This is a genomic window from Algoriphagus sp. NF (assembly GCF_028823735.1).
Taxonomy (GTDB): Bacteria; Bacteroidota; Bacteroidia; order Cytophagales; family Cyclobacteriaceae; genus Algoriphagus; species Algoriphagus marincola.
This window is the reverse complement of the sequence record NZ_JAPEIB010000012.1, coordinates 56508-114178: the sequence shown is the minus strand read 5'-3', so window position 1 is coordinate 114178 and position 57671 is coordinate 56508. Positions and strand designations below refer to the sequence as shown.

Annotated in this window: 47 protein-coding genes and 4 tRNA genes (2 of these 51 cut by a window edge); 36 read left to right on the top strand and 15 right to left on the bottom strand. The window is 42.9% G+C overall.

Annotated elements, in window-relative coordinates; translation table 11 throughout:
• Positions 1 to 158 carry the 3' end of a rhomboid family intramembrane serine protease gene (locus OU792_RS08010; protein ID WP_026945172.1) on the top strand. Its footprint begins 634 nt before the window's first position, so the window shows 158 of its 792 coding nt (coding positions 635–792); the start codon falls outside the window, past its left edge; it ends in the stop codon at positions 156 to 158.
• Position 159: 1 nt separating this feature from the next.
• Positions 160 to 1101: a rhomboid family protein gene (locus OU792_RS08005; protein WP_026945173.1), complete on the top strand. Its 942-nt coding sequence runs from the start codon at positions 160 to 162 to the stop codon at positions 1099 to 1101.
• Here the strand turns inward: OU792_RS08005 and OU792_RS08000 are convergent, their stop codons facing one another.
• The 3 genes from OU792_RS08000 to rlmN form a co-directional block, all read right to left on the bottom strand.
• Positions 1102 to 1578 carry an outer membrane beta-barrel protein gene (locus OU792_RS08000; RefSeq protein ID WP_274669913.1) on the bottom strand — a complete coding sequence of 159 codons (477 nt, stop codon included), beginning with the start codon at positions 1576 to 1578 and terminating at the stop codon, positions 1102 to 1104.
• A gap of 54 nt (positions 1579 to 1632) precedes the next feature.
• The gene (locus OU792_RS07995; RefSeq protein WP_274669912.1) at positions 1633 to 4302 is read right to left on the bottom strand and encodes a TonB-dependent receptor plug domain-containing protein; all 2670 of its coding nucleotides are present in this window, start codon (positions 4300 to 4302) and stop codon (positions 1633 to 1635) included.
• Between the two features lie 117 nt (positions 4303 to 4419).
• Positions 4420 to 5484 carry a 23S rRNA (adenine(2503)-C(2))-methyltransferase RlmN gene (gene rlmN / locus OU792_RS07990; RefSeq protein WP_274669911.1) on the bottom strand — a complete coding sequence of 355 codons (1065 nt, stop codon included), beginning with the start codon at positions 5482 to 5484 and terminating at the stop codon, positions 4420 to 4422.
• Between the two features lie 139 nt (positions 5485 to 5623).
• Between rlmN and aroQ the strand changes: the two genes are divergently transcribed.
• From aroQ to rnhA, 4 genes are all read left to right on the top strand, one after another.
• Entirely contained in the window at positions 5624 to 6037 is a 414-nt protein-coding gene (gene aroQ, locus OU792_RS07985; protein WP_026945177.1) for a type II 3-dehydroquinate dehydratase, read from the top strand.
• 12 nt (positions 6038 to 6049) lie between these two features.
• Positions 6050 to 7105 carry an aminotransferase class V-fold PLP-dependent enzyme gene (locus OU792_RS07980; protein ID WP_134201517.1) on the top strand — a complete coding sequence of 352 codons (1056 nt, stop codon included), beginning with the start codon at positions 6050 to 6052 and terminating at the stop codon, positions 7103 to 7105.
• A 403-nt stretch (positions 7106 to 7508) separates the two neighbouring features.
• On the top strand, positions 7509 to 8090 hold the full coding sequence (locus OU792_RS07975; RefSeq protein WP_026945180.1) for a MarC family protein: 582 nt from the start codon (positions 7509 to 7511) through the stop codon (positions 8088 to 8090).
• Positions 8091 to 8116: 26 nt separating this feature from the next.
• Positions 8117 to 8572 (top strand): ribonuclease HI, encoded by a 456-nt coding sequence (gene rnhA, locus OU792_RS07970; RefSeq protein WP_134201518.1) that lies wholly within the window; start codon positions 8117 to 8119, stop codon positions 8570 to 8572.
• Positions 8573 to 8746: 174 nt separating this feature from the next.
• Here the strand turns inward: rnhA and OU792_RS07965 are convergent, their stop codons facing one another.
• The 9 genes from OU792_RS07965 to OU792_RS07925 all read right to left on the bottom strand — a co-directional run bounded on the left by OU792_RS07965 (position 8747) and on the right by OU792_RS07925 (position 27641).
• Positions 8747 to 9985, bottom strand: coding sequence for an ATP-binding protein (locus OU792_RS07965; RefSeq protein WP_274669910.1), 1239 nt, complete (start codon positions 9983 to 9985; stop codon positions 8747 to 8749).
• A gap of 76 nt (positions 9986 to 10061) precedes the next feature.
• The gene (locus OU792_RS07960; RefSeq protein WP_274669909.1) at positions 10062 to 11189 is read right to left on the bottom strand and encodes a sugar phosphate isomerase/epimerase family protein; all 1128 of its coding nucleotides are present in this window, start codon (positions 11187 to 11189) and stop codon (positions 10062 to 10064) included.
• 51 nt (positions 11190 to 11240) lie between these two features.
• The gene (locus tag OU792_RS07955) at positions 11241 to 12581 is read right to left on the bottom strand and encodes a vanadium-dependent haloperoxidase (protein WP_274669908.1); all 1341 of its coding nucleotides are present in this window, start codon (positions 12579 to 12581) and stop codon (positions 11241 to 11243) included.
• 122 nt (positions 12582 to 12703) lie between these two features.
• Entirely contained in the window at positions 12704 to 15976 is a 3273-nt protein-coding gene (locus tag OU792_RS07950; protein ID WP_274669907.1) for a VCBS repeat-containing protein, read from the bottom strand.
• On the bottom strand, positions 15966 to 19265 hold the full coding sequence (locus tag OU792_RS07945) for a VCBS repeat-containing protein (RefSeq protein ID WP_274669906.1): 3300 nt from the start codon (positions 19263 to 19265) through the stop codon (positions 15966 to 15968). Before OU792_RS07945 ends, OU792_RS07950 begins: the two co-directional genes overlap by 11 nt.
• The gene (locus OU792_RS07940) at positions 19262 to 19843 is read right to left on the bottom strand and encodes a hypothetical protein (RefSeq protein WP_246628867.1); all 582 of its coding nucleotides are present in this window, start codon (positions 19841 to 19843) and stop codon (positions 19262 to 19264) included. Before OU792_RS07940 ends, OU792_RS07945 begins: the two co-directional genes overlap by 4 nt.
• Positions 19806 to 23078 (bottom strand): VCBS repeat-containing protein, encoded by a 3273-nt coding sequence (locus OU792_RS07935; protein WP_274669905.1) that lies wholly within the window; start codon positions 23076 to 23078, stop codon positions 19806 to 19808. Before OU792_RS07935 ends, OU792_RS07940 begins: the two co-directional genes overlap by 38 nt.
• Before the next feature lie 62 nt (positions 23079 to 23140).
• On the bottom strand, positions 23141 to 24631 hold the full coding sequence (locus OU792_RS07930) for a RagB/SusD family nutrient uptake outer membrane protein (protein WP_134201524.1): 1491 nt from the start codon (positions 24629 to 24631) through the stop codon (positions 23141 to 23143).
• A gap of 19 nt (positions 24632 to 24650) precedes the next feature.
• Positions 24651 to 27641, bottom strand: a complete 2991-nt coding sequence (locus tag OU792_RS07925) for a SusC/RagA family TonB-linked outer membrane protein (RefSeq protein ID WP_026945188.1) — start codon at positions 27639 to 27641, stop codon at positions 24651 to 24653.
• A 475-nt stretch (positions 27642 to 28116) separates the two neighbouring features.
• Here OU792_RS07925 and OU792_RS07920 point away from each other — a divergent pair, with 475 nt between their 5' ends.
• Positions 28117 to 30765, top strand: coding sequence for a DUF5686 and carboxypeptidase regulatory-like domain-containing protein (locus OU792_RS07920; RefSeq protein ID WP_274669904.1), 2649 nt, complete (start codon positions 28117 to 28119; stop codon positions 30763 to 30765).
• A gap of 297 nt (positions 30766 to 31062) precedes the next feature.
• Here OU792_RS07920 and frr read toward each other — a convergent pair whose 3' ends face one another.
• The 3 genes from frr to OU792_RS07905 form a co-directional block, all read right to left on the bottom strand.
• Positions 31063 to 31623 carry a ribosome recycling factor gene (frr, locus tag OU792_RS07915; protein WP_024284750.1) on the bottom strand — a complete coding sequence of 187 codons (561 nt, stop codon included), beginning with the start codon at positions 31621 to 31623 and terminating at the stop codon, positions 31063 to 31065.
• An 8-nt stretch (positions 31624 to 31631) separates the two neighbouring features.
• Entirely contained in the window at positions 31632 to 32342 is a 711-nt protein-coding gene (gene pyrH, locus OU792_RS07910; protein WP_134201527.1) for a UMP kinase, read from the bottom strand.
• A 198-nt stretch (positions 32343 to 32540) separates the two neighbouring features.
• Positions 32541 to 33035: an acetyl-CoA carboxylase biotin carboxyl carrier protein subunit gene (locus OU792_RS07905; RefSeq protein WP_100628258.1), complete on the bottom strand. Its 495-nt coding sequence runs from the start codon at positions 33033 to 33035 to the stop codon at positions 32541 to 32543.
• 64 nt (positions 33036 to 33099) lie between these two features.
• On the opposite strand from OU792_RS07905, the gene OU792_RS07900 reads away from it, so the two are divergent.
• The 29 genes from OU792_RS07900 to rpsQ all read left to right on the top strand — a co-directional run.
• On the top strand, positions 33100 to 35730 hold the full coding sequence (locus tag OU792_RS07900) for a M1 family metallopeptidase (RefSeq protein ID WP_274669903.1): 2631 nt from the start codon (positions 33100 to 33102) through the stop codon (positions 35728 to 35730).
• Positions 35731 to 35873: 143 nt separating this feature from the next.
• Positions 35874 to 35956 (top strand) — tRNA-Tyr (locus tag OU792_RS07895).
• A 75-nt stretch (positions 35957 to 36031) separates the two neighbouring features.
• Positions 36032 to 36104, top strand: a tRNA-Gly gene (locus tag OU792_RS07890).
• A gap of 32 nt (positions 36105 to 36136) precedes the next feature.
• Positions 36137 to 36208 (top strand) — tRNA-Thr (locus OU792_RS07885).
• Between the two features lie 59 nt (positions 36209 to 36267).
• Positions 36268 to 37455, top strand: coding sequence for an elongation factor Tu (gene tuf, locus OU792_RS07880; RefSeq protein ID WP_026945194.1), 1188 nt, complete (start codon positions 36268 to 36270; stop codon positions 37453 to 37455).
• A gap of 111 nt (positions 37456 to 37566) precedes the next feature.
• Positions 37567 to 37637: transfer RNA gene (locus OU792_RS07875), tRNA-Trp, on the top strand.
• Between the two features lie 17 nt (positions 37638 to 37654).
• Positions 37655 to 37843, top strand: a complete 189-nt coding sequence (gene secE, locus OU792_RS07870) for a preprotein translocase subunit SecE (protein WP_024284755.1) — start codon at positions 37655 to 37657, stop codon at positions 37841 to 37843.
• Positions 37844 to 37861: 18 nt separating this feature from the next.
• Positions 37862 to 38419, top strand: coding sequence for a transcription termination/antitermination protein NusG (gene nusG / locus OU792_RS07865; protein ID WP_024284756.1), 558 nt, complete (start codon positions 37862 to 37864; stop codon positions 38417 to 38419).
• Between the two features lie 3 nt (positions 38420 to 38422).
• Positions 38423 to 38866 carry a 50S ribosomal protein L11 gene (gene rplK / locus OU792_RS07860; protein ID WP_024284757.1) on the top strand — a complete coding sequence of 148 codons (444 nt, stop codon included), beginning with the start codon at positions 38423 to 38425 and terminating at the stop codon, positions 38864 to 38866.
• A 10-nt stretch (positions 38867 to 38876) separates the two neighbouring features.
• Entirely contained in the window at positions 38877 to 39575 is a 699-nt protein-coding gene (rplA, locus tag OU792_RS07855) for a 50S ribosomal protein L1 (protein WP_274669902.1), read from the top strand.
• A 3-nt stretch (positions 39576 to 39578) separates the two neighbouring features.
• On the top strand, positions 39579 to 40118 hold the full coding sequence (rplJ, locus tag OU792_RS07850) for a 50S ribosomal protein L10 (RefSeq protein ID WP_026945197.1): 540 nt from the start codon (positions 39579 to 39581) through the stop codon (positions 40116 to 40118).
• A 43-nt stretch (positions 40119 to 40161) separates the two neighbouring features.
• Positions 40162 to 40545: a 50S ribosomal protein L7/L12 gene (gene rplL, locus OU792_RS07845; RefSeq protein ID WP_024284760.1), complete on the top strand. Its 384-nt coding sequence runs from the start codon at positions 40162 to 40164 to the stop codon at positions 40543 to 40545.
• A 155-nt stretch (positions 40546 to 40700) separates the two neighbouring features.
• On the top strand, positions 40701 to 44576 hold the full coding sequence (gene rpoB / locus OU792_RS07840; RefSeq protein ID WP_026945199.1) for a DNA-directed RNA polymerase subunit beta: 3876 nt from the start codon (positions 40701 to 40703) through the stop codon (positions 44574 to 44576).
• 50 nt (positions 44577 to 44626) lie between these two features.
• Complete coding sequence (rpoC, locus tag OU792_RS07835) at positions 44627 to 48937, top strand: DNA-directed RNA polymerase subunit beta' (protein WP_026945200.1); 4311 nt, start codon at positions 44627 to 44629, stop codon at positions 48935 to 48937.
• A gap of 62 nt (positions 48938 to 48999) precedes the next feature.
• A complete protein-coding gene (locus OU792_RS07830; protein WP_026945201.1) occupies positions 49000 to 49314 on the top strand; it encodes a DUF3467 domain-containing protein in 315 nt (104 codons plus the stop codon).
• 98 nt (positions 49315 to 49412) lie between these two features.
• Positions 49413 to 49802 carry a 30S ribosomal protein S12 gene (rpsL, locus tag OU792_RS07825; RefSeq protein ID WP_009034221.1) on the top strand — a complete coding sequence of 130 codons (390 nt, stop codon included), beginning with the start codon at positions 49413 to 49415 and terminating at the stop codon, positions 49800 to 49802.
• 19 nt (positions 49803 to 49821) lie between these two features.
• On the top strand, positions 49822 to 50289 hold the full coding sequence (gene rpsG, locus OU792_RS07820; protein ID WP_024284764.1) for a 30S ribosomal protein S7: 468 nt from the start codon (positions 49822 to 49824) through the stop codon (positions 50287 to 50289).
• 6 nt (positions 50290 to 50295) lie between these two features.
• Positions 50296 to 52419 carry an elongation factor G gene (gene fusA, locus OU792_RS07815; protein ID WP_026945202.1) on the top strand — a complete coding sequence of 708 codons (2124 nt, stop codon included), beginning with the start codon at positions 50296 to 50298 and terminating at the stop codon, positions 52417 to 52419.
• Between the two features lie 12 nt (positions 52420 to 52431).
• On the top strand, positions 52432 to 52737 hold the full coding sequence (gene rpsJ, locus OU792_RS07810; protein WP_024284766.1) for a 30S ribosomal protein S10: 306 nt from the start codon (positions 52432 to 52434) through the stop codon (positions 52735 to 52737).
• A gap of 246 nt (positions 52738 to 52983) precedes the next feature.
• Complete coding sequence (rplC, locus tag OU792_RS07805; protein ID WP_134201529.1) at positions 52984 to 53616, top strand: 50S ribosomal protein L3; 633 nt, start codon at positions 52984 to 52986, stop codon at positions 53614 to 53616.
• Between the two features lie 3 nt (positions 53617 to 53619).
• Positions 53620 to 54249: a 50S ribosomal protein L4 gene (gene rplD / locus OU792_RS07800; RefSeq protein ID WP_134201530.1), complete on the top strand. Its 630-nt coding sequence runs from the start codon at positions 53620 to 53622 to the stop codon at positions 54247 to 54249.
• Positions 54250 to 54253: 4 nt separating this feature from the next.
• A complete protein-coding gene (gene rplW, locus OU792_RS07795; RefSeq protein WP_026945205.1) occupies positions 54254 to 54541 on the top strand; it encodes a 50S ribosomal protein L23 in 288 nt (95 codons plus the stop codon).
• A gap of 13 nt (positions 54542 to 54554) precedes the next feature.
• Positions 54555 to 55379, top strand: coding sequence for a 50S ribosomal protein L2 (gene rplB / locus OU792_RS07790; protein WP_024284770.1), 825 nt, complete (start codon positions 54555 to 54557; stop codon positions 55377 to 55379).
• 2 nt (positions 55380 to 55381) lie between these two features.
• Positions 55382 to 55660, top strand: coding sequence for a 30S ribosomal protein S19 (gene rpsS, locus OU792_RS07785; RefSeq protein WP_024284771.1), 279 nt, complete (start codon positions 55382 to 55384; stop codon positions 55658 to 55660).
• Between the two features lie 2 nt (positions 55661 to 55662).
• The gene (gene rplV, locus OU792_RS07780) at positions 55663 to 56055 is read left to right on the top strand and encodes a 50S ribosomal protein L22 (RefSeq protein WP_024284772.1); all 393 of its coding nucleotides are present in this window, start codon (positions 55663 to 55665) and stop codon (positions 56053 to 56055) included.
• A 9-nt stretch (positions 56056 to 56064) separates the two neighbouring features.
• The gene (gene rpsC, locus OU792_RS07775; RefSeq protein ID WP_024284773.1) at positions 56065 to 56790 is read left to right on the top strand and encodes a 30S ribosomal protein S3; all 726 of its coding nucleotides are present in this window, start codon (positions 56065 to 56067) and stop codon (positions 56788 to 56790) included.
• A gap of 23 nt (positions 56791 to 56813) precedes the next feature.
• Complete coding sequence (gene rplP / locus OU792_RS07770; protein WP_026945207.1) at positions 56814 to 57233, top strand: 50S ribosomal protein L16; 420 nt, start codon at positions 56814 to 56816, stop codon at positions 57231 to 57233.
• A gap of 8 nt (positions 57234 to 57241) precedes the next feature.
• Complete coding sequence (gene rpmC, locus OU792_RS07765) at positions 57242 to 57424, top strand: 50S ribosomal protein L29 (RefSeq protein WP_024284775.1); 183 nt, start codon at positions 57242 to 57244, stop codon at positions 57422 to 57424.
• 18 nt (positions 57425 to 57442) lie between these two features.
• Positions 57443 to 57671 carry the 5' portion of a 30S ribosomal protein S17 gene (gene rpsQ, locus OU792_RS07760; RefSeq protein WP_024284776.1) on the top strand. 35 nt of this gene lie beyond the right edge of the window, so only the first 229 of its 264 coding nucleotides appear in the window; its start codon is at positions 57443 to 57445; its stop codon lies off the right edge, out of view.

Below are 57671 nucleotides of genomic sequence, written 5' to 3'. Positions count from 1 at the left end.
CTAAGTATCTGGTTCTATTTTATGGGCTTTATACGATTTACAACGTATTGGTAAATAATCCCCTCGACAACGTGGCGCATTTTGCCCACCTGAGTGGTTTGATTATTGGTGGAGCATTGGTGTATAAGTGGAAAAAAGACCGAAATAGTTTTTATTGATATGTACGGAAATTTTTGGGAAAATCTAAAGAACGCCTTTAAGCATGGAGACAATAGCCTTTACAAGCTGATCGCCATCAATCTCATCGTTTGGGCAGTATTTATGGTATTGCGCGTAGTGATGACCATCGGTGGAATCGGGGATACTTATGGCTCGCTGATTTCCTGGTTTATGATGCCGGCCTCTTTACCCAAATTGGCCATTCAGCCTTGGAGTATTTTTACCTATATGTTTTTGCATGAGGGGATTTTTCACATCCTGTTCAATATGCTATTTCTCTACTGGTTCGGTTTGCTGATTCATCAGTACCTAGGTAGTAGAAAACTCGCAAACCTCTACATTTTGGGTGGTTTGGCAGGTGGTCTTTTCTATTTGTTGATCTATAATTTGGCTCCCTATTTCAGCAATTCTGTTGATTCCTCCATGATGCTAGGTGCAAGTGCGGGAGTTTTCGCTATTGTCGTTGGTGCTGCTACTTTGTCACCAAATACGACGTTTTTTCTCATTCTACTCGGACCGGTGAAGATCAAGTACATCGCGATTTTCTACGTGGTGTTGTCTTTTGCCAATAGCGCAGGAGCAAATGCCGGTGGAGAACTGGCACATCTCGGTGGGGCCTTGATGGGATTTTTATATGTAACCCAGCTCCGAAAAGGAAATGACTGGGGAGTGCCGATTCAGAAGGTTGGAATTTTCTTTGAAAACCTTTTTGGGTCCAACCGCCCTCGAGTAAAAGTCAGTTTCCGCAAAACGCAAAACAAAAGTGGTAGCTTCAGTTCATTTAATAAGTCTGCAAGCAGTAGTAAGACTACGCCTGTAAAAGGTGGCTCGGAGGCTACGCAGGAAGAAATCGACCGAATTCTAGACAAGATTGCTGACAAAGGCTATGATGCCCTGTCAAAGGATGAGAAGCGCAAATTATTTGAGTTCAGCAAAAAGTAATCAGAGCGGAAAAGCCAATCCAACCCGAAATCCCAATTCCCTTCTGTTTTGACTTTGGAATTTGAATTCGGTACTTAACCCTACCCAATCTACAAGAGCAATGTAGGCGCCCACACCCATGTTGGCTCCATTGAATGTCCTTCTCACTCCGGGATCTCCTGGTTGCGTATTTTCCCAATCCTGGCTATATCCTGCCATGAAGTAGAGTTGGGATGGCCCTTCAGAAACATAGTAACGAAGATCAAAACTGAAGTTTGTTCGATTTCCTATGTTGGGAAAATGATAGGTAAAGCTGGGCATTAAGGCAAAGTGCTCCAAGAAAAAATACTCTACACCCCCACCTATTCCAAACTCTTGCCATCGAAGGCCATAGGTTCCAAAAGCGTGAACCCGAGCATCTCCTTGCTCCTGTGTTTGGGAGTAGGAGGGCAGTGCCATTAGTAGACCCAAAAAACAAATCACCAAAGCCTTCTTCATAGTCAGTCGTTTATGCTGAGAAATTAGAGGGCTTTGGTGAAGAAAACAATATTCTTATTCGAAAATTTTTGAGAACAGTCCTATTCGACCGCTTTCATCCATTCCTTCCACGATGATCAGTTGTCGTTTTGCCTGATCGGTATTGTAGTACTCCATGGAGATTTTGCCGGACTCGCCCACATTCACCAGCGGATTCCAGTAAATGGTGGCCCGTTGATCAGTGAGAGCCGTTTCCATGGATTTTTCAGAGTAATCAGGCTGATAAAACTCCCGGGCAATAGAGTAGCCACCGTAGGTCGTGACTAGGGTTCCACCCACACTTGGGGTGAATCCAGCTCCCTGTTTGGTATATACAGCAATTACTCCGTTGGCTCCTTGAGCACCAAAAATGGCCGCTCTCGCCGGATCCTTGAAGACATCCACACTTGCCACATCCCGTGGGCTAATCTGAAGTAGAGTTGCTGCATCCACAGGGATATTATCCAAAAGGAATAGCGGTGTGGTGCCTGAGTTCACCGAACCCACACCTCGGATAGTAACAGCTACGTCCAAACCGCTGACGAAAACCTGTACGCCGGAGACCCGACCTTGAATCAGTTGAAAAACATTGGTGAAGCCGACCGATGAAGGGATCTTGTCAGGAGTGATAGTCACATCACCACTTCCATAGATCTTGCGAACTTCCTCTTCTTCCCGCTCGATGGTTTGTCCTTCTACTGTAACCTCTTCCAAATCCACTAAATCTGGGTCTTCGTTCATTTGTTTCATCATATTTCGAGCCTGAAAACTCTCAGCCAATCCCTCAGGCCATTGGATTTCCTTGACATATTCTCCTGTGATTTTTGAGAAAACCGGCTCTGGACGAATCACCTCGACATCAATAAAGGTTTTTAATCTGTTGTCTTCGGCGGTGATGGTCACCTTGGCAGAGTCCTGATAAACCAAATCCCTAAAAATAAACCGACCGTTGGGTCCATACTCAGAGGTGACGATTTCGATTCCTTCGCCGACTAGTGCCGTGATTTTTCCTCCAGCCAGACCTTTTCGGGTATCTTCTTGATCGGTGATTTGACCTTCGATATTGATTCCCCGCTCGATGAAATAGTCAACTTTTGGGATTTCCTGTTCCAAAACCTCCTCCCAAGTAAATCGTCTCCAGCCATGGGTCAACATGACCAAATCCATCGCGGCTAAGGTTTCTGGTGAATTGTCCTTGAAATAATAACCTGGTAAATAAATTTTGCCAGGGAGATCCGAACTCAAAAGGATTTGAGATGCAATCGTACCATAAATATCACGCTCGTCTTCTACCTGATCAGCATCCAGAACAGCTATCGAAAAGGTACCGGGTTGAACCTGTCCATTTAATGAATTTTGAAGCTCTAAGCTGAGTTTTTCCCGAGGTTGCATTGATCCCTTCATACTTAGGCTAAGATCAAGGTAGTCTTCGGGATGGATAAATATAAGTCGCTCTAAAAGTGGTTTTCCAGTAGCATCCAAAATACTGATCTGATTGATACCTGCGATCAGATTTTCTTTCGGAATTCGTACACCCCAAACGCCATTGTTGAGGCCACCTTGAATCATGTAATTCACAATCCCACGAGTCTGACTCACCAAAAGCAGTCCCTCTGCCGGGATATTGCCTTGCACAAATGCCGTCACGTAGCTTGCTTCAGGATTATTTACTACCTGAAGTACCATGCCATTTTCAAGTGGCTCCGGAAGGGGAATAGTTCTACTCTCTTGGGTTTTGGGATCTGTCAATACAGCCTGATACTTCTTTTTAGTAGGGGTCAATTCAAATTTCCCCAAACCGGCAAAATTGCTTTCAAAAGCTACTTCCTCCCCTAAAATTTCTCCTTGGAGTTGATAGGGTTCGCCATTAGGTGCCACAGCCCGAAATGCCATGGTTGACTTTTTCCCAATCAGCCAATTACCACCTTCTGGGAGGAATTGAATGTCTGCTAAACTTAAGCTGTATGGCAATCCTAGTTTTTTGCTTACTGGATAGTTTTCATTTTCCATGAAAATCAATTCAGCATGGAGGCTTTCATAGGGTTCTTCAGGAATAGAAAAAGAGAAAGAAGCCTGTCCGTCTGCATTGAGAAGTAAGTCTTGCTTGTACAGCTGCTCTCCGGACCCGAAAATCAAAAGTTCGACTGATTCTGAAGAAAGGGGGTTCCCCTTATCGTTGATTGCTGTCAACTCAGATTGATAGCTTACTTTTCCTCCTGCGGTGGTGATTTGCTTGATTTCAAGGTTTGGAAGAAAGCTCCCCGCATCTCCATCAATGACCTGAAGGCTTGTGTTGAAGAAAAACTCTTCTCCGAAATTCCGCATCCAAGCCGTGTAGGCTTTGACTTGATAGGTTCCTGCCTTTCCAAATCGAGGCAAAGAAAAATCCCCTTTTCCGCGTCCATTCTCCAATTGGACGATGCGTTGCTCCAGTAATAAGCCGTCACCGTCAAAAAGGTCTACATAAAGCGTGGCACTGAGAGGGGATAGAATCTGCGAACTTCCAGCTACCAAATAGGCACTGAACCAAACATCCTCTCCAAGTGTGTAGGTGTGTTTGTCGAAATGCAAGTGAGCCTTTTCAGGTGGACTTTCTTTTTGGTAAGTGTCAAAAAAGGATTGGATTTGACTTGGTAGTCCTTCTTGCGCAAAGCCTGAGAGACCAAAAGAAAAAAGAATAATGGCCCCAATAATTATTTTTCGCATAAAAAGAGTTGGTTTAGTACTATCTGTATTTTGACGAAAAGAAAACCTTTTGGTTTAATCTTAAGAGATCGTAATAAAACTAAATAATCAACAAATTTAAAAGTGAAAAAATCTTAATTATTGGATTAGGTCTGCTACTTCATTTTTGTTGGCTAGTTGTCCGCAAGCAGCATCGATGTCCTGACCTCTGGATTTGCGTACTTTTGCTACGGTACCATTTTGCTCTAAGATGCGGACATAGAGATCCACGGCTTCCTGCTTTGCCTGTCGGAATTCACCCTCATCGATGGGATTGTACTGGATGATATTGACTTTGGATGGGATGATCTTACAAAACTTGGCCAAAGCCCTCGCATGCCGCTCATCATCATTGATGCCTTCCCAGATGACATATTCGTAGGTGACTTTTCGCTTAGTTTTTTGGTACCAATATTTTAAGGCTTCCGCTAGATCTTCCAAAGGGCTGGAATCATTGATCGGCATCAGTCGGGAGCGGGTTTCATTGATGGCGGAGTGTAGAGAGATCGCTAAGTTGAATCGGACTTCATCATCTGCCAATTTTCGGATCATTTTGGGAATGCCTACGGTAGAAAGGGTAATTCTTCGCGGTGCCATTCCGAGTCCCTCTGGAGAGGTTATTTTTTCGATGGCGGAAAGTACATTGTTGTAGTTCAGCAAAGGCTCTCCCATTCCCATAAATACAATATTGGTCAATGGACGCTGAAAGTAGGTTTCTGCTTCATCTTTGATAGCTACGACCTGATCATAGATTTCATCGGGATTCAGATTTCGCATTCGCTTGAGTCGGGCGGTAGCGCAGAAGTTGCAATCCAGGCTACAGCCGACTTGGGAAGAAACACAGGCAGTAATCCGCTTGGAAGTAGGGATCAAAACAGACTCGACGATTTTATTATCGTAGAGTTTGACGGCATTTTTGATCGTGCCATCCTGGGAGTGCTGCATGAGATCGACCAAGATGTGATTGATTTCAAAATGCTTTTTGAGCATCTCACGAGTAGCGAGGGAAATATTGGTCATTTCGTCGAAGTTTTTCAGCGACTTGTTCCAAAGCCATTCGTAGACCTGTTTGGCCCGAAACTTCTTATCTCCCACAGATAGGAAAAACTCCTCCAGCTCTTCCAAGCTCAGTTTTCGTATGTCCCTTTTTTGGATCTCTTCCATGCTGCAAAGGTACGGATTTGATTGGTTAGATTTTTCTTTTCTAAAAAGCTGAAAATAAAGCCTTCAAATCTTTCGAAAATGATTTATTTATCTGCCTAGTTTTTAACTTTGATCTCTCAGACCAAAAGTCCTTCCAGTTTTGAAAATACAGATCATCAACGGACCCAATCTCAACCTCCTGGGAAAGCGCGAGCCTGAAGTTTACGGCAGCACATCATTCGGAGAATATTTCGAGGAGCTGAAAAGGCAATTTCCTCATATCGATCTACACTACTTTCAGAGCAATGTGGAGGGGGAGTTGATCAATAAAATTCATGAAGTGGGCTTTGATTTTGATGCCATTTTGCTGAATGCAGGTGGCTACACCCATACCTCGGTAGCCATCTCCGATGCCATTGCCGGGGTGACTACTCCCGTGCTGGAAGTTCACATCTCCAATATTTACAAGCGCGAGGAGTTTCGTCATAAAAGTATCATCTCTCAGGCCTGTGTCGGAATGATTTCTGGACTCGGCCTGAAGGGCTACGAACTGGGCATTCGCTATTTTCTATAAATTCTCTTACTTATGCTAACTTTCTCAGCAGGACCTTCCAAGGTTTACGATTCCATGCCTCAATATTTACAGGATGCTTATGACGCGGGTATCCTAAGTGCCAATCACCGGAGTGCAGCTTTTATGAATCTCTATCGGGAAGTTCATCAGCTCTACTGTGAAAAGCTACAAATGCCTGAGGATTATCAGCTGCTATTTACATCCTCAGCAACCGAAAACTGGGAAATCATCACTCAGTCCATTGTAGAGTCGGCTAGCTACCATATTTACTCGGGATCTTTTGGGAAGAAGTGGATCAACTTTGCCCAGCATATCAATCCCGAAACGGAAGGGCTAAAAATCGAGGCTGATCAGGCAATTGATGTGGCTAATTTGAATATAGCGGAGAAGTTCGACCTGATTGCCATCACCCAAAATGAAACCTCCAATGCGACGCAAGTTCCGATGGAAGTCTTGGAGGAAATACGAGATAAATATCCCGAAAAGCTTATAGCGGTTGATACGACCTCTAGTATGGGTGGAATAGCTTTGAATTTTAGTTTGGGAGATGTTTGGTACGCTTCCGTTCAAAAATGCTTCGGAATGCCGGCTGGTTTGGGAGTATTAATCTTGTCTCCCCGAGCCGTGGAGCAGACGGAGCGAAAGGGTGAAAAAGGTCGATACAACAGCCTGAATTTCATGTTGGAAAATGCCCGCTCATTCCAAACACATTACACGCCCAATGTCTTGGGAATCTACTTGCTGAAGCGGGTTTTACAGGATATTCCTGAAATCCAGCACATTTCCAGTAGACTCAGTGATCGGATGCACCAGCTCGAGCAGTGCATCATCCAGACATCAAGCTTGCGTTTGTTGGTTTCCAATTCGGAGACCCGAAGCAAGACCGTTTTGGGTGTGACTGGAACAGAAAGCCTTATCAGCGAAGTGAAAAAAACAGCTGAAGCAGAGGGAATGCAATTGGGAAGTGGCTATGGTCCATTGAAACCCACCTCTTTTCGGATCGCTAATTTCCCTGCTATTACGGATGAGGAAATGAATAAGCTAATGAGTTTCTTGCGTAAATATTAATTCTTTAATATTTTCCTGAATGAATTTTGAGGGAATTCCAAATAGGTCATCGGAAGTAAAGAAATGGGAACGAATATTATTCCTTCCAATTCTTCCGCTACTAGTTATCTCTATAGCGCTAGGATGGAACGTTTTGTTATTGGTACTATTTGGCTTTGCTATTTTGACCCAGGGATTCATCTATAATTTTTATCGTAAGGAAGGAAGGGGAAAGGAATTCCTAGTCCGGATGAGCATTCCTTTACTTGCTGCCTTGGTGATTCTAGCGTTTTTTGGATTTGAGTACTTTTTCAAAAACTGATTCTTAGGCTAGAATTAGATGAACACAGGTTTTCCCTCTGAGTAATAATTTCATAATCCGGCCTTCTTTCTTTTCCGGCAAAGAAATGTCTACTTTTGCGGCATGATTGACCTCAAGCAAATACTGTCGGTTTCATTGATCCTCTTTTCGGTGATAGATATACTCGGATCTATACCGATCATCATCAATTTGCGTAAAAAAGCCGGACACATTCAGTCCGAGAAAGCTACCCTTGCAGCGGGTGTTTTGATGATTCTTTTTCTTCTGGGAGGAAAAACCATCTTATCCCTCTTTGGAATCGGGGTGGAGGACTTTGCCATCGCTGGTGCTTTGATCATTTTTGCTTTGGGGGCTGAGATGATTTTGGGAATTGAGCTTTTCAAGCCGGATCCAGAAGCTTCCACAGGGGCATCTATTGTTCCTATTGCCTTCCCTTTGATAGCCGGTGCTGGTACTTTGACCACTATCTTAACTTTGAAGGCCGAGTTTGATCAGGTGAATATAGCGATCGGGATTGTCCTGAATTTAATCTTGGTCTATGTGGTCCTGAAAAGTACCTCTTGGCTGGAGCGTAAACTTGGCAAAACAGGCCTGGATGTACTCAGAAGGATCTTTGGGATTATTTTGCTTTCCATCGCTGTGAAAATTTTCAAAAGCAATGCCTTCCCCATGGAAATTGTCTAACAGGGCAAATTCCCTTTCTTTACATCATGATTACCATTTATACAGATGGAGCTGCCAAAGGCAATCCTGGTCCCGGTGGCTATGGAGCGGTTCTGAAGTTTAATAAGCACCGGAAAGAGCTTTCCGAAGGGTTTCGCCTGACCACCAACAATCGCATGGAGCTTTTGGCAGTGATCCGAGCTTTGCAAGAGTTAAAGCTTACGGGAATTCCCGTCACAATATATTCGGATAGCAAGTATGTCGTGGATGCTGTCGAAAAAGGTTGGCTTTGGGGCTGGCAGAAGAAAGGATTTAAGGACAAAAAAAACCCTGATCTCTGGCTTCGGTACATTCCGCTTCATCTGAAGTATAAGCCCAAGTTTGTCTGGGTGAAAGGTCATGCAGGAAATATTGAAAATGAGCGATGCGATCAGCTAGCGGTAGAAGCTGCGGAAGGTCCAGGTCTCAAAGTAGATGAGGGGTACGAGTCAAATACCAAATAGTAATTTAACCTGAAATATGCATTAGAAAATCTACTACGACCTCAAATTGCTTCAAAATCAGTTGTTCCACTTAACTTTTGATCTCACCGTAGCGGTGCTACGCCTCGATCTCCAAAGTGACTGATTTTCTTGCACTTTGAGTTATCGTTACGACTTCTCCTGCATAATCCAGGTTTAAGACAGATAAATCTTTTGGAAAGCCCTAACAGGAAGGAGCCGAATCATTTTTCCATTCACAGAAAGGCTGTCTTCTTGATCCAGGGTGAGTATAAAACCTTCTTTCAGGTCAAAAAAACTCATCGCTTCAAATAGGCCTTCTATTTCTCGATTTTTGTTTTCTGAATGGATTTTTTCAGAAACTTGTACAGCCCATTTGCAGGTTTTCTCTTCAAAAACCACAAAATCACATTCTTTTTTCTCACGGTAATAGAACAATTGATAGGTGGTTTTTCGGAAGATTAAATAGACCAAATTTTCCAATAATCTTCCTTGATCCTTTGAAAAGCTCAATGAATTGGCCCGTGCAAATCCAGTATCTATACAATATACTTTCTTGGGATTTTTGGATATGCTTTTAGCTGACCAGCTGAAGCGAGGTAGGAAAAATAGAAGATAGGCATCTTCTAACCAGTTTAGATAATCAGATACAGTATTTGCAGAGCCTATTTCAAAGGTTTTTTTGATGCCATTATAACTTATTTCTTTTCCCACATTGGATATCAGATACAGGGTGATATCTAAGAGTGTTTTGGTGTTTTTGATACTATAGCGAATAGCGATATCTCGGAAAACGATATCCTTGAGTAAGTTTTGAAGGATTTCAGGATTTTTGTCTCTGAGATATTCAGGAAAGCCTCCTAAGTCCAAATAATTTTGAAAGTTTTCTGCATTGTCTTCCCAAGCATGATATTCTAAAAACTCGGAATAGGAGAAGGGGAATATTTCATATGCCAAATACCTCCCTGTAAGTCGAGTGCCGAGCTCCCGGCTGAGAAGCGAAGCATTAGATCCAGTGATGAAGACTTTTTGCCCATGATCATGCAATTGCCTGACATATACTTCCCAACCTTTTACATTTTGGATTTCATCAAAAAAATAAGGTGAGCCACTTGATTCCAAGATCTCATCCAATTTGGAAAAATCATCAACTGTAAAATCAAATAATCGAGGATCTTCAAAGTTTAAATAGGAGTAGTTCGGAGTATATTCCTCGATAAGTTGTCGCATGAGAGAGCTTTTTCCGGATCTTCTGATTCCAGTGATTACTTCTACTTGTCGACTTCCTTTATTGATTTTGTTTTTCGCCTCTCTAGGAGTGAGTGACAAATGTTGATCAAAAAGTTTTTTTTGACGATTGACTGCTAGTTCTATTTCTTCTTTGAGTAGCATATTTCTACTATTTCTTCTACTCAAAGGTAAAGGTTTATTTTGACAATATAAACAAGTTTATTTTACCAGTATAAACTTTTATATACAGCCAATATAAACTCTAGGCTTGCAAGTCCTCCATTGTCACCAATGGGATGTCTTTTCGATTGACATCTTTCAGAGCTTGATACTCAGCTTGTGGATATACCCAGCCTTCATCAGTCAATTCATAGAGAAGTGGCGCTAAATTTTGGACAGCAGCTTTACAGCCTTGCACGATTGCACCCATTTTTCCGGTTTGCTTGGATAGGACCGCCTCATTTTCAATTTCAAAAGGTCCCGAAAAGCCTTTTTCCTTCAACACATTTACAAAAGCCCGCCAGTCCAAATGATCACCCAGACCAAATCCTGGAAGCGTAGCCTCATAATGATGTCTGTCCCAAGGATTGGAGCTGGATGGGATTCCGGCCTTTTTGGCCCAATCTTCAGGAATCTGATGCATGGGATACATGTTTCCCCAGAAAGGATCAGGATTGTTGCGGGTGGATTTGACATGGATACGCTTCAGGCGACTCATATCTGTATTTTTGATCACCCCCACGGGGTCTGTGTGCTGCCAGATATCGTGGGAGGGATCATAAATTTCCCCATGATTCTTGGCAGGAATCAATTCATACATGAGTTTACGTGCTGCTAGTACCCCAGGCAAGTTGTTGTAAGTACTAAACTGACCTGAACTTCTCCAGCCTTCCATAGGGCAGTTCTCATAGAGTATGCTGACTCCTAAGTCGGCTGCATATTGAATAATTGGAGTAAAGATCTTTTGATATTCAAGTAGATTCTTTTCAAACCCACCTTCTTGATTTCCCAATTCATGATTGTAACCGACAAAAGTGCCAACTTTCACATCATTCTCATCCCCTCCGAGGAGGTGGGCCATTCGGATGAGTCGGAGTAAATGGTTCTGATTTTTGACACGCTGAATGGGATCACCACCGATCAAATTTTCAAAGGCCCCGATCGAAAGACGAAGAGATGCTTGGTTGAATTGCTCAATAATCCGATGAGCATCTTCGGGCCCAAAACTTTCATAATCCAAATGGGTAGCGACAAAATCATCCCGTGTGCCATCTCTTCGGAAGACGCAAAGGTCCAAGCCCTGCACGCCAATTTCATTTGCTTTGGAGATAGTTTGTTCCAAATTCAGCTGATCGAAAGCTGAAGTCATGATCCAAATCGGATTAGCCATTTGTCTTAAGGTTTTTTGGGTAAAAAAAACAGCCCTTTCGGGCTGCTTAAATTAATTGTTTTCTGCCAAATTTTTTGGCTTGGTGCTGATTCGTTTCCAAATCAACTCACCTACTTGTCGTCCTTGCCATACTCCCTCCTCAATCGCAGGCATGTAGTGAATACCGCCATACAATCTGGAAATCGCTGCTTCGGAAGAGGCTTCCAAAAATGAATCATATTCTCTGACAGGAAGCCCATAATTTACCTCTGAACTGTCCACAAAATGAAATTCCTCTCCAAATATCTGAGTCAAGGTATAGGCAGCAGCGGTGGAGGCGACGCTATGTCCGCTGGTATGCTCAGGAAATGGAGGTGTCTGTAGAATGGGAAGCCACTCCTCATCAATGTACTGATTGATGTATGTTTCTGGGCGAATTAAAACGCTTCGATATTTCTCATCCCAGCAAGCCACAAAAGCGTCATGCAGCGATACTCCGGTCAAAGCCAAGGCTTCGGCGGTCTTTTTCCAGTCTGCATTTGCGGTTTTAGAAGCGATAGCTGCGATACTCATCCAATGCCCTCCGGGAGTAATCTTTTTCTCGGCAAACATCACGTGACCTTTGACATTCATCTTGTATGGATTACAATCCCAAAACATCGCAATATCTAATTCTTCCTGCTTGGCTTTATTTACTGTTTCATAGACTTCGTAAGCCAGTTTATAAAATTCTGAATTTGGATCTGTGGAAAAAGGTGGGGGAGGAGATACCTTAAACTGAGCAGCTGAATCGATCACAAATGTTCTGATCTTATTCCAATGGGGTTCGATTCCCTCCATATATGCAGGAGGTGTAGGTTCCCAGGTACCCGGAAGATTTGTTACCGTGTATTTTGGGAATGAGCGGCTTTCGTGGTAATTGTCTTTTTTGGAATAAGCAATGACTGCATCTGCTACCTCTTGACCAAACTCCAAAGATGCTTCAAATACATCATCCGGGATTCCTTTTTCTTTCAATTCCTCATAGATTCCATCCCGATGCGCATTGACCATATCTTCTGAAAAGATCAATGCCGTCCCTGTTGTGTAATAGGCTGCCAAAGAGGCAAGTGGTGGGTAGACTTTATCTGGAATGGTAAAACTCACTGATTCGGAACCCTTCAACTGCCCCAAAAGGGACTGGTAGGCAGGGTCTGAGGCTGCAGCAACTTCGTAAGCTGCCAAGGATGAATAGGAGTAGATCCGAGCTGCCACCGGAGGGGAGAAAATATCATGAATGATCACCTCTGTGATCCGGTCTTGTGCTCTGGAAATATAGCTTCCATCTGTGATGACCTGACTGTAATCTACAGGCTCTTGGCAGGAAACAGTAATCAGGAAAATGGATAAGATAAGTAGACGTATGCTACGCATAATCGGGTAATTTTAATCTATTAAAGCTTTGATTTTTTCGTCGTGGAGTTAATCAACTCCCTGTTACTTTGTACGATAGGGACAAAGCTAGGTTAATTTATGAAAACAGCCTATGATATTTATCATTCCTGTATTTGGTCTAAAGGATAAATGGGGCCATTATGCGTCAATGCAAATACCTGTTTCTTGATCTCAAACAAAGCTCTCACCTCTGCATGAAGGGGTAGATTTTCATCTAATTCGACCTTTTTCCATTGGTTCTCCTCCAATTTCCATGCAGAAAGGGAAGATGCAGTTGCTTTTCCCAAATCCACTCGGTATCCTGAGAAATTACCTCCCAAAATTAGGGTTTTGGTATCCTCGTTCCAATGGATGGCAAATATCGGGCTTAGCTGAGCTTCCCAAGGAAATGGTTCAAATGTAAAGCTTCCGTCTTGGTTTTGAAAGTAAACACCCGAACGGAATTCCACCGCTTTTTTGGGTGTCACTTGGTCAAGGGTATTTTCAGGGAAAAGGTCCTTTGGGCTTTTAATTTGGGCATATTCCTGATAGTTCGGATGCTTACGTTTGATTCCGGGTATTTGCTTGATCAAGTCATCCCGGGTAGCAAATGGTACCAATTTTTCACCCATAAAATGAAAGATTAGCGGATCTGCCTGCCCATTTTCGTCGAAATCATGGTGATAGAGATAGACTGGTTTTTCCGGGCTGGCTTTTAGCTTGGAGTTCAATCCCAAATTTCCGGTGAGAATGTCCAAAAGACCATCTCCATTAATGTCTGCTAGCTGTAGGTCATTGATCCATCCTGCCGAATTCTCCAAACCCTCAGGGAAAAATTCTACGAGTTTGCCATCAGTTTTCTTGAAAACACGGACTCTTTGCCATTCCCCTGAAAGTAGGAGTTCATCAGTCCCATCCTGATCCAAATCGCTCCACTTGACTGAATTAACCATCCCGAAATCGATATCTTCTCCAAACCATTCTTCGGTTTGCTCTCGAAATTGTCCATTTCCGTTGTTGATGAGGAGGTAGCTTTTTGGGCTTGCACCATAGTCGCCTGCCACATTCGAAGCTCCGATAAAGAGGTCTAAGGCACCATCCCCATTTACATCTGAGGGTGCTATCGCTGCCGTATTTTCGCCGATTGGTGGCAAGGCATTTGGGAAGAAGGTAAACTGACCGGTACCATTGCCCAAAAACACCCGATCAAAAAGAAATAGATTTCCTTGCTCGAGTTCATTTCCCCCACTTGCTACGTAGAGATCTAATGCACCATCTCCATTCAAGTCAGCAAAAGTGGCAACGATATCTTCTGCCCGGGCCAATTGGTTGAAGGTTGGGTTTTCAATTTTTTCAAAAGATCCATCTGCCTGTTGCAAATGCAGTTCACCTGCCTGATCCTTAGCACCTCCCAAATACACATCCTCCAGCCCATCTCCATTCACATCTGCTACCGCTACCGCGGGTCCAGAAATGGCATAACTTCTTGGGATCAGGTATTCACGATCACTCTCTTTGATGCTGTTTTTTTCTTGATGTATCCAGTTGAAAGGACTTTCAGGCAGAATTTCCTCCTCAACTGTCAGTTTACTTTCACTTAATTCACCATTCCCTTTTTGGAGCTTTTGGTGGGTGTTGATTGAAATGCTTTTGAAAGCCTCTTGTTCTCCTTCAGGCCAACTTACTTGTACGGAGTCTATTGCGTCGATTTCGCCCAACCCAAAAGTCAGGACAGTAGACGTGCCAGATTGAAATCCTCTCGAGGTACTGAGGAATTGGCGGAAAACTCTTTTTCCAGCGAAAACCTGGACTTCTGCCCCAACCCCAAAAGGGTTTTTGCTGCTTGAGGAAAGACTGATTTGGACAAAATTTCTATTTAGCCTTTCACTTTGATTTTGGTAGATGAAAGCTTCCTGATCGAGATTATTGATAATGAGATCCAAATCCCCATCATTATCCAAATCGGCATAAGTACTGCCATTGGAATAGGACTCCTGATCAAGTCCCCAGCTTGATTGTACCTGTTCAAATTTTAGATTACCCTGATTTTGAAAAGCGTAATTTGGAAGCTTAACGCTTGGGAGCATGTCGATTTGTCTTTTGCGAAGCTCTGAGAAAGTCATATTAGGATCAGCCTCCTGAGAATATTGGATAAAGTCCAGATCATTCGGTCTTTTGACTATACCATTGGTGATGTGGATGTCCATCAAGCCATCATTGTCCATATCAAAAATCAATGGGGACCAACTCCAGTCTGAAGCAAAAGTACCGGCATAAAGCGCAATTTCACTGAAACCTTTTTTGTCTTGATTCAATTGCAGATGATTTCTGACATATTGATCTCCATAATTGAACTGCTTTTTGATCGAGTAAACCTCTACTTTGTCCTCCCCAACTGATTTCATCCAGATTTCCGGGTCTTCGGGAAGCATATCAGTGGTGATGATATCGGGCCTTCCATCTCCATTGAGATCGGCAGCATCATTTCCCATCGAGTAGCGCGAGGTGTTGGCAATCAGAGATTCAAGGGATTCTTGAAAAGTCCCGTCTTGCTGATTCAGGTAGAGGTAGTCGTTTTCTGTAAAATCGTTAGAAACGTAAATATCCGGCCAGCCATCTCCATTGAAATCTTCTATGGCAACACCTAAACCAAAGCCCAGAATGCTAGAGTAAATTCCGGCAGACTCAGTGACATCCACAAAGCGATCTTCTCCTTCTACGGATAAGTTTTTCAATAGTCGATCTCCCCCTTCATCTGCTTTATATCGGTTTTCTGATTGGGCAAAAACCTCCGGGGACTTCACACCATGATTCAGCAAGTAAAGGTCGAGGTCTCCATCTCTGTCAAAATCAAAAAATGCCGCATGAGTCCCAAACCCTTTGAAATCAACCCCGTATTGCTCTGATTTTTCTTCAAATGTCAGATTTCCTTGATTGATGAGAAGTCGGTTATGACCTTGGATCCCCTTGTAATCACCCACTTGGCTGATATAAATGTCCAAAAAGCCATCTCCATTTACATCACCGAAAATGACCCCATTGGACCAGCCTTTGACAGATTGAACTCCTGAGGATTCACTGATATCTTCAAACTGAAGATTGCCCTTATTTAGGTACAGCTTATTGGGAACTTGATTTCCGGTAAAAAATAAATCTACCAGACCATCATTATTAATGTCTCCAGCTGCAACTCCACCTCCATTGTAGAAATAGAGGTACTCCAGGATATTCAATGAGTCCGTGGATTGAAGTGAATTTTCAAATGTTACATCGGACTTCTCTGCAGGAATGAGCTCAAAGAGGCTTTGCTCTTTTTTTCTTTTTTCACAGGAATAAAAAGAGAGTGACAGGCCGAGAATACCGAGAATTAATTTGCTTTTGATTCTACTCCTCATACTTCCAAATTTCTGCCGCCGCGTTGTTTTTGATTACTAGCAGCCTTGAATCATATAGCCATTTGAAATGACGAACTTCTCCCTGCAATTGCATCGAATGAATGCGATTAGGAATAAAGCGGAACGTTCCATCCCCATTCCCAAGCAGCACTTCACCATAGCTTGCATCCGATTTTCCGATTTCGGGTTTGATCCCATAAAGATTTCCTCCTAAGATAAGATCCAGAATACCATCACCGTCCAGATCAGCTGTTTCAATCGCAAAAATCATGGACCGCTGTGCTTCAATCGGGAGGGATTTCCATTCAAATTTCCCTGACCCTTGATTCATCAATACCCCTGATTCCAAATGATTGACTTCGCTGATAATGGATTTTCCGATGGTTTCTTGATCAAAAATCTGCTCCAGCGTTTGATTATTGTAATTGCTGTAGCGGATGTATTTCTTTTTGATACTTGGGACCTGCTTTTCCAGTTCGTGTTTGAGCGTGTATGGAATAGCGACTCCGTTTCGGACGGTGGTGAAAAGCTGCTCAATGGAGCCGTTTTGATCAAAATCATTTAAGTACAAGCGGACAGGCTGTTCCTCAGATGCTTTGAATCGGGTATTTAGCCCTTGATTTCCTAAAATCAAATCCGGTTTTTGATCCTTGTTGAGGTCAGCTACTTTGAGACTTCGGTACCAGCCTTTTTTGCTTTCCATTTCAGGCATGCTGATTTTCTCTAGCTTTCCTCCTGTATTTCTGAAGAAGGTCGGTGCCATCCAGTCTCCCACCAGCACCAAGTCTTCCTTTCCATCTCCATCCCAATCAAGTTTGGCAGCATCTGTGACCATGCCGATTTCTAGCAGTTCAGGAGCGTAATTTTGTGTTTGTTCGGTGAATTGCCCTTTTCCATCATTGATCCAAATATGACCGCTGGCAGGAGCGCCATAGACGAAAGGAACCAATCGATCTCCGATAAACAAGTCCATAGCACCATCTTCATTGATGTCTATCGGGACGACTACTGAGCTGCTGCCACGAAGGCTTTGCAAGCCACTGTTTTCGGATTTGGTGAAATTTCCTTTCCCGTCATTTAGGTAAAGTCGGTCAGCAAGATCCAGGGCATTTAGCGGGAATTCATTTCCTCCGGAGCTTACAAAGAGATCCAAAGATCCATCTCCATTGGCGTCGAAAAATACCGCATCGGTATCCTCTGAATTTTTATCTCCTTCGAAGGCTTCCTGCGAACTGAATTTAAACTTGCCGGTAGAAGTGCCTAAGAAAATCTGTCCTGCTGCATCTTTTGATCCTCCAAAGTAAAAGTCTTCCAGCCCATCTCCATTCACATCGGCTGTGGCCATGGCCGGCCCCTCGGTAGAAAACAGGTGATACGTTAATCTATCCCGATCAAAATCTACGAAGATGTTTTCCCGGTGCTCGAAGGCGAGCTGATCTTTATTCTCTTTTTTGAAAGTCCCAAAATCAGAATCAGAAGAAGGACGGTCAATGGCTTCTTTTGCATCCTCCCATTTCAGGGAAATCAATTGGTTGACGTCTTGATCCTTGAGGATGGTTTCCCTGTTGTCAGGCCAAGTGACGCGGATTTCATCCAGTTTGGAAATAGCTCCTAGTCCGATTGTAAGTTTTGGATCGACAGAGGATTGAAAGCCCCGATTGGGCATCTGCTCCTGATAGAAAATCTCCTCTCCAGCTGTGATTTGAATTTGAGTTCCGATCGCATAGGTGTTTTTACTTTTGCCTTCTAGCTGGATTTGCAAGTAGTTTTTTTCGCTCAACAAACTGTCGGCCTGATTGATGAAAAGCTGTGCAGGACGATTTACATTGTTGATCACCAAATCAGGGTATCCATCGTTGTTGAGGTCTCCATAAGCAGCTCCATTAGAATGGATGGCTTTTCCCAATCCCCAGGCATCAGCTTGATTGACAAACTTCAGGTTGCCTTGATTCTGATAGGCATAGTTTGGAACTGGAGTGATCGGAATGGGATCTATCAATGCCCGGTAATCTACACCCTCTCCCGTAATAATTTTTACTTTAGTGTCTTCATCATCGATGAAGTTCAGGTAATCCAAGTCGGTAATATCTTGATAAATGCCATTGGCTACGAAAAGGTCCCGCTTGCCATCGCTATCCATGTCGAAAATCAGGGCTCCCCAACTCCAATCGGTAGCTTCCACGTTGGCAAGCCGGCCGACTTCGCTAAAGCTTCCATCCCCATTGTTCAGATGGAGCATATTTCTCGAAAACTGATAATGGTAGCCGTGATTTTTATTGAATTGAAACTTATCCCAATTTTCGAAAGTGGTTACCTGCTTCAGTCTCTCCAAGGGTTCAGGGAGCATATCTGTGACAAAAATGTCCAATAAGCCATCTCCGTTTATATCGGCAATATCCGCACCCATGGAAGCCGCGGAAATGGATCGCATAGAGGACTCCAAAGATTCAGTGAAGGTTCCATCCTGATTGTTGATGTAGAGATAGTCCTTTTCAAAAAAATCATTGGAGATGAAAATGTCCGGCCAAGTATCCTGATTCACATCTCCGATCGTGATGCCTAGCCCAAAACCAATAATCGATCCGTAAATTCCCGCCTCTTCGCTGACATCTGTGAAGCTTTCCCCATCATTTCGGAAGAGTTTGTCACCACCAACCGGGTCTCGCTTGGGGCGCTCATTTTGCATTTTATTGAAGCTACCAATGGCCTGATAGCTATTGTTTAGAAGGTAGACATCTAGGTCACCATCCTTGTCATAATCGAAAAATACCGCATGGGTAGAAAATCCCTCATCGGCTAGGCCATATTTTTCAGCCTCTTCCGAAAAATTCCCATTACCCTGATTGATGAAAAGCTCATTTTGCTTATTGTCGCCGGAAATATCCCCGGAGTTGCAAACATAGATATCCAGCAGTCCATCACCGTTCACATCAGCCATCGCGACACCTGTAGACCATGCACGGGTCCCAGCCACTCCTGCCTGCTCCGTGACATCCTCAAATTCTAAATTTCCTCGGTTTAGATATAGTCTGTTTGGTCCCAGGTTGGCGGTGAGGTAGATGTCGAGTAGTCCGTCTTGATTGACATCCCCTAGAGCTACTCCACCTCCGTTATAATAATTTCTGTAAGTGAAAATATTGAAATCCTCGTCAAAGGATAGGTCATTGCTAAAGTTTACTCCAGAGACTGCGGGGTCTAATTCCTGAAAAAGAGTGGGAGCCTTCTCCTCCTTTTGCTTACAGGAAAAAGCCAAGATTAAACTGAGTGCTATGTAAGAGTAATTTCTCATTCGTTTTCTTCTAGGCTTTTCAAAATGTTTAAGTCGGCTATCTCAGCCCTTACTACGGAGAGGCTTTTTTTGAAAACCCGAACTCTGCGATTACCATCGATTTTCACAAAGGCTATTAGACTTCGATCTTCATTACTGACTTCAAAGAATCCAGGTCCGTACCACTCTTCAAATTGAGCTACGACATCTTCTCGGAGGTTTTCCACGCTTAGCTCTTCATTCCATGGAGCCCATCCCTCATAGGTGAATTCCACCGGCATTAGGTAGATCTTATCATCTTCAAATTTGGGGTAGAACCGCATTTTAGCTTCTTTTCCAGAAGGTAGGGTTACATTGTATTCAACGGAAAGCTCGGTGGGGCCATTGCTTAGCACTCCTTTCTTATTCCAATCCCAACAAGTCTGGAAGAAGTCCTTTCTTACCATTCCTAATTCCAAATCCAGAAAGAGCTCATTATTGATCTCGCCTGAGGAAAGTTCCTCTTGCTCTATTTTTTGATATTCGCTTTGGCAAGAAATCAAACCCGATAGCATGGTACAGCTAAGGACGAATCTTAAATAGAACCGGTTTATCATCATTTTTACTTACGATTAAATATTGATTGTTTTGGATGGCTAGGATATCCCGGATTTCTCCTGGAATTGCCATTCCACTTTCGGCAGGCATCATAGCCTTCCATTTTCCTGAATTGTCTTTTTGTAAAACCCATCCATAGGAAGCTAGTTGCGTTCCAAGTTCTGGTTTGATACGACTCTGATTGCCTCCCAAGATGAGGTATTGGCCAGCTGCCGTCTTAAGCGAATGAATCGCAAATACCGGAGCTTGCTGTACTTCCTGCGGCAATTCTGACTTGGTAAATCGCTTCCCATTCTCATTTTTCCAAAGGGTAGTTTCCAGATTTTCAGCCTCCAAAATTAAGGAATTTGAAAGGGAGTTGGCAGGGAAAAGCTCCTCCATGCTTTTATCCTGATAGTCTGAATAGCGAACCAGGTTTTTTCGAAGTGAGGGGATTTGCTTGAGAAGCGCGTTTTTCATTACCCAAGGAATTGATTTCTCCCCATCAAACTCGCAAAGAATTGGGTCTAGGCTTCCGTTTTGGTCAAAATCATTGATGTACATCCGAAGCTTTGAACCATTTTTGAAGTGAAGGCGGGTATTGGTTCCACTGTTTCCTGCTAGTATTTCTGGATATCCATCTTGATCGAGATCTTCGACCAAAAGTCGATTCCAAAGACCTGTACTTTCTGCAAATCCAAATTCGGTAGTGCGGTTGGTTAGTGCTTCATCCAATGAAAAAATCTTAATAGCCATCCATTCTCCCGCCACAATTAGCTCGCTAATGCCATCTCCATCCAAGTCGGCCAATGCCCCATCTGTCAACATGCCTAGGTTGTTAATAGACTCTCCATAGGATTCGGAAATGTCTTTGAAGTTCCCTTTTCCATCATTTTCCCAAATGCCCAATCCTTCCGGTACTCCATAGGCAAAAGGCTGGGCACGGTATCCAAAGATCAAGTCTTCATCCCCATCTTGGTCCAGATCATGCGAAAGGGCAAAAGCGGTGGGTCGGGAATCGAATCCTTGTTCACTAAAAATGAACTCTCCTTGTTCGTTTTGGATGAAAAGTTGATCACGATATTGAGGACTGCGAGCCGGGAATTCTATTCCTCCGGACCATGTGAGTAAATCTTGCCGTCCATCTCCGTTGGCATCGAAAAATGCAGCTCCTATGATTTCCATTTCTGGATTTTGCCCTACCAATCGCTCACTTTCGTCCTTGGTTTTTCCAGCCTGATCTATTCTGAATAGTTGGGAAGGATAGCCCTTTGCTCCCGGAAGAAAAATCAGCGATTCATCCGCTTCTGGAGTGGGTGCTATTCTCGGGCCTTCATTACTGATGGACCAAAACCGAAGTCTATCCCGATCGAAATCTACAAAAGGACTTTCTTGATGCTTGATACTTTCGGGAAGTGGGAGCTCTTCAAAGAGTGGAGAAACCAAGTCTTTCTGATCTCTTAAAAGCTCCTTTTCTAAAGGGGAGAGCTTTAGGTATTGATTTGCGGAAATATTTTTGAGAATAGTCTCACTCAAATCAGGCCAAATTACTTGGATTTCCTCAATGGAAGATTCATCTCCCAATCCAAAGGCCAAACGGGGATCTACAGAGGACATATACCCTTTGACTGGATGGTACTCTTGAACTTGTATTTTTGAAGAGGTCGTGACTCTTACTTTGGCTCCAAAGTATCCGCTGAGGTCCAAACCTATAAAATTGTTCTTCCCATGCTCAATGCTGGTATTTCGATAGACTCCTGCTTCATCATTGAGGTTGTTTACCACCAGATCCAAGTCTCCGTCATTATCTAGATCACCGTAGGCTGCCCCAGTACTAAAGGTCGCCTGATCCAATCCACTCGTTTCTGCCTGATTTTCAAATGACCAATTCCCTTGGTTTTTGAACCAAAAATTGGTCTGTGGATTGGAAGGAAAGGCATCGATCATCTTGGTGACCAAAATGGAATCTGCCCGATAATCCTCTATCTTCTCCTGATTGTTCATGTAAAAATCTACGAAATCAAAGTCAGTCAGGTCCTTCACGATGCCATTGGCCACGAAAACATCTTTCAAACCATCCAAATCCGCATCAAAAATCAAAGCTCCCCAGCTCCAATCGGTAGCATGCACGCCAGCCATTCGGGCTATCTCCGTAAACAGGGGTAAATCAGAATTTGGGTTTTTCCCCAAGTTTCTTTGGAGGGTATTTCGAGTAAATTGTCGGTGGTAACCAGCCTTCAGATTAGATTGATACTTGTCCCATTCCTCAAAAGGTGTTTTGGTTTTGGCACGGGCTAGATCAGCCGGAAGCATTTCAGTGACAAATATCTCGGGAAGCCCGTCATTATTGAGGTCAGCAATATCAGCTCCCATAGAACCCATGCTGATTTCGGGTAAAAGATCAGGGAGAATCTCCCGGAAAGTTCCATCTTGATTATTGAGATAGAGGTAATCCCGCTCGAAAAAGTCATTGGAAACGTATAGATCGGGCCAATAGTCCTCGTTTAGGTCAGCGACCGTCACCCCGAGTCCATAGCCAATCACGCTACCATAAATCCCTGCTTGCTCGCTAATATCGGTGAATTTTTCTCCATCGTTTCTGAAAAGCTTATTCCCACCTTCGGGATCTCGGATTTCACGTTGCCCTTCCCTGAGATCAAATACACCCACCGAGCGGGCGGAATTACTCAGAAGGTATAAATCTAAATCTCCGTCTTTGTCAAAATCAAAAAAAACCGCATGTTGGGAGAGTCCAACTTCATCCAAGCCATATGCTTTTGCTTGATTCTCAAATTGTAGATTTCCCAGATTGATATAGAGCTCATTGGCTCGATTGGCACTGTTGAGAGGGCCAGATTTACAAAAATAAATATCGAGTAAACCGTCCTGATTCACATCTGCTAGGCTTACTCCGGTATTCCATTCATTTTGGGAAATAATCCCGGCGGAATCCGTAATGTCTTTGAATTTGAAGTTTCCTTGGTTGAGGTAGATTTTGTTGGGGCTCTGATTTCCTGAGAAAACAATATCAATCAGTCCGTCATTATTTAAATCTCCTAAACCGACTCCAGCCCCATTGTAGAAATTTCGAAAAGTGTAAGGGTTAACTGACTCGGTATAACTAAGGTCATTTCTGAATGTTATCCCTGACTCCTCAGGTTTTATTTTTTCAAAAAGTAATTGCTCGCTTTCTCCTTTTTTCTGGCAGGAGGCGAGTATGGAAAAAAGAATAAAGAGGAAAGAAGCTGACTTCTTCATACTTGTAAAAAAAAGGAAGTGCACGAATGTACACTTCCTTTTTGATTCAAATTAATATGTGATTAGTAACCTGGGTTCTGTACCAAGTTAGGGTTAGCATTGATCTGCTGCAATGGAATAGGGAATAGTGCTCTGAATGGCTCAGACTGTCCTTTTTCCCACCATGGATCATTCCAGGTACCGAAACGGATCTGGTCAGTTCTTCTGGAAGCTTCTGCAAACATTTCTCTTCCTCGCTCATCGTAGATATCCTCGAGGGTCAAAGAAGCGAATGCAGGCATGCCAGCTCTTTCTCTCACCATGTTGATCGCTGCAAGCGCATCACCTGTTTTTCCTTGACGGAAAGCAGCTTCTGCTTTAGTCAGATACATGTCCGCAAGTCTTAGCAATGGATAATCATTGCTCAAAGAGGAAGCAGCACCTGAAGCAAACTCAAACTTACCTACCCGAACACCCGCTTGACGCAAAGCGTTAGGAGCTAATTCGTTGATTTCAGGTGTGAAGGTCAAAGGCTCTCCATCTGGATCTTCTGCTTCGGCAGAAATATCATTCAAACGAGTACCATCAGCAGCAAACTGAGGACCTACCAAGAACGAATTCTTTCTGACATCATTGTCATCAAAGGAATTATAGAACTCTTCCAAAGAAGCGTATCCATTCCAAGGCTGCTCCTGTAGGTTGTAAGTAGCCTGACTGGAGTAGTGAAGAGTCATCTGCGCCAAGTTGAATCCACCAGCGTTATTCTCATCATAAGGAAGAGTCAGGATGTTTTCTGTTGATCCTCCATTTCTTGTAGAAAAGTTGCTAAAGAAGTTAGATGATAGAGAATAAAGACCACTGTTGATCACCACGTCTGCTGCAGCTTCCGCGTCGGCCCAACGAGCCGTGCCTGTGTATACTTCAGCATTCAAATACAACTTAGCCAAGACAGCATGAGCTGAATAGTAGTTCAATGTAGTCTTAGTGTCAGTTCTTGGAAGCAAATCCACATTTTCTAAGATAGACTGCTCGATAAAGTCAAATACTTCCTGACGGGAATTGTTAGTAGGGTTACCCTCTAAGTCATCCTCTGTGACGATTGGAACATTTCCGAAACTGTCAATAAGCCAAGAATATACCAATGCTCTAAGTACTCTAAGTTCAGCAGTCAAAGCTTGAACATCTCTATAAGAAACGATCAAGTTGTTGATTTCACCGATTGCAGTGTAGCAATAAGCCCAAGAGTTGTTGAAGGCTTCATCGGAAGCTTGCCAAGTGTGTCTGTGAGCACGTAGCCAAAGGCCACCATCTTCCCAGTCAGCACCTTTTTGAGGAATAGCCATCTCATCAGAGGAGACCTCATTGATGGACCAAATACTGTTGTGACCACCCCAGCTACCTACAATTCTTGAGTAAGCAGAGGCTTTCAAGACATCAATCAATACCGGATTGTTGCTATTATTCACCTCTTCCTGTGTAATCCCATCCAGCACCTCTTGATCCAACTCCCAGCATGATCCCAGCATCAATGTCGCAGGGATCAAAAGAAAGGTTTTTCGAATTGATTTAAACATATCTCTGTGTTTTGATTGATTATTTGAAGTTCAAAGAAAGTCCCAAAGTGAAGGAACGTGTTTGGAAGTATGTATTTCTTCGCTCGATACCTGGAGAAAGTGCTGTGGTAAATCCATCACCGTTTTCAGCATCAGTTACTCTAGCCTCTGGATCGATACCAGTGTAGTTGGTGATGGTAAACAGGTTTTGAGCAGCGAAGTACACTCTAAAAGAACCAATATGTGGAGAATTAGTTCTGAAATTGTAACCTAACTCCATGTTATCCAAACGAACAAAGCTTGCATTTTCTACATACGAACTGTTGAATGTTGGGGTTGAGGTCACCACCGGATTGGTTGGAGTCTTGTCTGTAATCACAGAGTTCCAAGTTACAGAAGCTCCATCTGCGTTTTCGTAGAATCCTCTGTAGGAGTTGTAAAGGTCATGACCCCACACACCTCTTAAGAAGAAGTTCAATGTCCAGTTTCTCCAAGCAAAGTTGTTGGCAAAACCAAACTCACCTTTTGGAAGACCATTACCAAGTCTTTCGAATTCATCTGGGTTGGTAGTAGATAAGATATATTCTCCTGACTCAGAAAGTCCCAATAGTCTTGGTCCATAGATATCACCCAATGTCTGACCTACTCTATTGTAGATAATTGGGTTGTTGTTCTGTCCTGGAGAACCTGGAGTCGCAAATCGCAATTCATCAAATCCAAGACCAGAAGCTGATAAGCTTTCGATTTGAGTTCTTTGATAGATTGTGAAGTTACCGCTAGGTGTCCAAAGCACTTCACCTAAGTTCAAGCCATTTACTGCTACAGCGAATTCAAAACCTGCATTACTCAAATCAGCTAGGTTAACCCAAGTACTACCCACTGTGTTGAATCGTCCTGGATCGAAGATGTTTGGTCCACCACCTACAGGTACATTGAATAGTAGGTCAGAGATATTTCTGGTGTAGTAGTCCATGCTACCAGTCACTTTGTTATCCCAGATACCGAAATCAACCCCAACGTTGAATTCTTTCTTAGTCTCCCACTTCAAGAATCTGTTTGGGTTGGAGTTTTGAACAATACCTACATAGATATCATCCGTACTCAAAGGATCACCATCCAAGTCAATTCGGTTACCATTTCCAAATACACCCAAAGCAAGGGTAGGAGATGGAGGAAGGTTACCAGTCACACCGTAAGATACTCTTGGCTTGAACTGAGAGAATACTCCCATGTCGAAAATCTGGGTAAAGTCAGAACCCAAAGAGAAGGCTGGGAATACACCCGTTTGATTTTCTGGTCCAAATCCTGAGTAAGTTTCCGCTCTGACAGACGCAGAGAAGAACAAGAAGTTATTGTAATTGAAGTTAGCTCGGCCAAATACAGAATTCAATTGATCCTGATTGGCATAAGAATACATATTGGTGAAGTTACCGATTCGCAGCGCACCTGCTCCTAGGTTATCCCATCCTGTATCAAATAGGAATTGTCTTGAACGTGCACCGAATCCTTGGTTTTTGGTAGTCTGCGTACCGACACCACCCAATAGCGCAAGATTCAATCCGTCAAACAAATCTACTTCATATCGAAGGGTAGATTCGAAGATTCTTTGAACCCGGTCGTTGGTGATTCGCTCGGCAGAACCAGTTGCACCAAATCCTACTTGGAAATCCTGAATAGACCAGAAACCACCAATCAATTCATTTCTTCTGTCTTCTGAATATTGAGCAGATAGTGTCAAGTTTGGTAGGAAGTCATACTCCACTCGGTATGAAGTCAATGCAGTCTTAATTTCGTTTAGAAATTTTTGCTGATTGATCAATGCTACTGGGTTGAAGAAGTCAAATAGGTCACGCTGGAAATAACCTCCGAAGCGCTGATTTGCTGTCTCTGTATCTTCAAAGATAGGAGCAGTTGGATTGTAGATAGTTGCATATCTAAATGCAGCATCGTTCACTGAATTAGCTTCGACTGTCGTGAATGAAAGGTTGACATTGAATCGCAATCTGTTATCCAAAGCACCTTGAGATAAGTTTACTCTGGTATTCAATCTTTCATTGGAAGATCCTTTTACGATACCGTTGTTGTTACGGTAATTGACAGATGCCAAATAATTGGTGTTGTTAAAACCGCCTGATACACTTGCGTTAGTAGTATAAGAGTATGCGTCTCTAATCAACTCTTGTCTCCAATCTGTCTCACTTCCAAAATCAGTTCCTCCTCTAGCCACAAACTCTTCTGGAGAAAGCACTGGAATTAGGTTGGTCGCTTGATCCAATGTTCCGAAAGAGTTAATGCTTACTTCAGCACGGCCATCTTTGCTACCTTTCTTGGTAGTTGTAATCAAAATCACACCTGAGGATCCTCTAGCTCCGTAAATCGCAGCTGCAGAACCATCTTTCAATACATCAATCGACTGGATATCGTTCGGATCGACGTTTTCCAATGAAGCACCAATCACACCATCCAATACGATAAGTGGAGAGGAGTTGGCACCAAAGGTGGAAAGACCTCTAAGACGTACATTGAACCCAGCATTTGGGTTGCCACCTGGACGTGTAATGGAAAGACCTGCTACTTTACCTTGAAGCAACTGAGCCGGATTGGCAACGTTACCACGGTTGAAGTCTTCAGGTTTCACACCAACTACCGCTGAAGTGATTTCCTTTTTGTCCTGTGAACCGTAACCAATCACCACCGCCTCCTCCAAGCTCTGGATATCTTCCTCCAGATTAATGGTAAAGCTACTTTGGTTTCCGATTTCTACTTCTTGGGTTAGGTATCCTACAAAGGAAACTACCAAGATTTGATCGCCTGATTGAATGTCAAGAGTAAACTTTCCATCCAAATCCGTTGCAACCCCGCGGGTGGTGCCTTTGACTAGCACAGTGGCACCGGGAACAGGGTCACCAAGAGAAGCATCCAGGACGGTACCTGTGATGGTTCTGTTTTGCGCATTGGCTAGGAAAGACACCCCAAATAGGAGGGTCAGTGCAAAAGCCAATGTTTTGAACTGTTGTAAATAATTTCTCATAGGGTTTTTTGTTAGTTAAAAAGCGAAATAGGTATGAGTACTTAATTTCGAAACTAATGTGTTGTATTATTTTTGATTTTGCAATATTTAACAAAGTGCAAAGTAGTATGTTGGAAAAGCGCCTTTTAATAGAATAAAGTATATTTTAATAATTCCATATATTATCGAATTGTTAATTGAAATATTTTTAATGGAAATCGTTTTCCTTTTATTAAAACTTAAAAAATTGAAATATTTTTAAAAAAATGAAAATTTTGAAGCTTTCGAGGAAGTGCCTCTATTTCAAGAAATGACATCTTTAAAAAATTTTAAAAAGTAGTCTATTTTCCTAAAAAAATTAAAATTGGTCTTTTTGCTTCCTTTTCGCCTTGTTTTTGGTCCCAAAAAGCCCCTTGTTTGGACTGATGAGCATTTTACAACTCTGGAAATCTATTCCTCGTAATTTTATTTTATTACTTCTATTACTCTGCTTTATATGAAAAATCCTGCAGCTTTTTCACTCTTAATATTGTCATTTTTATTCATTTCATTTTCTTCTTTTTCTCAGGGAATTCGTGGTCGGGTTTTTTCTAATGATGGAGAGCCTTTGCCTTACGCTTCAGTCTTCATTAGGAACCTCGGAGATGGAGTGCCTGCCAATGATGAAGGTTATTATGAAATGAAATTACCGGAGGGAATCTACGATGTCTACTTTCAGATTTTGGGATATAAATCACGCATCGAGACCTTGGTTGTCAAAGAAGGGGTTTGGACAGATTTTGATGTAAGATTGGAGCCTCAGATTTACACCCTTGAGCAGGTAGAAGTTCGGGCAGGTGCTGAAGATCCCGCTTTGACTATCATGAGGAAAGCCATCTCTAAGGCAAAGTACCATCGACTGCAGCTCCAATCGTATGAGATGACTGTCTACCTGAAGGGAACAGGTCAATTGACGGATGCTCCCTTTTTTCTTAAAAAAACGCTTGAAAAAGATGGACTGAACCTGAATGAAGCCTACACTTCAGAGTCGGTTTCCAAGATCCGGTTTTCATTACCTGACAAATTGGAAGAAGAGGTCATCTCAATCCGTACCAATGGGGATAATCAAAACACTTCACCCGCTCCGTACATTCAGACGAGTTTTTACGAAGAAAAAATCAATGAAATCATCTCTCCACTATCTCGAGCAGCCTTTCAGTATTATCGCTTTCGCTATGAAGGAAGTTTTTTTGATGAAGATGTCATGGTCAATAAAATCCGGGTAATCCCTCGGTCGCGTGGCGAGCGGATTTTTGACGGGTACATTTACATTATCGAGGATCTATGGGCCATTCATAGTCTGGATCTGAAGTCTTCGCTTTTGGGTTTTCAAATCGAAGCCAAGCAACAATACGCCCCTGTGGCTGAGAATGTTTGGATGCCCTTTACACATACCTACCGCTTTTCAGGAAAGATTTTCGGCTTTGCCGGTGAATTTAATTACCTCGCTTCTACCCGGGATTATGAGGTAGTGCTGAATCCTGACCTTGTCCAAACTCCTGAGATTATCGATGAAAAAATTGAGGAAAAGCCTCAGGATGCAATGGCAAAAGAAGCCGAAGATCTGGGGCTTCTAGAAAAGCTAAGCAGTGAAACTCCCAAGACGCGTAAGGAATACCGGAAACTTCTCAATGAGTATGAAAAGGAAATGCTCCAAGAGCAACGGGAAGAAGAGGTGATTATCGAGCGGAATTATACGGTGGACAGTCTTGCGAAAAAGCGGGACTTGAGCTATTGGGATAGCATCCGGCCGGTTCCTTTGACAGCAAAGGAGATTCAAGGCTATGAGCGGGATGATAGTCTGGCAGTGGTGGAAGCTGCCAAAATGAGTGAGGTAGACTCAGTAGCCAAAAAGGCAAGAAGGAAATATCGGCCCTTGGACTTTCTCAATGGGGCAACCTATAGTTTCGGAAAAGGTAGGAGCATAGGATTCAATCAGAATTGGACCAAAATATCTTTCAATACCGTGGAGGGACTGAAAGTTGGTGTGTCAGGTTTCTATCGGAAAGCGAAAGAAATACCGATGGCAGATAGTGTCAATGTCTTTCGGAAGAGTTTCAATATCGAACCCGAACTCAGATATGGTTTCAGTAGTATGCGATTTTATGGAAAATCTACCTTGCGCTGGTCAGGTACCAAACCCACCTCGGGCTACTCTTATGGACTTGAAGGGGGGCGTTTTATTTATCAGTTTAATGGGGGAGAGCCTATCAATGAGCAAGTGAATGCCTTGTATTCGCTCTTGTTCAGACAAAATTATATGAAGCTCTACGAGCAAAGCTTTGGTCGGGCATTTTGGGCTCATCGGGTGGATTATGGCTTTACCTACCGGGTGAATTTCACCTATGCACAGCGTAATCAGCTTTTCAATAACTCGAATTACAGTTTTTATAATCGAGGTGAGCGGATTTATACTCCAAATCAACCTGAAAACGTAGAGACCGGTAACCAGGCATTTCAAGACCATCAGATTGCTAAGCTTCAGCTAGGTGTAGAATGGAGGCCTGGAATAAAATACGGTATCCGAAATGGTCGAAAATACCCTATTTCGGATCGAGCGCCATTGATTCGGTTTGATTACATCAAAGCTATTCCACAACTGACCCGACAGCAAGATTTTGCAGCAGACTTTGATCACATTCGTGTAGGAGTGGAGCATGACTACACCTTTGGAATCAGTGGGAAGTTCGATTTCAATGTGAGTGCCGGGACTTTCTTGAATTCCAATCGGGTTTATTTTCCAGACTTCCAGCACTTCGGGGGCAATCGTACCATCTTTTCAAACTTTGGTCCTGCTTCCAATTTCCGATTTATGGACTATTACAAATACAGCACTTCAAGCTCTTATTTGTCAGGTATTTTCCATTATCAATTCCGAAAGTTTCTCCTGACTCAGCTTCCAATGCTTCGCTTTTCAGGAGTGCAGGAAAATGTTTTCTTGAACTATCTTAAAACCGAAAACTCCCCTCACTACGTAGAAGTGGGCTATTCTTTGGATAATTTGTTTAGGATCTTCCGTGTAGAGATAGGTGCAGGGTTTGAAAATGGGCAGTATTTACGGGGAGGAGTAAGATTTGGGGTGGCGACCTTTATTCAGATACAGTAGTGGTATTTATCTCAGATCAGATAATTCATAAAAATTATCCGGGCTGATTACCTGAAAGCTGGAATTGGGATAGGTTTGGCTGAAAATCTTAGGGGGCTTGATTGTATCTAAAGTGAACTTCATAAATTTAGCTAAATACGTGAAGTTGAATTCATGATTTTAGCTAAATACATGAATTTTGGGTTCTGAGATTTTTCAAGATACCTCCCCCATTGATTGGATTCTTCCCATTTAAAATCAAAAAAAGCCACTCTCTATTCGAAAGTGGCTTTTGTTCGAAATGATAATTTTGAATGATTAAACCTTCATGATATCCGCTTCTTTTTTCACGAGAAGTTCATCGATTTTAGCGGAATATTGATCGGTGAATTTTTGAACCTTGTCTTCAGCACGCTTTACCTCATCTTCTGAAGCACCTTCTTTTTGAAGTTTTTTCAGCGAATCATTGGTGTCTTTACGTACGGTACGGATGGATATTTTTCCGTTTTCACACTCATGCTTGGCTTGCTTTACCAAAGCTAGTCTGCGCTCTTCAGTAAGTGTAGGAATGGTAAGAATGACTACCTCTCCGTTGTTTTGAGGAGCGAGGCCAAGGTCAGAGTTGATGATGGCCTTTTCGATCTCAGAGATTAGGTTTTTTTCGAAAGGGCGAATAGACAATGTCCGAGCATCCGGTGTAGTGACAGAAGATACTTGATTAATAGGAGTAGGGGTGCCGTAGTAGGGGACCATGACTCCATCGAGTAGGTTAGGCATGGCCTTTCCTGCACGGATTTTGACTAATTCTGCAGCCGTATGATCCACGGCTTTTTGCATGAGTTCCTTTGCTTCCTCGAGATACAGTTCTATTTCTTCCATGAGATTGCTTAGATTGATGTGATTAGTGTGCCGACTTTCTCTCCTTCTACGAGTTTGCTGAGATTACCGGCTTTGTTCATGTCAAATACAATGATAGGCAGATTGTTTTCCTGGCAAAGTGTAAAAGCCGTCATGTCCATGACATTGAGGTTTTTTTCATACACTTCGTGAAAAGAGATGGTTTGATATTTGGTAGCTGATTTATCTTTTTCAGGATCTGCTGTATATACGCCGTCTACTCGGGTGCCTTTCAAGACTACGTCCGCCTCAATTTCGATAGCTCGAAGACTGGCTGTAGAGTCTGTTGTGAAATAAGGGTTACCAATCCCAGCTCCAAAGATTACGATTCTACCTTTTTCCAGGTGACGGATTGCTCTTCTTCTAATAAAGGGTTCACACACACTTTCTACCTTGATACCTGACATCAATCGTGTATACATTCCAGCTTGCTCCAAGGCGCTTTGCAATGCCATCGCATTGATCAGGGTGGCTAGCATTCCCATGTAATCACCTTGTACTCGGTCAATTCCGGATTTTTCAGCCTGAACCCCTCTAAAAATATTTCCTCCTCCAATGACAATGGCGATTTCCACGCCCATATCTTTTACTTTTTTGATCTCAGCAGTGTATTGCTGTAGCCTATTGGGGTCAATCCCGTAGTTTTTGTCACCCATTAGGGCCTCTCCGCTGAGTTTGAGGAGGATTCTTTTGTACTTCATTTTTTATTTCCCTTTGTTTTTAAAATGTCACCTCTTCTTGATGAAGCTTGATTTTCCAAACTCATTTTGCTTAAACCTTTATCTTGACCAAGCAGGCACTGAGTTTGATTTTTTTGGACTGTTTTCAAAAATCACCGGACAAATATAATTTCTATCCCTCAGAATGCTAGTATTTTTTGAGTTTCCCGTCAGGAAGCTTTAGAAAGTAATCAAAACCTGGTTTTTCTCCACACTTTGTTTGAGGTTTACCTTTACCTCTGATACCAGGCCATCTCCGGGAGACTTGATGATATTTTCCATTTTCATAGCCTCAAGAATCAACACGACGTCGCCTTTCTTGACTTCATCTCCGGGCTTTACTTTCAAATCCAAAATCAGTCCTGGCATCGGTGCTTTGATATCCTGAACAGCCGAACCGGCTACGTCTTCCATGCCCATTTCTTCAAGCAAGAGATCAAAGCGATCTTTTAGAGATACCTCGACCAGTTTTTTATTCAGTCTGATATGAAGTGTTTTGGATTCTTTGTCAATACTCACCAATTCAGCTTCATAGGACTGATGATTTTTAATCAGATGAAACTTCCTTCCATCGATGGGTTTGATATCCCAATCGAGTGCTTTATCTGCCACGGTGATGCCCTTTTCGTTTTTTTCAACCGAAAAGGTTTTGTCATTGATGGTTGCTGAAAACATTCCTGCTAATTTAGGCCTTCAAGATTTATTTTGAGTTTTCTGAAATTTGTCAAATATCCAATAAATGCACACGAAGCCAAAGAATATTTTGGGAAAGAATCTGATTTGGGTGATTTCAGGCTTATTGATCTATACCACTGCCTGTAAATCTACCCAGGATCTGCCTCCCAAAGAAGTTGTCAGCATCATAGAACCTATTCCTCAAATAGAAAGTGATGACTCTAATTCAGATGATTCACTGAAGGCAATGCAGCTTTTAAGGCAAAAAGAGGCGGCAATTGCAAACTACCGGGCCGCAGCTACCAGAGAGTTTGATATTTTGGATACCGAACTGGATTTACGCTTTGATTATGAGCAGCAGGCTGTGATGGGTGAAGCTATTTTGACCATCACTCCCTATGCCAAAGCTCAGTCTATATTGGTTTTGGATGCAAAAGATTTTGAACCTGGATCCATTTATTTTTCTCACGATGGAGAGGAGACATCGACTAATTATCGCTATGACTACAAGCAGTTGATGATTTACCTTCCCAAGCCTGTTAGCCTAAGCGATACATTTTCTATTCGGGTAAGATATACAGCTTTTCCAGAGCGAAATTCAGGCTCGGACAACTTGGCTATTACCGACACCAAGGGTTTGTACTTTATTGATCCTCTGGATACCGTACCGGGCAAGCCTACCATGATTTGGACTCAAGGGGAGACTGAATACAACAGTAAATGGTTTCCGACTATCGACAAACCTAATGAGCGCTTTACTCAGACCATCCATTTGACAGTGAAAGATAATCTTACAACCGTCAGCAATGGAGAGCTGATTGCCCAAAAACCGCTTGCAGATGGAATGCGCCAAGATACCTGGAGAATGGATTTGCCTCATGCTCCTTACCTAGCTGCTTTGGCAATTGGTGAATTTGATGTAGTTAAAAGAGACTTGGATGGTCTGCCGATCAACTACTATGTAGAAAAAGGATATGGAGCTGGGGCAGCGAGAGTATTTAAGCATACCCCTGAAATGATCCGCTATTTCGAAGATTTGCTTCAGGTAAAATATCCTTGGCCCAAATATGATCAGATTGTCGTGCGGGACTTTGTCTCTGGTGCGATGGAAAATACCACAGCTTCCATTTTTATGGAAGAATTACGATTGACAGAGCGTGAAGCCATCGATTCAGAGTGGGACTACATCATTGCACATGAATTATTTCACCAATGGTTTGGAGACTTAGTGACTACAGAGTCTTGGGCTAATCTGACCCTGAATGAAGCATTTGCAAACTACAGCGAATATTTATGGAACGAGCATAAATATGGAGATGACCTAGCCAAATTAAAGCTGATCGTCGAGACGGAAACTTATTTTCAGGAAGCTGAAACCAAGCAGGTGGATTTGATTCGCTTTGACTATTCCGATCCTGAGGATATGTTTGATGCGCATAGTTATTCCAAAGGAGGGGTGATCCTACATATGCTTCGGAACTACCTGGGCGATGAGTTATTTTTCAGAGGACTCAATCTTTATCTTACTACTCATGCGTTCCAAAGCGTGGAAGTGCATGATTTAAGGTTGGCATTTGAAAAGGTCAGCGGAGAAGACCTGAATTGGTTTTTCAACCAGTGGTTTCTAGATAAGGGACACCCTGAGCTCAAGGTTTCTATTGATTACTCCATTCCTGAGAATCTTTTGATCACAGTAGAGCAAACACAGGATCTTACGCTTTCCCCTCTGTATAAATTGCCTTTCGAGATCAGTTGGTACGAAGGGGAAGAGCGGAAGAGTATGCGATTTATTTTGGAGAAAGGCTTTCAGCAGTTTGCGCTTGAAAATGAATTTCCCCTGACACAAGCCTATTTCGATGAGGGTAAAAACTTACTGACAAAGCGGAAAGGGGAGTTTTCATCTGATCATTACGTACGGCAGTTTCGGGAATCTCAGTTGGGAATCGCGAGATATGAAGCGTTGGACAGCTTGGTGATTAGAGTAGAGGAGGATAAGTTGAAACCTTTGTTGGCAGAAGGTCTGAAAGATCCCTTTTGGAGTATTCGGGAGTTGACGCTGAATATTCTTCAGAGCAACCCAGAATGGATATCAGAAGGAATGGAGGAATCTATTTATACTATTGCCGATAAGGATGAAAAAAATTCCGTTCGGGCGGGAGCCATCGATGTATTAGGTTCGTTAAATGCGGACAAATACTATCCTGATCTCAGCCGGTACGTGAATGATTCATCTTTTTTGATTGTCAGTTCCGCCTTGATGGCTATGAATAATGTTTCTTCAGAGCGGCTAGATCCTGATTTGTTTGAGCGATTTGAATCGGAAACGAATTATCGGGTACTCGTACCTGTCGCAGAATACTATCTCAATGAGGATATACAGGGTAAGGGAGATTGGTTTCGTTCCAAGCTTTCCGTGCTGAGTGGCGAAGGTTTATATTATTTTTTGGGTTATTTCAGTGAGTATTTTGTTTCCAATCCGGAAGAAGGGGCTGAGGAAGCCAAGGTCTATTTGTTGGATCAGATGCAAAATAATCCACAGGTTTTTGTTCGATTGGGAGCATTTCAAGGGCTATTGGGATTTGCTGATGATGAGACCTTGGTGAAGCAATTGCAGGAAATTGCATCGAAAGAGACGAACTCCCAGATCAAAAATTACTTTCAGTACTTCCTTCAGAGCTTTGGAGACGAAAATTAAATCATTGATTTTAAGCTAATTAAAACTTATTTCAATAAAATATTCGGAAAAATATTTTGTATGCTTTGAAACTTTGTGAAAAGCCTATAATTTTGCCATCCGTTATGACGAATAGTGGTCATAATTTACTGAAAAGCAGACAAGGGGGAATACCAAAGCGGCCAACTGGGACGGACTGTAAATCCGTTGACTTATGTCTTCACAGGTTCGAATCCTGTTTCCCCCACATTGCCGAATTGTAAAATTTTTTCCTAGTTTTGCAGGGCAAAAAAGTAGAGGAAGTATTCTCTAAAGATTAAAAGCGGGAGTAGCTCAGTTGGTAGAGCGGCAGCCTTCCAAGCTGCAGGTCGCGGGTTCGAGCCTCGTCTCCCGCTCAATGCCTTTCTGAGGAGGGCATCGGGTAAAAGCCGACGTAGCTCAGGGGTAGAGTACTTCCTTGGTAAGGAAGGGGTCACGGGTTCAAATCCCGTCGTTGGCTCTTAACGGCTTATAATTAAACTAAACATATCTTTAAACTTAAACTGAGGATTTTCAAGCATGGCAAAAGCAACATTCGACCGTTCCAAGCCGCACGTAAATATCGGTACGATTGGACACGTGGACCATGGGAAAACTACATTGACTGCAGCTATCACTACAGTGTTGGCTAAGCAGGGTCTTTCCGAACTACGAGATTTCTCTTCTATCGACAACGCGCCAGAAGAAAAAGAAAGAGGTATTACTATCAACACCTCTCACGTAGAGTATCAAACAGCAAACAGACACTATGCACACGTAGACTGTCCAGGTCACGCTGACTATGTGAAAAACATGGTTACAGGTGCCGCTCAAATGGACGGAGCTATCCTAGTGGTAGCAGCTACAGACGGACCAATGCCACAAACTCGTGAGCACATCCTTTTGGCTCGTCAGGTAGGTGTACCTGCTCTAGTTGTATTCCTTAACAAAGTTGACATGGTTGACGATGAGGAACTTCTTGAGCTAGTTGAAATGGAAGTTAGAGAATTGCTTTCTTTCTACGAATTCGACGGTGATAATATTCCAGTTATTCAAGGTTCTGCTCTTGGAGCATTGAACGGAGAAGAGAAGTGGGTTAATACAGTGATGGAATTGATGGATGCGGTTGATAACCATATTCCGCTTCCAGAGCGATTGACTGACAAAGATTTCTTGATGCCTGTAGAGGACGTGTTCTCTATCACAGGTCGTGGTACTGTAGCTACCGGACGTATCGAAAGAGGTGTAATCAACTCTGGTGATCCAGTTGATATCATCGGTATGGGTGCTGAAGGATTGAAGTCTACTGTTACTGGTGTTGAGATGTTCCGTAAGATTTTGGACAGAGGTGAAGCTGGTGATAACGTAGGTCTATTGCTTAGAGGTATCGAAAAAGCGCAAATCAAGCGTGGTATGATTATCTGTAAGCCAGGATCCGTAACTCCACACGCTCACTTCAAGGCTGAGGTTTACGTTCTTTCAAAAGAAGAAGGTGGACGTCACACTCCATTCTTCAACAAGTACCGTCCACAGTTCTACTTGAGAACTACTGACGTGACTGGAGAGATCAAACTTCCAGAAAACGTTGAAATGGTAATGCCTGGTGATAACGTAACTATCGAAGTTAACTTGCTTAACGCAGTTGCTTTGGAGAAAGGTCTTCGATTTGCGATCCGTGAAGGTGGTCGTACAGTAGGAGCCGGTCAGGTTACTGAAATCCTAGACTAATACATATTATACTTAATTAACAATGCGATCCTAAAGTTTTTTGGGATCGCATTTGTTTCTTAAGGCACTTATATCTAATTTTGCGTTCCCGTTTGGAGAGCGATCAAACACACGGGCATAGTTCAATGGCAGAATAGCGGTCTCCAAAACCGTTGATGGGAGTTCGAATCTCTCTGCCCGTGCTAGCAAGCGAATCAATATGAATTTAAAAAACTTTGTCCTCGAGTCTTACGACGAAATGAAGAACAAGGTCACCTGGCCGAAGTACTCATTTCTCCAGAATTCTGCCGTATTGGTATTGGTAGCGTCACTGATCTTTGCACTGTTTATTGGTGGAGTGGATCTAGGATTCGAAAATATCATGACATGGTTTTATGATTTGTTTTAATTGAATTGAAATTACAGCATGGCCGAACATAAGTGGTACGTACTCAGAGTAGTAGCAGGACAGGAAAAAAAAGCAAAGACTTACCTTGACAATGAAATTGTCAGGCAAAAGTTGGATGAATTTATTCCAGATGTTCTGATTCCTTCTGAGAAAGTATATGAAATGCGAAATGGCAAAAAGCGAGTCCGAGAGAAGAACTTCTTTCCGGGCTATGTGCTTGTCAACGCAGATCTATCGAATGGAGAGGCCAATCACGTAATAACGAGTATTCCGGGAGTAATCGGGTTTCTTGGATCAAGCCAGGGGGGAGCTTCCAAAACCCCTGAACCATTACGCCAATCAGAAGTTAACCGCATCTTAGGAAAGGTTGAGGAGATTGATGAGTTTGCCGAGAAGCTGGATACACCATTTATAGTCGGAGAGTCCGTAAAAGTAATGGATGGACCCTTCAGTGGATTTACCGGGACGATTGAGGAGATATTTGATGACAAGAAGAAATTGAATGTTATGGTCAAGATCTTTGGACGAAATACTCCTGTTGAATTAAACTTTATACAAGTAGAAAAACAAGACTAAGCAATGGCTAAGGAAATCACTGGTTATTTAAAACTGCAAGTGAAAGGTGGCCAGGCTAACCCGTCGCCTCCAGTAGGTCCAGCTCTTGGTTCCAAGGGTCTGAACATCATGGAGTTCTGTAAGCAATTCAATGCACGTACCCAAGACAAAATGGGTCAAACGTGTCCTGTATTGATTACAATCTACTCGGATAAGTCTTTCGATTTTGTTGTAAAAACTCCACCAGCAGCAAACCTGCTTTTGGAAGCAGCAAAAATCAAAGGAGGATCTGCAGAGCCTAACCGTAAGAAGGTAGGATCTGTTACCTGGGATCAGGTAAAGGAGATAGCGGAGGTGAAAATGCCTGACTTAAATGCTTTCAAAGTGGAGTCTGCCATGCGAATGGTAGCGGGGACTGCACGTAGTATGGGTATCACAGTATCTGGAAAAGCCCCTTGGGAAGAATAATTATACAACTATGGCTAAGTTAACAAAAAAGCAAAAAGAAGCTCTTTCTAAGTACGACCCAAGCCAAGTGTACTCCCTGGAGGCCGCTTCTACGATCGTAAAAGAGATTACTAACACAAAATTTGACGCATCTGTGGATGTGGATGTACGCCTTGGTGTAGATCCTCGAAAAGCAGATCAAATGGTCAGAGGTGTAGTGGCTCTACCTCATGGTACTGGTAAAGACACCAAAGTATTGGTTCTTTGTACACCGGACAAAGAGGAAGAGGCGAAAGAAGCAGGCGCAGACTACGTTGGATTGGACGACTACATTGCTAAGATCGAAGGTGGGTGGACTGACATTGATGTCATTATCACTATGCCTAACGTAATGGCAAAAGTAGGTAGACTAGGTAGAGTGTTGGGTCCTCGAGGCCTAATGCCAAACCCTAAAGCAGGAACAGTAACCCTAGAAGTGGGTAGAGCTGTAAAAGAGGTGAAGGCTGGTAAGATTGATTTCAAGGTAGATAAGTTTGGAATTATTCACGCAAGCGTAGGAAAAGTATCTTTTACCCCTGAGAAAATTCAGGAGAACGTAAATGAACTTATCCAAACCATCTCCAAGCTGAAACCAGCTTCCGCAAAGGGAACTTATTTTAGAAGTATTCATCTATCCAGTACGATGTCTCCGGGCATCAAACTAGACAAGGGTAGTTTTCAAGGTATCTAAATCATGACTAGAGAAGAGAAAAAAGAAATAATCGACGGTCTTACCGAGAAATTCAGAGAAAACCCTTTCTTCTATGTTACAGATGCTTCCGGGTTTACTGTAGCACAGGTGAATGCTTTCCGACGTACATGCTTTGAAAAAGGAGTGGAGTACAAAGTGTACAAAAACACCTTGATCAAAAAAGCATTGGAGAATCTCGATGCAGATTTCTCTCAGTTGGATGATACATTGAAAGGTTTCTCTGGTATTATTTTCTCCAAAGAGATCAGCAATTTACCGGCGAAAGTTTTACTTGACTTCCGTAAGAAGTTAGGTAAAAAAGAAACCAGACCAGTATTCAAAGGAGCTTCCATCGATTCAGATGTAATCGTAGGTGAAGCAAATCTTGAAATGCTGTCCAACCTTAAATCTAAGCAAGAATTGCTTGGAGACCTTTTGGGTCTGTTGCAATCTCCTGCTATGAACTTGATCTCCGCACTTCAGAGTGGTCAAAACAACCTAGGTGGTGTTTTGAAGGCTTTGGAAGAAAGAGGCGAGCAGTAAAAATTCACACATTTAACAACGAAAATTTAAACTTTACAATAAAATGGCAGATCTAACACAACTTGCAGATCAGTTGGTTAACTTGACTGTAAAAGAGGTTAAAGAATTGACAGATATCCTTAAGGATCAGTATGGTATCGAGCCTGCAGCTGCAGCTGTAGCAGTAGCTGGACCAGCTGCTGGTGGTGCTGATGGTGGCGCTGCAGAAGAAGAGAAAACTTCTTTTGACGTGGTATTGAAGGCAGCCGGTGGTCAGAAGCTTGCAGTAGTTAAGCTTGTGAAAGAATTGACTGGTCTTGGATTGAAAGATGCAAAGGAATTGGTTGACTCCGCTCCTAAAGCATTGAAAGAAGGTATCGCTAAAGACGAAGCTGAGGCTTTGAAGAAGTCTCTTGAAGAAGCTGGTGCTGAAGTAGAGATCAAATAATTTGGCAAAACCTGAACCCTTGGTTTAGGTATTGCCCTAAGACCTGACTAAAATAAGTCAGGTCTTTTCCTGTTTATGCACAGGGTAAAAATTGCATTATTCCAAGCGATAATTGTCGCATTCCTTTATTAAATATCACTAAAACACACACTACCTTGGCTATCAAGAATCAAACCGAAAGGAAAAGTTTCTCCTCCATTAAGGTGGTCAAAGACTATCCGGATTTTCTCGATATTCAGTTGCAGTCCTTCAAGGACTTTTTCCAACTGGATACACCTGCTGAGAAGCGAAGAGCAGACGGATTATTCAAGGTTTTTTCAGAGAATTTCCCAATTTCTGATTCCCGTGAAAACTTCACCTTGGAGTTTATTGACTATGCAGTTGACCCTCCTAAATACAGCGTCGGAGAGTGTATCGAGCGCGGACTGACCTACTCTGTGCCGCTCAAGGCAAAATTGAGGTTGCTTTGCCACGATGAAGATAATGAGGACTTTGAAACCATCGAGCAGGAAGTATTTTTAGGAAATCTTCCATACATGACCGAAAAAGGTTCATTTGTGATCAATGGGGCTGAGCGAGTGATCGTTTCCCAGCTTCACCGATCTCCAGGTGTCTTCTTTGCTCAAAGTAAGCACACCAACGGTACCAAGCTTTATTCCGCTCGAATTATTCCTTTCAAAGGTTCTTGGATCGAATTTGCAACTGACATCAACAATGTCATGTATGCTTATATCGATCGTAAGAAAAAATTTCCTGTAACCACACTTCTTAGAGCTATTGGATACGGTTCAGATAAAGATATCCTGGATCTATTCGGTCTTTCTGAGGAAGTAAATGCCACAAAAACTGCCCTTAAAAAAGCTGCAGGCCGTAAGTTGGCTGCTCGTGTTTTGAGAACATGGGTAGAGGACTTTGTGGATGAGGATACTGGAGAGGTAGTTTCTATCGACCGAAATGAAGTTCTATTAGAACGTGATACGGTACTTACCGAGGAAGATATTGAAATGATCTTGGATTCAGGCTCTAAGAGCATCATTCTCCACAGAGAAGATGTCAACATTGCTGACTACTCCATCATCTACAATACTTTACAAAAAGATAACTCAAACTCTGAGAAGGAAGCGGTAGAAGTCATTTATCGTCAGTTGAGAAATACTGAAGCTCCTGATGAGGCTACTGCCCGTGAGGTAATTCACTCCTTGTTCTTCTCTGACAAGCGTTATGATCTAGGAGAAGTTGGTCGTTATAGAATCAACAAAAAACTGGGTCTCGACATCGATTCGGAGAAAATCGTCCTTACCAAAGAGGATATCATCAATATCGTTAAATACTTGATCGGTTTGATCAACTCTAAAGCAGTTGTCGATGATATTGATCACTTGTCAAACAGACGTGTTCGTACTGTAGGCGAGCAGCTTTACAGCCAATTTGGTGTAGGTTTGGCTAGAATGGCTAGAACCATCCGTGAGCGAATGAACGTTCGTGACAACGAAGATTTCAAGCCAGTTGATTTGATCAACGCGCGTACGCTTTCTTCAGTAATCAACTCTTTCTTCGGAACCAACCAACTTTCTCAGTTTATGGATCAAACCAATCCATTGGCTGAGTTGACCCACAAGCGTAGACTTTCTGCCTTAGGTCCTGGTGGTCTTTCTAGAGAGCGTGCAGGTTTCGAGGTTCGTGACGTTCACTATACGCACTATGGGCGTCTTTGTACGATCGAAACTCCTGAAGGTCCAAATATTGGATTGATTTCCTCTCTTTGTGTTCACGCAAAAGTGAATTCAATGGGCTTCTTGGAAACTCCTTATCGCCAAGTAAAAGAAGGCAAAGTAGGGATGAAGAAGGAGGATATTGTCTTCCTTACTGCAGAAGAAGAGGATAATCATAACATCGCTCAGGCCAATGCACCTTTGGATGAGAAAGGATCTTTTGTAAATGATCGTGTGAAGGCTAGATATGAGGGTGATTTCCCTGTGTTGGAGCCAAACGAAATCAGCTACATGGACGTAGCTCCTAATCAGATTGTATCTGTAGCTGCTTCGTTGATTCCATTCTTGGAGCATGATGATGCAAACCGAGCCTTGATGGGTTCCAACATGCAGCGTCAGGCAGTTCCATTGTTGAAAGCTGAAGCACCAATCGTAGGTACTGGACTTGAAGGAAAAGCTGCTATCGATTCTAGATCACTGATTATTGCTGAGGCAAGCGGTGTGGTTGACTACGTAGATGCTACAAAAATCCGAATCAAGTATGACCTATCTGACGATGAGTTGTTGGTCAACTTCACGGATGAATATAAAACATATGATCTGATCAAATTCAGAAGAACTAACCAAGACACGACGATAAACCTAACACCACTTGTTTTGCATGGTCAAAAAGTGGAAAAGGGTCAAGTTTTGGTCGAAGGATACTCCACCAACAATGGTGAGCTTGCACTGGGTAAAAACCTAAGAGTAGCTTACATGCCTTGGCAGGGTTACAACTTCGAGGATGCGATCGTTATTTCTGAGCGAGTTGTTCGTGAGGATATATTTACTTCCATTCACGTAGAAGAATTCCAACTAGAAGTTCGGGATACCAAGCGTGGAGAGGAAGAATTGACTTCTGAAATTCCAAACGTTTCCGAGGAAGCTGTCAAGCACTTGGATGAAAACGGTATCATCACTGTAGGTGCGGAAATCAAAGAGGGCGATATTATCATTGGTAAGATTACTCCAAAAGGTGAAACTGATCCTACACCAGAAGAGAAGCTTCTAAGAGCTATCTTTGGTGACAAAGCAGGTGATGTAAAAGATGCTTCTTTGAAAGCTTCTCCATCATTGAACGGAGTGGTAATCGAGACCAAACTATTCTCTAGACCTAAGAAGGATAAGGATGTACGTGCTAAAGCAAAAGCTGAGGTTGAAAAACTGAAGGCAAAATACTCCAAGGACCTTCTTGGAATCCGCGCTCGAATGATCAACAAGTTGGTCAATATTCTTGATGGAAAGACGTCATTGGGTGTCAAGCATAAGTTTGGTGATGAGATTATCAGCAAGGGACAGAAGTTCAATCATAAAAACATTGAAAATAACCTCTTCCCAGCTAAGAACCCTTATCGGGATGAGTCTAACTACAATGTGCCAGAAGAAGCGAATTTGATCTCAGACATCATCCTAGATGACTGGACAGATGATGCACATACCAATTCACTCATTGTACAATTGGTGAAAAATTACACCAATGCTCGTAATGAGATTTCCGGTCAATTTAAGCGTGAGCGATTTACATTGGAGGTAGGTGATGAGCTTCCTGCAGGTATCGTGAAGTTGGCAAAAGTATACGTAGCCAAGAAGCGTAAACTGAAAGTAGGAGATAAGATGGCAGGTCGTCACGGTAACAAAGGTATCGTGGCAAGAATCGTAAGAGATGAAGATATGCCATTCTTGGAAGATGGTACTCCAATGGACATTGTATTGAACCCACTGGGCGTACCTTCCCGAATGAACATCGGACAGATCTTCGAAACTGTATTGGCATGGGCTGGTCAGAAACTTGGTAAGAAATATGCCACTCCAATCTTTGATGGAGCTTCTATGGAAGAGGTTTCTGCAGAGTTGGAAGCAGCAGGTTTACCTCCATATGGCCGAACTTACCTATACGATGGTCTATCAGGCGTCAGATTTGATCAGCCGGTGACCGTAGGTATAGCTTACATGTTGAAGCTAGGTCACTTGGTAGACGACAAAATGCACGCAAGATCCATCGGTCCTTACTCTTTGATCACGCAGCAGCCATTGGGTGGTAAAGCCCAATTCGGTGGACAGCGATTTGGAGAGATGGAAGTATGGGCATTGGAAGCATTCGGTGCATCACACGTGTTGCAGGAAATTTTGACGGTTAAGTCTGATGACGTAATTGGCCGTGCAAAAGCATACGAAGCGATTGTTAAGGGTGAGAACCTGCCAAAACCAAATATCCCTGAATCATTCAATGTATTGGTTCATGAATTGAGAGGTTTGGCATTAGAAATCACCTTAGACTAATTTGGCTCAATTGGGCGGGTAACCGCCCTTCACATATCTTTCTATAAACTATGGCGTTCAGAAAAAACAAAAAACTCAACAATGACTTTTCGAGAGTCACCATCAGTTTGGCTAGCCCAGAATCTATTCTGGATAGCTCAAATGGTGAAGTGACCCAGCCAGAAACTATCAACTACAGAACTTACAAGCCTGAAATGGGCGGGTTGTTCTGTGAGCGGATTTTTGGTCCGGTCAAAGACTGGGAGTGTCATTGTGGCAAATACAAGCGCATCAGATACAAGGGCATTATCTGCGACCGTTGTGGTGTAGAGGTGACCGAGAAGAAAGTACGACGTGAGCGAATGGGACATATCGAATTGGTAGTTCCAGTTGCCCATATTTGGTATTTCAAGTCCCTTCCAAACAAAATTGGTTACCTATTGGGACTTCCTACCAAAAAGCTAGATCAAATCGTATATTATGAGCGATATGCGGTAGTTCAAGCTGGTATTAAAGCTGAAGACGGTATTCAATATCTTGACTTTTTGACGGAGGACGAATACCTCGATATCATGGATAAGCTTCCAAAAGAAAACCATCTTTTGGATGACGATGATCCTAATAAATTCATTGCCAAAATGGGTGCGGAGGCATTGGAAATGCTTCTTGCTCGTTTGGATTTGGATGATCTATCTTACTCTCTTCGCCACCAGGCGGCTACAGATACTTCCCAGCAGCGGAAGGCTGAAGCGCTAAAGCGATTGAAAGTAGTAGAGGCATTCCGTGATGCACGTACGCGAATCGAAAACAGACCTGAGTGGATGATCGTCCGCATGGTGCCTGTTATTCCGCCAGAATTGCGACCATTGGTTCCTTTGGATGGAGGTCGATTTGCAACTTCTGATTTGAATGACCTTTACCGTCGTGTAATTATTCGAAACAACCGATTGAAGCGTTTGATCGATATCAAAGCACCTGAGGTGATTTTGAGAAACGAAAAGCGAATGCTTCAGGAAGCTGTCGATTCACTATTTGACAACTCAAGAAAAGTAAATGCGGTAAGATCCGATGGAAACCGTGCCTTGAAGTCTCTTTCTGATATGTTGAAAGGTAAGCAAGGTCGATTCCGTCAGAATTTGCTCGGTAAGCGTGTGGATTACTCCGGTCGTTCGGTGATCGTAGTAGGTCCTGAATTGAAGCTTCACGAGTGCGGTCTTCCTAAAAATATGGCAGCAGAGCTTTTCAAGCCTTTTATCATCAGAAAGTTGATCGAAAGAGGAATTGTTAAAACGGTAAAATCTGCTAAGAAAATTGTGGATCGTAAAGATCCTGTCGTTTGGGATATTTTGGAAAATGTGTTGAAAGGGCACCCTGTTCTTCTCAACCGTGCTCCAACTCTTCACCGTTTGGGTATTCAGGCTTTCCAGCCAAAATTGATCGAAGGAAAAGCGATCCAATTGCACCCACTAGTTTGTACAGCATTCAACGCTGACTTTGACGGTGACCAAATGGCGGTACACGTTCCACTTGGACATGAAGCTATCCTAGAGGCATCTACTTTGATGCTTTCTTCGCACAACATTTTGAACCCGGCCAACGGTGCTCCAATTACTGTCCCTTCTCAGGATATGGTATTGGGTCTTTACTACGTGACTAAGGGTAAAAAATCTACTGAGGAAGAGCCTGTAGCTGGAGAGGGAATGACCTTCTACAGTCAAGAGGAAGTAATCATTGCTCTTAATGAGGGGCAAATTTCCAAACATGCTCACATTAAGTGTAAGGTAAATGTTCGCTCTGCAGATGGAGAGATCAAATCTGAGCTTATTGACACGGTAGCAGGACGATTGATTTTCAATCAATTTGTACCAGAAGAAGTAGGCTATGTCAACGAACTATTGACTAAGAAAAAGCTTCAGCAAATCATTGCTAAAGTTGTGAAGGTTTGCGGTGTAGCCCGAACTGCTCAATTCCTGGATGATATCAAGCACCTTGGTTTCCAAATGGCCTATCAAGGTGGATTGTCCATGGGTCTGAATGATGTCATCATTCCGGATGAGAAAGATCCGATGATTGATAAGGCAAAAGAAGAAGTAGATGTTGTTTGGAACAACTATCTAATGGGTCTTATCACAGACAATGAGCGATACAACCAAGTAATTGATATCTGGACAAGAACTAACTCTCATCTGACGAACATCTTGATGAAGCAGATGGAGGAAGATAAGCAAGGATTTAATGCGATCTACATGATGATGCACTCCGGAGCCCGAGGTTCTCGTGAGCAGATTCGTCAGTTGGGTGGTATGAGAGGTTTGATGGCCAAGCCACAGAAGAACCTTCAGGGTTCTGTAGGTGAAATCATCGAAAACCCAATCCTTTCAAACTTCAAAGAGGGTCTTGATGTATTGGAGTACTTTATCTCCACACACGGTGCTCGAAAGGGTCTTGCAGATACAGCCTTGAAAACAGCCGATGCGGGGTATTTGACTCGTCGTTTGGTTGACGTAGCTCAAGATATGATTGTCACTGAAGATGATTGCGGTACGCTAAGAGGATTGGTTGTACAGCCACTCAAAGACAATGAAGATATTGTAGAGCCACTTTCTGAGCGAATCCTGGGACGAGTATCTGTTCACGACGTGTATGATCCGATTTCTGATGAATTGATCATTCCTGCCGGAGTAGAGATTGACGACGAAATCGCCGCTAAAGTAGATGATTCCGCAATCGAAGAAGTTGAAATTCGATCCGTGTTGACTTGTGAAACTCGTAGAGGAGTTTGTTCTAAGTGTTACGGAAGAAACCTTGCTACTGGTAAAATGGCTCATACAGGTGAATCTGTCGGTGTAATTGCTGCACAGTCCATCGGTGAACCAGGTACCCAATTGACACTTCGTACATTCCACGTCGGTGGTACAGCTTCCAACATGGCAGTTGATGCAAGTATCAATGCTAAATTTGAAGGAGTTGTTGAATTCGACGAGGAATTGAGATTCATCGAGACCACCAATAAGGATGGAGAGCCTGTCACAGTAGTAATGGGACGATCTGGTGAGATTCGAATCAATGAAGCGAAAAGCGGCAAGACCCTAGTGTCGAACCACGTTCCTTACGGAGCTATCTTGAATGTGAAAGATGGTCAGAAGGTAGCGAAAGGTGATTCACTTTGTACTTGGGATCCATACAACGCAGTGATTCTTTCCGAATTTGATGGAAAGATTGATTTCGAGTCGATTGTTGAAGGTGTTACTTTCAAAGAAGTAGCCGATGATCAGACAGGATTCCGTGAGAAAGTAATCATCGAAACCAAAGATAGAACGAAGAACCCTGCCATCGTGGTAGAATACGGTGAGGATAGCAAGTCTTACAATATCCCAGTTGGTGCCCACTTGGCAGTAGACTTGGGCGACAAAGTGAAGGCTGGTCAAATCCTTGTTAAAATTCCACGATCTGTAGGTAAAACTCGAGATATTACCGGTGGTCTTCCACGAGTAACCGAACTTTTCGAAGCACGTAACCCGTCTAATCCGGCGGTAGTTTCTGAAATCGACGGAGTGGTTTCTTACGGAGGTATTAAGCGTGGTAACCGAGAGATCATCATCGAATCTAAAGATGGTGTGATCAAGAAATACATGGTGTCGCTTTCTAAGCACATCTTGGTACAGGAGAATGATTTTATCCGTGCTGGTGAGCCATTATCTGATGGGGCAATTACTCCAAATGATATCTTGGCGATCAAAGGGCCGACGGCTGTTCAGGAATACTTGGTCAATGAAATTCAGGAAGTATATCGACTTCAAGGTGTGAAAATCAATGATAAGCACATCGAGGTGATTGTATCTCAAATGATGCAAAAAGTCGAAATTCTGGATGCAGGAGACACGAGCTTCCTTCAGGGTCAGACTGTAGACAAGTGGGCTTTCAGAGAAGAAAACGATATGATTCTTGATAAGAAAGTCGTCATGGATGCAGGTGATTCTAGTACTTTGAAGCCAGGTATGATCATTTCTGCAAGAAGATTGAGAGACGAAAACTCCAGTCTGAAGCGTAAGGATTTGAAATTGGTACAAGTGAGGGATGCAGAAACTGCGGTTTCTAAGCCAACACTTCAAGGTATCACTGCAGCTTCTTTGGGTACTGAGAGCTTTATCTCTGCAGCATCCTTCCAGGAAACTACCAAGGTACTTTCCGAAGCGTCTATCCGAGGTAAGCGTGATGAGTTGTTAGGTCTGAAGGAAAACGTGATCGTAGGTCACTTGATCCCAGCCGGTACAGGTCAGCGTAACTTCCAGAAGATGATCGTTGGATCTCAAGAGGAGTACGAAAAGCTTTCTGAAAACATGGAGATGACTTCTTCAAAGTCCAGCGAAGCAATTCTGTAAAATTTATAATTAGTCTTAAGTGAAAGGCCTGCGTCGAGCAGGCCTTTTTTAATCCTAAGAAAATGAGCGAGCAAAAGAAACCAGATCAACAGATCAATGTTGAATTGAGCGAAGAAGTGGCAGAAGGCGTTTATTGTAATTTGGCCATGATCGCCCACTCCAATTCAGAGTTTGTGATAGATTTCATCCGGATGATGCCTGGTGTTCCAAAGGCAAAAGTGAAATCCAGAGTGATTATTACTCCGGAACATGCCCAGCGATTGCTGGCTGCATTAAAAGACAACATTGATAAGTATGAGGCCGCTTTTGGAAAAATCAACCCGAATGATGAGCAGCCGAAGTTCCCGATTAGCTTTGGAACCCCCGGAGAAGCCTAACAAAAATATAACTCCTTAATTTTGTTAGTCTTATTACTTTATTTACCTTTGCAGTCCAAAATTCAACAGTTTACAAGACAACTAAATAATTTCAGTTAATGCCTACTATTCAACAGTTAGTAAGAAAAGGTAGAACTACACTGGAAACCAAATCAAAATCAAGAGCTTTGGATGCATGTCCACAGCGAAGAGGGGTTTGTACCAGAGTATACACTACCACACCTAAGAAGCCTAACTCAGCGATGAGAAAGGTGGCAAGGGTTAGATTGACAAATGGAAAAGAAGTGAACGCTTACATTCCAGGTGAAGGTCACAATCTACAAGAGCACTCTATCGTATTGATCAGAGGTGGTCGTGTGAAAGATCTACCAGGTGTGAGATATCACATCATCCGAGGTGCACTAGATACCGCTGGTGTGAAGGACCGAAAGCAGGGCCGATCCAAGTACGGTGCGAAACGACCAAAGGCTGCAGCAGCCAAAAAATAATCAGTAATCAGAGAAAGAAATGAGAAAAGCGAAACCAAAGAAGAGATATATTCTTCCCGATCCAAAGTTCAATGACACTTTGGTGACCAAGTTTGTAAACTGTCTAATGATCGACGGGAAGAAGAGTATTGCTTACAACATTTTCTACGACGCAGTCGAGAAAGTGGAGGCAAAAGTAGGTGAGAATGGTCTTGAAGTTTGGAAAAAAGCGCTTAACAATATTGCTCCATCCGTAGAGGTGAAGAGTCGTAGAGTTGGTGGTGCTACATTCCAAGTTCCAATGGAAGTCAGACCAGAGCGGAAGATGTCCCTTGGAATTAAGTGGATGATCAACTATGCAAGAAAAAGAGGTGAAAAGACGATGATGGACAGACTAGCAGGAGAGATTATGGCTGCTGCTAAAGGTGAAGGAGCTGCCGTCAAGAAGAAAGATGATACGCATAGAATGGCAGAAGCCAACAAAGCATTCTCACATTTTAGATTTTAATTAAGGATGGCTAAAAGAGACTTAAAGTACACCAGAAATATCGGTATCGCCGCTCACATTGATGCCGGTAAAACTACCACCACTGAGCGGATCCTTTTTTACTCAGGTGTATCTCACAAAATCGGTGAGGTTCACGACGGAGCAGCTACCATGGACTGGATGGCTCAGGAGCAGGAAAGAGGTATTACCATTACTTCAGCTGCGACTACCGTATTCTGGAACTACAGAGATCAAAAATACCAAATCAACATCATCGATACTCCGGGACACGTTGACTTTACCGTAGAAGTAAACCGTTCCTTGCGTGTATTGGATGGATTGGTATTCCTTTTCAGTGCCGTTGATGGTGTAGAACCTCAGTCGGAGACTAACTGGAGACTAGCAGATAACTACAAAGTAGCTCGTATCGGATTTGTCAACAAAATGGACCGTGCTGGAGCTAACTTTCTTGACGTGTGTAAGCAAGTGAAGGAGATGTTGGGTAGCTATGCAGTTCCTTTGCAGTTGCCTATCGGAGCAGAAGATAAGTTCAAAGGTGTTGTTGATTTGATCAATAACAGAGCTATCGTATGGAATGAAGAGGATATGGGAATGACTTTCGAGGAGGTTCCAATTCCTGAAGATATGCAAGAAGAGGTTGACCAGTGGAGAGAGCATTTGCTTGAAGCTGTAGCTGAGTATGACGAATCGTTGATGGAGAAATTTTTCGATGATCCAGATTCTATCTCAGAGCAAGAAATCTTGACTGCGCTTCGTGCAGCTACCATCGATATGAAGATTGTTCCGATGGTTTGTGGATCTTCATTCAAAAACAAAGGAGTTCAGACCATGCTTGACTTGGTGATGGAATTACTTCCTTCTCCAATGGACAAAGACGATATCATCGCTCATGATCTGGACGACGAAGAGAAAGAGGTAAGAATCGCTCCAGATGAGGACGAGCCTTTCTCTGGTCTAGCATTCAAAATTGCTACTGACCCATTCGTAGGACGTCTATGCTTCGTAAGAGCTTATTCCGGTAGATTGGATTCTGGCTCTTATGTATTTAATAGCCGTTCTGGAAATAAAGAGCGTATTTCTCGTGTGTTCCAAATGCACGCCAATAAGCAAAATCAAATCGATGCACTTCGTGCAGGTGATATTGGTGCGGTAGTAGGATTTAAGGACATCAAGACTGGTGATACCCTTTGCGACGAAAAGCGTAAAGTTGTATTGGAGTCTATGATCTTCCCTGAGCCTGTAATTGGATACGCAATCGAGCCAAAAACTCAGGCTGACGTAGATAAATTGGGTATGGCTATCGCCAAGCTAGTAGAAGAAGATCCAACACTTCAAGTAAATACTGATCACGAAACTGGTCAGACTATCTTGAGAGGTATGGGAGAGCTTCACCTAGATATCATCATCGACCGTTTGAAGCGTGAGTTCAAGGTTGAGATCAACCAAGGTGCTCCTCAAGTTGCTTACAAAGAAGCTTTGTTTGGCTCTGTTGAGCACAAAGAAGTTTACAAGAAGCAGACTGGGGGTAAAGGTAAATTTGCCGATATCGTTTTTGAACTAGGTCCACGCGAAGCGGATGCTGAGACTGGAGAAATTAAGCCAGGTTTGGATTTCGTTAACGGTATCGTCGGTGGTGTAATTCCAAAAGAATTTATTCCATCTATCCAGAAAGGATTTGCTGAAGCGATGAAGAATGGTCCTTTGGCAGGATACCCAATCGAGGCGATGAAAGTGAGATTGTTCCACGGATCATTCCACGACGTCGATTCAGACGCCCTTTCTTTTGAATTGGCTGCAAGACTTGGATTCAAAGAAGCTGCTAAAAAGTGTAAGCCTCAATTGCTTGAGCCTATCATGTCAGTAGACGTGGTAACTCCAGATGAGTACACGGGTCCTATCACTGGTGACTTGAATAGAAGAAGAGGACTCATGAAAGGAATGGATACCAAAGGGACTTCTACAGTAGTGAAAGCTTCTGTTCCATTGTCTGAACTGTTTGGCTATATCACTGATTTGAGAACCATCTCTTCAGGTCGAGCTACAGCTTCATTGACATTCTCTCACTATGAGCCTGTTCCGAACAACATCGCGGAAACTGTAATAGCAAACGTAAAAGGTCAGAATGCCTAATCAATATTTGTGATGAATCAGAAAATCAGAATAAAACTAAAATCATACGATCACAGCCTGGTGGATAAGTCATCAGAGAAGATCGTGAAAGCCGTCAAAGCGACGGGTGCTGTGGTAGTCGGACCGATTCCTTTGCCTACCAAAAAGGAGAAATTCACCGTATTGAAGTCTCCACACGTAAATAAGAAAGCAAGAGATCAGTATCAGCTTTGTACTTATAAGAGATTGGTAGATATCTACTCAAACTCATCTAAGACTGTTGACGCCTTGATGAAAATCGAACTTCCAAGTGGAGTAGACGTCGAAATCAAAGTCTGACAGAATCTGAAATTTCAGGGAAAATAAGACCCACCTATTGGTGGGTCTTTTCTTTGTCTAAAGATTTCCAGAAGAAATCCGGCTGCAAACCAAATGAAATTAGTCTCTGCTACGGAAAATTCTAGCTAATTGTTTGAAAATATAGGAGTTGGGGTTTGCTACAGAATTTTATTTCAGTAACTTTGCAGTCCTTAAAAAGGGCCCAAGCGCATAAATGCTTGTGGATTATCAAATTATCTCCAAAAGATGTCTGGTATAATAGGAAAAAAAGTAGGAATGACTAGCATTTTCAGTGCCGATGGACGTAACGTCGCATGCACGCTAATAGAGGCTGGTCCTTGCGTAGTGACGCAAGTAAAAAACGTTGAAACAGACGGGTACAACGCAGTGCAAATGGCGTATGGGGAGCGAAAGGAGAAGAATACTCCTAAGCCACTGATCGGTCACTTTAAAAAGGCCGGCACCACGCCAAAGCAGAAAGTTGTTGAGTTTCGGGATTTCCGGGTCGAGTTTGAAGGCCAGGTTGATCTTGGAGCTACGGTGAAGGCCGGAGAGGTGTTTATTGAAGGAGACTTCGTAGATGCTATCGGTACTTCTAAAGGTAAAGGTTTCCAGGGTGTAGTGAAGCGTCATGGTTTTGCCGGTGTGGGTGGTCAAACTCACGGTCAGCACAACAGACAGCGTCACCCAGGATCCATTGGTGCTTGTTCTTGGCCATCCCGAGTATTTAAGGGAATGCGAATGGCCGGTAGAACCGGTGGAAATCGTGTGAAAATATTGAACCTCAGAGTATTGAAAATTTACCCTGAGCAAAACCTCCTGTTGGTTTCAGGTTCAATACCAGGTCACAAAAACTCTTTCGTAATTCTAGAGAAGTAAGCCATGGAATTAGCAGTATTAAATCAACAAGGCCAAGATACCGGTAGAAAGGTACAATTGTCAGACGAAGTCTTCGGGATTGAGCCGAATGACAATGCCATCTATCTGGATGTGAAGCAGTACCTGGCTAATCAGAGACAGGGAACACATAAATCAAAAGAGCGAAACGAAATCGCAGGATCTACCAAGAAGATCAAAAAGCAAAAAGGTACCGGTACAGCTCGTGCAGGATCTTTGAAGTCTCCGATTTTCAGAGGTGGAGGTAGAGTTTTTGGTCCTAAGCCCAGAAACTACTCGTTCAAATTGAACAAAAAAGTAAAACAACTTGCCAGAAAGTCTGCCCTTGCATACAAGGTGAAAGAAAATAGTCTTTCTGTTTTGGAAAACTTCAGCTTTGAAGCACCCAAGACTAAATCCTACCTGGCATTGCTTAATGGATTGGCGCTATCCGATAAGAAGACGCTGTTGGTTCTCCCAGAAGACAACAAAAACGTTTACCTGTCCAGCCGTAATATCCCAAAGGCAAAAGTTGTCAATGTAAATGATGTAAATACTTACGCTGTCCTTAATGCAGACCACTTGGTGCTTTGCGAAGGTTCTGTAAGTAAGTTGGAAACCATTTTATCAAAATAAGACAATGGACATTCTAAAGCAGCCTTTGATCACAGAGAAAGTTTCCGCTATGAACGAGCGTGGTGTCTATGGATTCGTCGTAGACCGTTCCGCCAAAAAGCCGGAAATTAAAAACGCTATAGAAAAGACTTATGGTGTCAAAGTGGTATCAATTCGTACCATGCGTTACGCTGCGAAGCGTAAGAATCGCTACACCAAAGCAGGTATCGTTTCAGGATTTACCAATGCTTTCAAGAAAGCCTTCGTACAGGTAGCTGACGGAGAGGTAATCGACTTTTACGGAGAAATTTAATTGAATCAAGATCATGGCAATTAAAAAATTGAAGCCTGTAACAGCAGGAACGAGATTCAGGGTAGCTCCGGCATTTGACGAGATCACCAAGTCAACGCCAGAGAAATCCCTTCTTGCTCCACTTAAGAAATCAGGCGGTAGAAATAATCAAGGGAGAATGACTGCCCGCTATATCGGTGGTGGTCACAAGCGAAGACTGAGAATTGTAGACTTCAAGCGAAATAAGTTTGGAGTACCTGCTACAGTCAAAGCGATCGAATATGATCCAAATAGAACTGCCCGTTTGGCACTTCTTTACTATGCCGATGGTGCGAAAGCCTATATCATTGCTCCGGAAGGATTGCAAGTAGGACAGACTGTCATCGCTGGCGAAAGCGTAGCTCCTGAAGTGGGTAATGCTATGCCAATGGCTAATATCCCAATGGGTACAATTGTACACTGTGTGGAATTGAAGCCAGGTAAAGGTGCAGCAATGGTAAGAAGTGCTGGTGGATATGCTCAGATCGTTGCTCGTGAGGGCAAATATGTGACTTTGAAACTCCCTTCTGGTGAAATGAGAATGGTATTAGGTACTTGCATGGCCACTATTGGTACAGTATCTAATGGAGATCACATGAACGTGGTGCTTGGTAAGGCTGGTCGTAAGAGATGGCTCGGAAGAAGACCTCGAGTAAGAGGTGTAGCAATGAACCCTGTCGATCACCCAATGGGTGGTGGTGAAGGACGTTCATCCGGAGGTCACCCAAGATCACGTAACGGACTTCTTGCCAAGGGTAAGAAAACTCGTTCGCCTAAGAAGTATTCAAACAAGTTCATCATTAGTAAAAGATCTAAATAATCATGGCACGTTCATTAAAAAAAGGTCCTTATATCGAGCATCATCTTCTAAAGAAAGTGGACGCGATGAACGAGTCCGGCAAAAAATCTGTCATCAAGACTTGGTCTCGACGCTCCATGATTTCTCCGGATTTCGTAGGTCATACCTTCGCTGTGCATAATGGAAATAAATTCATTCCTGTATTTGTCACAGACAATATGGTAGGACACAAGCTGGGTGAATTTGCTCCGACGAGAAATTTCAGAGGCCACATTGCCAAAAAAGATAAAGGAAAGAGATAATCATGGAAGCAGTAGCAAGATTAAAAAACGTTCCTACCTCTCCGCGCAAAATGCGACTTGTCGCTGACTTGGTCAGAGGTAAAAGAGTAGGGTTGGCCCTCAGCATTTTGAAGTTCACTCCAAATCACGGAGCAATCCGTCTGGAGAAACTTCTTCTTTCCGCAGTGGCCAATTGGCAGGCTAAGAATCCTGATGCCAAATTGGAAGAAGCAGACCTATACATCAAAACCATCATGGTAGATGAAGGAAGAGCTCTCAAGAGATTGAGACCTGCTCCCCAAGGCCGTGGACATAGAATCCGCAAAAGATCAAATCATGTGACTCTTGTAGTTGATGCATTCAACGACATGGACGTTACCGCTGATATAGTTGAAACAAACGAACAGGCAAATTAAGAACAAACTATGGGACAAAAGATCAACCCAATAGGATTGCGACTTGGTATTGTCAAGGGCTGGGACTCCAACTGGTACGGAGGAAAGGACTTTGCTGACAAACTATACGAAGATCAAAAAATCCGAAAGTACGTCCTTGCCAGAATTCCTAAGGGTGGAATTTCAAAAGTGATCATTGAGCGTACGCTTAAGAGAATCACCTTGACAATTCACACCGCCCGTCCAGGAGTAGTGATTGGTAAAGGTGGTGCCGAAGTAGATAAGCTGAAAGAGGAATTGAAAAAGCTTACTAACAAGGACATTCAGATCAATATCTTTGAAATCAAAAGACCTGAACTGGATGCCAAACTAGTAGGTGAGTCTATCGCTCAGCAGCTACAGGCACGTATCTCTTTCCGTCGCGCTATGAAGCAAGCTATAGCTGCCTCTATGCGAGTAGGAGCCGAGGGGATCAAAGTGAAGCTTTCCGGTCGTCTAGGTGGAGCAGAAATGGCTCGATCTGAGATGTACAAAGAAGGAAGAATTCCACTTCATACTTTAAGAGCAGACATTGATTACGCGATCTCTGAAGCACAGACTGTGTATGGAATCATCGGTATCAAAGTTTGGATCTTCAAAGGGGAAGTTTATGGAAAGCGTGACCTTTCTCCAAACGTAGGTGCCGGTCAGGATCCTAAGGGCCGTGGACCAGGTAAAGGAGATAGAGCTCCAAGACGTAGAAAAAGAAATAGCTAATTTTCACCGATAAGTGAGAAATCATGTTACAGCCGAAAAGAACTAAATATAGAAAAATGCAAAAGGGCCGTGTCAAAGGCATTGCACAAAGAGGGCATACGCTCGCTTTTGGCAACTTTGGCATCAAGTCTCTAGAAGCAGGATGGATTACATCCCGTCAGATTGAGGCAGCCCGTATCGCAATGACCCGTGCTATGAAGCGTGAAGGTCAGGTATGGATCCGGATTTTCCCGGACAAGCCTGTGACCAAGAAGCCTGCTGAAGTACGTATGGGTAAAGGTAAAGGTGCTCCTGAGTATTGGGTAGCCGTGATCAAGCCTGGAACTATTTTGTTTGAAGCTACCGGAGTCTCAATTGAGACTGCCAAAGAGGCACTCCGATTAGCTCAGCAGAAATTGCCAGTTAGCACAAAGTTTATTGTCCGTAGAGATTACGCAGAATAATCAGAACAATGAAATACGCAGAAATATCTTCACTTTCCGCAAGTGAAATCGCTGAGCGAATCAGCACTGAGAAAGCGAACCTGAGCAAATTGAAATTTGCTCACTCAATTTCTCCAATTGAAAATCCTAACCGAATTGGTGAAACTAAGCGTCTTATCGCAAGATTGAAGACTGCATTAGCATCCAAATAATAGCTAACAGAAAAGAAAATGGCTACGATCGAAAGAAACCTTCGAAAAGAAAGAGTAGGTAAGGTCATCAGCAACAAAATGGATAAGTCCATTACTGTAGCAGTAGAGCGTCGTGTGAAGCACGGCATCTATGGCAAGTTCGTTGCAAAGACTACCAAATTCATGGCTCATGACGAGAAAAACGAATGTAACACAGGTGACATCGTTAAGATCAGTGAAACTCGTCCGCTGAGTAAGAACAAGCGTT

Excerpts from the sequence above, each read along its gene's own strand:
- OU792_RS08005 (WP_026945173.1), top strand. The coding sequence starts at position 160 with ATGTACGGAAATTTTTGGGAAAATCTAAAGAACGCCTTTAAGCATGGA.
- OU792_RS08000 (WP_274669913.1), bottom strand. The coding sequence starts at position 1,578 with ATGAAGAAGGCTTTGGTGATTTGTTTTTTGGGTCTACTAATGGCACTG.
- OU792_RS07995 (WP_274669912.1), bottom strand. The coding sequence starts at position 4,302 with ATGCGAAAAATAATTATTGGGGCCATTATTCTTTTTTCTTTTGGTCTC.
- rlmN (WP_274669911.1), bottom strand. The coding sequence starts at position 5,484 with ATGGAAGAGATCCAAAAAAGGGACATACGAAAACTGAGCTTGGAAGAG.
- OU792_RS07980 (WP_134201517.1), top strand. The coding sequence starts at position 6,050 with ATGCTAACTTTCTCAGCAGGACCTTCCAAGGTTTACGATTCCATGCCT.
- OU792_RS07975 (WP_026945180.1), top strand. The coding sequence starts at position 7,509 with ATGATTGACCTCAAGCAAATACTGTCGGTTTCATTGATCCTCTTTTCG.
- rnhA (WP_134201518.1), top strand. The coding sequence starts at position 8,117 with ATGATTACCATTTATACAGATGGAGCTGCCAAAGGCAATCCTGGTCCC.
- OU792_RS07960 (WP_274669909.1), bottom strand. The coding sequence starts at position 11,189 with ATGGCTAATCCGATTTGGATCATGACTTCAGCTTTCGATCAGCTGAAT.
- OU792_RS07955 (WP_274669908.1), bottom strand. The coding sequence starts at position 12,581 with ATGCGTAGCATACGTCTACTTATCTTATCCATTTTCCTGATTACTGTT.
- OU792_RS07950 (WP_274669907.1), bottom strand. The coding sequence starts at position 15,976 with ATGAGGAGTAGAATCAAAAGCAAATTAATTCTCGGTATTCTCGGCCTG.
- OU792_RS07945 (WP_274669906.1), bottom strand. The coding sequence starts at position 19,265 with ATGAGAAATTACTCTTACATAGCACTCAGTTTAATCTTGGCTTTTTCC.
- OU792_RS07940 (WP_246628867.1), bottom strand. The coding sequence starts at position 19,843 with ATGATGATAAACCGGTTCTATTTAAGATTCGTCCTTAGCTGTACCATG.
- OU792_RS07935 (WP_274669905.1), bottom strand. The coding sequence starts at position 23,078 with ATGAAGAAGTCAGCTTCTTTCCTCTTTATTCTTTTTTCCATACTCGCC.
- OU792_RS07930 (WP_134201524.1), bottom strand. The coding sequence starts at position 24,631 with ATGTTTAAATCAATTCGAAAAACCTTTCTTTTGATCCCTGCGACATTG.
- OU792_RS07925 (WP_026945188.1), bottom strand. The coding sequence starts at position 27,641 with ATGAGAAATTATTTACAACAGTTCAAAACATTGGCTTTTGCACTGACC.
- OU792_RS07920 (WP_274669904.1), top strand. The coding sequence starts at position 28,117 with ATGAAAAATCCTGCAGCTTTTTCACTCTTAATATTGTCATTTTTATTC.
- frr (WP_024284750.1), bottom strand. The coding sequence starts at position 31,623 with ATGGAAGAAATAGAACTGTATCTCGAGGAAGCAAAGGAACTCATGCAA.
- pyrH (WP_134201527.1), bottom strand. The coding sequence starts at position 32,342 with ATGAAGTACAAAAGAATCCTCCTCAAACTCAGCGGAGAGGCCCTAATG.
- OU792_RS07905 (WP_100628258.1), bottom strand. The coding sequence starts at position 33,035 with ATGTTTTCAGCAACCATCAATGACAAAACCTTTTCGGTTGAAAAAAAC.
- OU792_RS07900 (WP_274669903.1), top strand. The coding sequence starts at position 33,100 with ATGCACACGAAGCCAAAGAATATTTTGGGAAAGAATCTGATTTGGGTG.
- tuf (WP_026945194.1), top strand. The coding sequence starts at position 36,268 with ATGGCAAAAGCAACATTCGACCGTTCCAAGCCGCACGTAAATATCGGT.
- secE (WP_024284755.1), top strand. The coding sequence starts at position 37,655 with ATGAATTTAAAAAACTTTGTCCTCGAGTCTTACGACGAAATGAAGAAC.
- nusG (WP_024284756.1), top strand. The coding sequence starts at position 37,862 with ATGGCCGAACATAAGTGGTACGTACTCAGAGTAGTAGCAGGACAGGAA.
- rplK (WP_024284757.1), top strand. The coding sequence starts at position 38,423 with ATGGCTAAGGAAATCACTGGTTATTTAAAACTGCAAGTGAAAGGTGGC.
- rplA (WP_274669902.1), top strand. The coding sequence starts at position 38,877 with ATGGCTAAGTTAACAAAAAAGCAAAAAGAAGCTCTTTCTAAGTACGAC.
- rplJ (WP_026945197.1), top strand. The coding sequence starts at position 39,579 with ATGACTAGAGAAGAGAAAAAAGAAATAATCGACGGTCTTACCGAGAAA.
- rplL (WP_024284760.1), top strand. The coding sequence starts at position 40,162 with ATGGCAGATCTAACACAACTTGCAGATCAGTTGGTTAACTTGACTGTA.
- rpoC (WP_026945200.1), top strand. The coding sequence starts at position 44,627 with ATGGCGTTCAGAAAAAACAAAAAACTCAACAATGACTTTTCGAGAGTC.
- OU792_RS07830 (WP_026945201.1), top strand. The coding sequence starts at position 49,000 with ATGAGCGAGCAAAAGAAACCAGATCAACAGATCAATGTTGAATTGAGC.
- rpsL (WP_009034221.1), top strand. The coding sequence starts at position 49,413 with ATGCCTACTATTCAACAGTTAGTAAGAAAAGGTAGAACTACACTGGAA.
- rpsG (WP_024284764.1), top strand. The coding sequence starts at position 49,822 with ATGAGAAAAGCGAAACCAAAGAAGAGATATATTCTTCCCGATCCAAAG.
- fusA (WP_026945202.1), top strand. The coding sequence starts at position 50,296 with ATGGCTAAAAGAGACTTAAAGTACACCAGAAATATCGGTATCGCCGCT.
- rpsJ (WP_024284766.1), top strand. The coding sequence starts at position 52,432 with ATGAATCAGAAAATCAGAATAAAACTAAAATCATACGATCACAGCCTG.
- rplC (WP_134201529.1), top strand. The coding sequence starts at position 52,984 with ATGTCTGGTATAATAGGAAAAAAAGTAGGAATGACTAGCATTTTCAGT.
- rplD (WP_134201530.1), top strand. The coding sequence starts at position 53,620 with ATGGAATTAGCAGTATTAAATCAACAAGGCCAAGATACCGGTAGAAAG.
- rplW (WP_026945205.1), top strand. The coding sequence starts at position 54,254 with ATGGACATTCTAAAGCAGCCTTTGATCACAGAGAAAGTTTCCGCTATG.
- rplB (WP_024284770.1), top strand. The coding sequence starts at position 54,555 with ATGGCAATTAAAAAATTGAAGCCTGTAACAGCAGGAACGAGATTCAGG.
- rpsS (WP_024284771.1), top strand. The coding sequence starts at position 55,382 with ATGGCACGTTCATTAAAAAAAGGTCCTTATATCGAGCATCATCTTCTA.
- rplV (WP_024284772.1), top strand. The coding sequence starts at position 55,663 with ATGGAAGCAGTAGCAAGATTAAAAAACGTTCCTACCTCTCCGCGCAAA.
- rpsC (WP_024284773.1), top strand. The coding sequence starts at position 56,065 with ATGGGACAAAAGATCAACCCAATAGGATTGCGACTTGGTATTGTCAAG.
- rplP (WP_026945207.1), top strand. The coding sequence starts at position 56,814 with ATGTTACAGCCGAAAAGAACTAAATATAGAAAAATGCAAAAGGGCCGT.
- rpmC (WP_024284775.1), top strand. The coding sequence starts at position 57,242 with ATGAAATACGCAGAAATATCTTCACTTTCCGCAAGTGAAATCGCTGAG.